The organism is Actinocorallia sp. B10E7 (genome assembly GCF_039871655.1).
GTDB lineage: Bacteria > Actinomycetota > Actinomycetes > Streptosporangiales > Streptosporangiaceae > Actinocorallia.
Window position 1 is genome coordinate 1 of the sequence record NZ_JBDPLZ010000006.1, and the last position, 56,304, is coordinate 56,304.

Annotated in this window: 56 protein-coding genes (1 of these 56 only partly in view); 31 read left to right on the top strand and 25 right to left on the bottom strand. The window is 69.5% G+C overall.

Features of this window, described 5'->3' with window-relative positions; translation table 11 throughout:
• Positions 1-221 precede the first annotated feature (221 nt).
• The gene (locus tag ABGB12_RS21610) at positions 222-668 is read left to right on the top strand and encodes a hypothetical protein (RefSeq protein WP_347680685.1); all 447 of its coding nucleotides are present in this window, start codon (positions 222-224) and stop codon (positions 666-668) included.
• Positions 669-698: 30 nt separating this feature from the next.
• Here ABGB12_RS21610 and ABGB12_RS21615 read toward each other — a convergent pair whose 3' ends face one another.
• Both ABGB12_RS21615 and ABGB12_RS21620 read right to left on the bottom strand, forming a co-directional pair.
• The gene (locus ABGB12_RS21615; RefSeq protein WP_347680687.1) at positions 699-1,373 is read right to left on the bottom strand and encodes a hypothetical protein; all 675 of its coding nucleotides are present in this window, start codon (positions 1,371-1,373) and stop codon (positions 699-701) included.
• A 100-nt stretch (positions 1,374-1,473) separates the two neighbouring features.
• The gene (locus tag ABGB12_RS21620) at positions 1,474-2,094 is read right to left on the bottom strand and encodes an MBL fold metallo-hydrolase (protein ID WP_347680689.1); all 621 of its coding nucleotides are present in this window, start codon (positions 2,092-2,094) and stop codon (positions 1,474-1,476) included.
• 122 nt (positions 2,095-2,216) lie between these two features.
• On the opposite strand from ABGB12_RS21620, the gene ABGB12_RS21625 reads away from it, so the two are divergent.
• The gene (locus ABGB12_RS21625) at positions 2,217-3,182 is read left to right on the top strand and encodes a toprim domain-containing protein (protein ID WP_347680691.1); all 966 of its coding nucleotides are present in this window, start codon (positions 2,217-2,219) and stop codon (positions 3,180-3,182) included.
• A gap of 6 nt (positions 3,183-3,188) precedes the next feature.
• Here ABGB12_RS21625 and tnpB read toward each other — a convergent pair whose 3' ends face one another.
• Positions 3,189-4,823, bottom strand: a complete 1,635-nt coding sequence (gene tnpB / locus ABGB12_RS21630) for an IS607 family element RNA-guided endonuclease TnpB (protein ID WP_347680693.1) — start codon at positions 4,821-4,823, stop codon at positions 3,189-3,191.
• 314 nt (positions 4,824-5,137) lie between these two features.
• On the opposite strand from tnpB, the gene ABGB12_RS21635 reads away from it, so the two are divergent.
• Positions 5,138-5,809, top strand: coding sequence for a hypothetical protein (locus ABGB12_RS21635; RefSeq protein WP_347680695.1), 672 nt, complete (start codon positions 5,138-5,140; stop codon positions 5,807-5,809).
• Here the strand turns inward: ABGB12_RS21635 and ABGB12_RS21640 are convergent, their stop codons facing one another.
• A complete protein-coding gene (locus ABGB12_RS21640; protein ID WP_347680697.1) occupies positions 5,810-6,019 on the bottom strand; it encodes a hypothetical protein in 210 nt (69 codons plus the stop codon).
• Positions 6,020-6,280: 261 nt separating this feature from the next.
• Between ABGB12_RS21640 and ABGB12_RS21645 the strand changes: the two genes are divergently transcribed.
• Entirely contained in the window at positions 6,281-7,291 is a 1,011-nt protein-coding gene (locus ABGB12_RS21645; RefSeq protein ID WP_347681470.1) for a quinone-dependent dihydroorotate dehydrogenase, read from the top strand.
• Here the strand turns inward: ABGB12_RS21645 and ABGB12_RS21650 are convergent.
• Positions 7,288-8,694, bottom strand: coding sequence for a class I SAM-dependent methyltransferase (locus ABGB12_RS21650; RefSeq protein ID WP_347680699.1), 1,407 nt, complete (start codon positions 8,692-8,694; stop codon positions 7,288-7,290). The genes ABGB12_RS21645 and ABGB12_RS21650 overlap by 4 nt on opposite strands.
• 46 nt (positions 8,695-8,740) lie before the next feature.
• On the opposite strand from ABGB12_RS21650, the gene ABGB12_RS21655 reads away from it, so the two are divergent.
• The gene (locus ABGB12_RS21655) at positions 8,741-9,409 is read left to right on the top strand and encodes an ElyC/SanA/YdcF family protein (protein WP_347680700.1); all 669 of its coding nucleotides are present in this window, start codon (positions 8,741-8,743) and stop codon (positions 9,407-9,409) included.
• A gap of 65 nt (positions 9,410-9,474) precedes the next feature.
• Here ABGB12_RS21655 and ABGB12_RS21660 read toward each other — a convergent pair whose 3' ends face one another.
• Entirely contained in the window at positions 9,475-9,687 is a 213-nt protein-coding gene (locus tag ABGB12_RS21660) for a DUF3073 domain-containing protein (protein WP_347680702.1), read from the bottom strand.
• A 275-nt stretch (positions 9,688-9,962) separates the two neighbouring features.
• Positions 9,963-11,018 carry a Glu/Leu/Phe/Val dehydrogenase gene (locus tag ABGB12_RS21665; protein ID WP_347680704.1) on the bottom strand — a complete coding sequence of 352 codons (1,056 nt, stop codon included), beginning with the start codon at positions 11,016-11,018 and terminating at the stop codon, positions 9,963-9,965.
• Between the two features lie 124 nt (positions 11,019-11,142).
• On the opposite strand from ABGB12_RS21665, the gene ABGB12_RS21670 reads away from it, so the two are divergent.
• Both ABGB12_RS21670 and bldC read left to right on the top strand, forming a co-directional pair.
• A complete protein-coding gene (locus tag ABGB12_RS21670) occupies positions 11,143-11,895 on the top strand; it encodes a hypothetical protein (protein WP_347680706.1) in 753 nt (250 codons plus the stop codon).
• Between the two features lie 326 nt (positions 11,896-12,221).
• Positions 12,222-12,425, top strand: coding sequence for a developmental transcriptional regulator BldC (gene bldC / locus ABGB12_RS21675; RefSeq protein WP_012850682.1), 204 nt, complete (start codon positions 12,222-12,224; stop codon positions 12,423-12,425).
• A gap of 125 nt (positions 12,426-12,550) precedes the next feature.
• Here bldC and ABGB12_RS21680 read toward each other — a convergent pair whose 3' ends face one another.
• A complete protein-coding gene (locus ABGB12_RS21680; RefSeq protein ID WP_347680708.1) occupies positions 12,551-13,246 on the bottom strand; it encodes a TetR/AcrR family transcriptional regulator in 696 nt (231 codons plus the stop codon).
• A 254-nt stretch (positions 13,247-13,500) separates the two neighbouring features.
• Between ABGB12_RS21680 and ABGB12_RS21685 the strand changes: the two genes are divergently transcribed.
• The 3 genes from ABGB12_RS21685 (at position 13,501) to ABGB12_RS21695 (ending at position 15,864) form a co-directional block, all read left to right on the top strand.
• Entirely contained in the window at positions 13,501-14,547 is a 1,047-nt protein-coding gene (locus ABGB12_RS21685) for a LacI family DNA-binding transcriptional regulator (RefSeq protein WP_347680710.1), read from the top strand.
• 140 nt (positions 14,548-14,687) lie between these two features.
• Entirely contained in the window at positions 14,688-14,930 is a 243-nt protein-coding gene (locus ABGB12_RS21690) for a hypothetical protein (protein ID WP_347680712.1), read from the top strand.
• A 94-nt stretch (positions 14,931-15,024) separates the two neighbouring features.
• Positions 15,025-15,864 (top strand): N-acetylmuramoyl-L-alanine amidase, encoded by an 840-nt coding sequence (locus ABGB12_RS21695; protein WP_347680714.1) that lies wholly within the window; start codon positions 15,025-15,027, stop codon positions 15,862-15,864.
• A gap of 10 nt (positions 15,865-15,874) precedes the next feature.
• On the opposite strand, the gene purM is transcribed toward ABGB12_RS21695, so the two are convergent.
• Entirely contained in the window at positions 15,875-16,900 is a 1,026-nt protein-coding gene (gene purM / locus ABGB12_RS21700; RefSeq protein WP_347680716.1) for a phosphoribosylformylglycinamidine cyclo-ligase, read from the bottom strand.
• A gap of 23 nt (positions 16,901-16,923) precedes the next feature.
• On the bottom strand, positions 16,924-18,384 hold the full coding sequence (gene purF, locus ABGB12_RS21705) for an amidophosphoribosyltransferase (RefSeq protein ID WP_347681472.1): 1,461 nt from the start codon (positions 18,382-18,384) through the stop codon (positions 16,924-16,926).
• A 196-nt stretch (positions 18,385-18,580) separates the two neighbouring features.
• Here purF and ABGB12_RS21710 point away from each other — a divergent pair, with 196 nt between their 5' ends.
• Positions 18,581-18,832: a hypothetical protein gene (locus tag ABGB12_RS21710; RefSeq protein ID WP_347680718.1), complete on the top strand. Its 252-nt coding sequence runs from the start codon at positions 18,581-18,583 to the stop codon at positions 18,830-18,832.
• Between the two features lie 2 nt (positions 18,833-18,834).
• Here ABGB12_RS21710 and ABGB12_RS21715 read toward each other — a convergent pair whose 3' ends face one another.
• Both ABGB12_RS21715 and ABGB12_RS21720 read right to left on the bottom strand, forming a co-directional pair.
• The gene (locus ABGB12_RS21715) at positions 18,835-19,488 is read right to left on the bottom strand and encodes a LamG domain-containing protein (protein WP_347680720.1); all 654 of its coding nucleotides are present in this window, start codon (positions 19,486-19,488) and stop codon (positions 18,835-18,837) included.
• A 66-nt stretch (positions 19,489-19,554) separates the two neighbouring features.
• Positions 19,555-19,908 carry a sterol carrier family protein gene (locus tag ABGB12_RS21720; protein WP_347680722.1) on the bottom strand — a complete coding sequence of 118 codons (354 nt, stop codon included), beginning with the start codon at positions 19,906-19,908 and terminating at the stop codon, positions 19,555-19,557.
• A gap of 51 nt (positions 19,909-19,959) precedes the next feature.
• Here ABGB12_RS21720 and ABGB12_RS21725 point away from each other — a divergent pair, with 51 nt between their 5' ends.
• From ABGB12_RS21725 to ABGB12_RS21735, 3 genes are all read left to right on the top strand, one after another.
• On the top strand, positions 19,960-21,516 hold the full coding sequence (locus ABGB12_RS21725) for a serine/threonine-protein kinase (protein WP_347680724.1): 1,557 nt from the start codon (positions 19,960-19,962) through the stop codon (positions 21,514-21,516).
• A gap of 159 nt (positions 21,517-21,675) precedes the next feature.
• Entirely contained in the window at positions 21,676-22,587 is a 912-nt protein-coding gene (locus ABGB12_RS21730; protein ID WP_347680726.1) for a hypothetical protein, read from the top strand.
• 105 nt (positions 22,588-22,692) lie between these two features.
• Positions 22,693-23,601: a hypothetical protein gene (locus ABGB12_RS21735; RefSeq protein ID WP_347680728.1), complete on the top strand. Its 909-nt coding sequence runs from the start codon at positions 22,693-22,695 to the stop codon at positions 23,599-23,601.
• Between the two features lie 73 nt (positions 23,602-23,674).
• Here the strand turns inward: ABGB12_RS21735 and purL are convergent, their stop codons facing one another.
• The 4 genes from purL to purS all read right to left on the bottom strand — a co-directional run bounded on the left by purL (position 23,675) and on the right by purS (position 27,461).
• Positions 23,675-25,921: a phosphoribosylformylglycinamidine synthase subunit PurL gene (purL, locus tag ABGB12_RS21740; RefSeq protein WP_347680730.1), complete on the bottom strand. Its 2,247-nt coding sequence runs from the start codon at positions 25,919-25,921 to the stop codon at positions 23,675-23,677.
• Positions 25,918-26,592, bottom strand: coding sequence for a phosphoribosylformylglycinamidine synthase subunit PurQ (purQ, locus tag ABGB12_RS21745; protein WP_347680732.1), 675 nt, complete (start codon positions 26,590-26,592; stop codon positions 25,918-25,920). Before purQ ends, purL begins: the two co-directional genes overlap by 4 nt.
• Before the next feature lie 58 nt (positions 26,593-26,650).
• On the bottom strand, positions 26,651-27,085 hold the full coding sequence (locus ABGB12_RS21750; RefSeq protein ID WP_347681474.1) for an ATP-binding protein: 435 nt from the start codon (positions 27,083-27,085) through the stop codon (positions 26,651-26,653).
• 133 nt (positions 27,086-27,218) lie between these two features.
• On the bottom strand, positions 27,219-27,461 hold the full coding sequence (gene purS / locus ABGB12_RS21755) for a phosphoribosylformylglycinamidine synthase subunit PurS (protein ID WP_347680734.1): 243 nt from the start codon (positions 27,459-27,461) through the stop codon (positions 27,219-27,221).
• Positions 27,462-27,569: 108 nt separating this feature from the next.
• Between purS and ABGB12_RS21760 the strand changes: the two genes are divergently transcribed.
• On the top strand, positions 27,570-29,171 hold the full coding sequence (locus ABGB12_RS21760; RefSeq protein ID WP_347680736.1) for a hypothetical protein: 1,602 nt from the start codon (positions 27,570-27,572) through the stop codon (positions 29,169-29,171).
• Positions 29,172-29,255: 84 nt separating this feature from the next.
• Here the strand turns inward: ABGB12_RS21760 and ABGB12_RS21765 are convergent, their stop codons facing one another.
• The 5 genes from ABGB12_RS21765 to ABGB12_RS21785 form a co-directional block, all read right to left on the bottom strand.
• Positions 29,256-30,536, bottom strand: coding sequence for a dihydrolipoamide acetyltransferase family protein (locus ABGB12_RS21765; RefSeq protein WP_347680738.1), 1,281 nt, complete (start codon positions 30,534-30,536; stop codon positions 29,256-29,258).
• Positions 30,530-31,531 (bottom strand): alpha-ketoacid dehydrogenase subunit beta, encoded by a 1,002-nt coding sequence (locus ABGB12_RS21770; RefSeq protein WP_347680740.1) that lies wholly within the window; start codon positions 31,529-31,531, stop codon positions 30,530-30,532. The genes ABGB12_RS21765 and ABGB12_RS21770 overlap by 7 nt, the downstream gene beginning before the upstream one ends.
• A gap of 5 nt (positions 31,532-31,536) precedes the next feature.
• The gene (gene pdhA / locus ABGB12_RS21775) at positions 31,537-32,634 is read right to left on the bottom strand and encodes a pyruvate dehydrogenase (acetyl-transferring) E1 component subunit alpha (protein ID WP_347680742.1); all 1,098 of its coding nucleotides are present in this window, start codon (positions 32,632-32,634) and stop codon (positions 31,537-31,539) included.
• Between the two features lie 220 nt (positions 32,635-32,854).
• On the bottom strand, positions 32,855-33,103 hold the full coding sequence (locus ABGB12_RS21780; protein WP_347680744.1) for a hypothetical protein: 249 nt from the start codon (positions 33,101-33,103) through the stop codon (positions 32,855-32,857).
• Positions 33,104-33,304: 201 nt separating this feature from the next.
• Positions 33,305-35,137 (bottom strand): acyl-CoA dehydrogenase, encoded by a 1,833-nt coding sequence (locus ABGB12_RS21785; RefSeq protein ID WP_347680746.1) that lies wholly within the window; start codon positions 35,135-35,137, stop codon positions 33,305-33,307.
• 238 nt (positions 35,138-35,375) lie between these two features.
• Between ABGB12_RS21785 and ABGB12_RS21790 the strand changes: the two genes are divergently transcribed.
• The 3 genes from ABGB12_RS21790 (at position 35,376) to ABGB12_RS21800 (ending at position 38,380) form a co-directional block, all read left to right on the top strand.
• The gene (locus ABGB12_RS21790; protein WP_347680748.1) at positions 35,376-36,158 is read left to right on the top strand and encodes a sporulation protein; all 783 of its coding nucleotides are present in this window, start codon (positions 35,376-35,378) and stop codon (positions 36,156-36,158) included.
• Positions 36,159-36,233: 75 nt separating this feature from the next.
• Entirely contained in the window at positions 36,234-37,601 is a 1,368-nt protein-coding gene (locus ABGB12_RS21795) for a hypothetical protein (RefSeq protein WP_347680750.1), read from the top strand.
• A gap of 29 nt (positions 37,602-37,630) precedes the next feature.
• Positions 37,631-38,380 carry an SDR family oxidoreductase gene (locus ABGB12_RS21800; protein WP_347680752.1) on the top strand — a complete coding sequence of 250 codons (750 nt, stop codon included), beginning with the start codon at positions 37,631-37,633 and terminating at the stop codon, positions 38,378-38,380.
• Between the two features lie 3 nt (positions 38,381-38,383).
• Here ABGB12_RS21800 and ABGB12_RS21805 read toward each other — a convergent pair whose 3' ends face one another.
• Together ABGB12_RS21805 and ABGB12_RS21810 are read right to left on the bottom strand one after the other, a co-directional pair.
• Positions 38,384-39,022 (bottom strand): rhomboid family intramembrane serine protease, encoded by a 639-nt coding sequence (locus ABGB12_RS21805; protein ID WP_347680754.1) that lies wholly within the window; start codon positions 39,020-39,022, stop codon positions 38,384-38,386.
• Positions 39,023-39,104: 82 nt separating this feature from the next.
• Positions 39,105-39,386 (bottom strand): WhiB family transcriptional regulator, encoded by a 282-nt coding sequence (locus ABGB12_RS21810; protein ID WP_347680756.1) that lies wholly within the window; start codon positions 39,384-39,386, stop codon positions 39,105-39,107.
• A gap of 123 nt (positions 39,387-39,509) precedes the next feature.
• Between ABGB12_RS21810 and ABGB12_RS21815 the strand changes: the two genes are divergently transcribed.
• A complete protein-coding gene (locus ABGB12_RS21815; protein ID WP_347680758.1) occupies positions 39,510-39,983 on the top strand; it encodes a GNAT family N-acetyltransferase in 474 nt (157 codons plus the stop codon).
• 23 nt (positions 39,984-40,006) lie between these two features.
• Positions 40,007-40,966: an NADPH:quinone oxidoreductase family protein gene (locus ABGB12_RS21820; protein ID WP_347680760.1), complete on the top strand. Its 960-nt coding sequence runs from the start codon at positions 40,007-40,009 to the stop codon at positions 40,964-40,966.
• Here ABGB12_RS21820 and ABGB12_RS21825 read toward each other — a convergent pair.
• Positions 40,963-41,361, bottom strand: a complete 399-nt coding sequence (locus tag ABGB12_RS21825; protein WP_347680762.1) for a gamma-glutamylcyclotransferase family protein — start codon at positions 41,359-41,361, stop codon at positions 40,963-40,965. The two genes, ABGB12_RS21820 and ABGB12_RS21825, sit on opposite strands and share 4 nt — an antisense overlap.
• 36 nt (positions 41,362-41,397) lie before the next feature.
• On the opposite strand from ABGB12_RS21825, the gene ABGB12_RS21830 reads away from it, so the two are divergent.
• From ABGB12_RS21830 to ABGB12_RS21855, 6 genes are all read left to right on the top strand, one after another.
• Complete coding sequence (locus ABGB12_RS21830) at positions 41,398-41,997, top strand: GNAT family N-acetyltransferase (protein ID WP_347680764.1); 600 nt, start codon at positions 41,398-41,400, stop codon at positions 41,995-41,997.
• 61 nt (positions 41,998-42,058) lie between these two features.
• Positions 42,059-42,817, top strand: coding sequence for an HAD-IIA family hydrolase (locus ABGB12_RS21835; RefSeq protein ID WP_347680766.1), 759 nt, complete (start codon positions 42,059-42,061; stop codon positions 42,815-42,817).
• Between the two features lie 76 nt (positions 42,818-42,893).
• Positions 42,894-43,760 carry a hypothetical protein gene (locus ABGB12_RS21840; RefSeq protein ID WP_347680768.1) on the top strand — a complete coding sequence of 289 codons (867 nt, stop codon included), beginning with the start codon at positions 42,894-42,896 and terminating at the stop codon, positions 43,758-43,760.
• A 48-nt stretch (positions 43,761-43,808) separates the two neighbouring features.
• Positions 43,809-46,040 (top strand): heavy metal translocating P-type ATPase, encoded by a 2,232-nt coding sequence (locus tag ABGB12_RS21845; protein ID WP_347680770.1) that lies wholly within the window; start codon positions 43,809-43,811, stop codon positions 46,038-46,040.
• Positions 46,041-46,109: 69 nt separating this feature from the next.
• On the top strand, positions 46,110-46,625 hold the full coding sequence (locus ABGB12_RS21850; protein WP_347680772.1) for a GNAT family N-acetyltransferase: 516 nt from the start codon (positions 46,110-46,112) through the stop codon (positions 46,623-46,625).
• Between the two features lie 88 nt (positions 46,626-46,713).
• The gene (locus ABGB12_RS21855) at positions 46,714-47,946 is read left to right on the top strand and encodes an FxsB family cyclophane-forming radical SAM/SPASM peptide maturase (RefSeq protein ID WP_347680774.1); all 1,233 of its coding nucleotides are present in this window, start codon (positions 46,714-46,716) and stop codon (positions 47,944-47,946) included.
• Positions 47,947-47,959: 13 nt separating this feature from the next.
• Here the strand turns inward: ABGB12_RS21855 and fxsT are convergent, their stop codons facing one another.
• Positions 47,960-50,485, bottom strand: coding sequence for an FxSxx-COOH system tetratricopeptide repeat protein (gene fxsT / locus ABGB12_RS21860; RefSeq protein ID WP_347680776.1), 2,526 nt, complete (start codon positions 50,483-50,485; stop codon positions 47,960-47,962).
• 232 nt (positions 50,486-50,717) lie between these two features.
• On the opposite strand from fxsT, the gene ABGB12_RS21865 reads away from it, so the two are divergent.
• The 5 genes from ABGB12_RS21865 to ABGB12_RS21885 form a co-directional block, all read left to right on the top strand.
• Positions 50,718-50,852 (top strand): hypothetical protein, encoded by a 135-nt coding sequence (locus ABGB12_RS21865; RefSeq protein WP_347680778.1) that lies wholly within the window; start codon positions 50,718-50,720, stop codon positions 50,850-50,852.
• Positions 50,853-51,044: 192 nt separating this feature from the next.
• Positions 51,045-52,706, top strand: coding sequence for a tetratricopeptide repeat protein (locus tag ABGB12_RS21870; protein ID WP_347680780.1), 1,662 nt, complete (start codon positions 51,045-51,047; stop codon positions 52,704-52,706).
• A gap of 352 nt (positions 52,707-53,058) precedes the next feature.
• Positions 53,059-54,465, top strand: coding sequence for an MFS transporter (locus tag ABGB12_RS21875; protein WP_347680782.1), 1,407 nt, complete (start codon positions 53,059-53,061; stop codon positions 54,463-54,465).
• A gap of 172 nt (positions 54,466-54,637) precedes the next feature.
• The gene (locus ABGB12_RS21880) at positions 54,638-56,056 is read left to right on the top strand and encodes a hypothetical protein (RefSeq protein ID WP_347680784.1); all 1,419 of its coding nucleotides are present in this window, start codon (positions 54,638-54,640) and stop codon (positions 56,054-56,056) included.
• A 13-nt stretch (positions 56,057-56,069) separates the two neighbouring features.
• A protein-coding gene (locus tag ABGB12_RS21885) for a MoxR family ATPase (protein ID WP_347680786.1) crosses the window boundary here: on the top strand, positions 56,070-56,304 show its start. 752 nt of this gene lie beyond the right edge of the window; the window shows 235 of its 987 coding nt (coding positions 1-235); the start codon lies at positions 56,070-56,072; its stop codon lies beyond the right edge, outside the window.

The window sequence follows — 56,304 nt, forward strand, 5'->3', positions numbered from 1 at the left end:
GGCAGCAGGGGCTCGATCAACGCCCACTGCTCATCGGTCAGATCCGACGGATAGGTGGGAGTACGCACCAACCACCCATACCCACCCCAACTGCTCCATCACGATCACCTGTCAAACACGCACTCAGAAGGGCCACTCAGGTAGGTAAAGGTCTCTTCTGGGTGGTTTGGGATAATCGAGGGAGGCAATGGGACCGTACAAGACGGACGAAGGGAGTGGTCATGGCCATCGAGCAACGTCCGGGTACGGAGGATTCGGGAGAGGAGCGGAAGTCGCACCTCACGGGGTCTCCCTCGATCGAGGCCGAATGGAGCGGAGGCGCCTCCGAAGAACTGCCGCGCTCGGTGACCCTGGCGGGCAACCCGCACGGGAAGGTGTCCTCGTGGGCCGTGGTGGCCACGGCGGTCGTGGCGTTCACGGTGGGCGGGATCGCGATGATCCTCAACGCGTGGGTGCTGTTCTGGGTCTGCGTGGCGGTCGTCCTGCTGATGTTCCCGGCGGCGATGGCGGTGCGGATCATGGAGGACACCGTGGGATGGGCCAAGCCGACACCCGGTGAGATCACCCGCGGCAACATGACCCGGACCGCCGGGCGGGTGCGCCGGGAGAGGCTTCAGGAGCTCAAGGACGCCCGGGAGGCCGAGAGCGAGCAGCAGGCCCGCAGGTAGGACCCTCCAGGACGGGACCCTTCCGGACCGTCAGAGCGTCAGGCCGAAGAGATGCAGGCGTTCGACGGCCTCCGGGACGGTCAGCGTGGGGGCGGTCTCGCCGTCCAGCGATCCGCCGGGGCCGATCTCGCGGGTATGCCGCCAGTGGCCGAGCAGCAGGACGTGCAGCCGCTCGTGCTCCGGCAGCGGCTCGGGGGCCCGGTCGGGCAGAAGCAGCCAGTAGAGGTGCTCTTCCCCGTCGGCGGAGCCGGTGGAAAGGCACCGCTCCAGATACACCACGGTCTCCTCGAGGACCTCGTGGACCACGAGGCGTGAGGTCGGCAGCACCGGGATCAGGGACTCCGCCCGTCCGCCCAGCAGGCGATGGAGCTCGGGACGGCCCAGCACCACTCGTCCGCCGCCGCGGGTGACGATCTCGACCAGCAGGGCCCGCAGGAACCCCTCGGCCCCGAGGCCCGTCAGCCCGACGGGGCACTCCAGCCCCCTCACCCGGGAAAGCGCGCTGTGAGGCCCCCCTCCGCCGACCGCGGGGGGCCTCGCGTCGCGTCCGTCGCCGAGCAGGCCGGACACACCGCGCGCCAGCAGGCGGTGCAGCCCGAACAGAGCGAACATCAGCAGGAGCGCCAGGCCGAAAGCCGGTTCCCGCCAGGACGGCGAGCCCTGCGGTTCCAGGAAGACGGCGCCGGGCATCGCACGGCTGAACACAGGCGGCCACCTTCCCCCCGAACGATGACCTGTGAGCCGTCATGCAATCAGCGAGGCCGCCTTCCGCTCGCGGCACACACGGAGCGTTAGCGAGCTGTGATCACAGATCGACGCCCTCGCCCGGTCCCAGACGGATGTATTCGGGCGCGGTGAGCGAGCTCAGCATCCGATCGAACACCGCCACGCCCTCGCCGCTGAGGATCGCCTCGTGGATGGGGTGGACCCTGCGGGGGGCCACCCGGTCGATGTAGTCGGTCCCCTCGCTCAGCTTCATCCACGGTGCCGCCGTCGGCGCGAGCAGCGTGTGCACCGGCAGGTCGGGGACGGTGAAGCTGTCGCCCGGGTGGAAGATCCCGTCGAAGTAGTAGCCGACGTTCTCGATGACGGGGATCGACGGGTGGATGACGGCGTGCTTCTCGCCGAACACCTTGACCGTCATCCCCGCGGCCTCGATGACGTCCCCGTGCCGGACCTCGGTGAACGGGGTTCCCTTCAGGAACTCCGACAGGGACGGCGGCCCGTAGATCCGCAGGTCGGGACGGCGCTCCTTGAGGCCGCGCACGGCCTCGGGGTCCAGGTGGTCGAAGTGCACGTGGGTGATGAGGACGACGTCCGGGTCCTCGAGCGGTTCGGGGCCGGAGAAGGCCCCGGGGTCGACGACGAGCCGGCCTTCGGAGGTCTCGAACCGGACACAGGAGTGCGGGAACTTCACCATTCTCATGGCTCTCATCATTCCCCACCCCCGTCCGCGAGCCCCGAAAGGATCGGAGGTATGTCCCGAAAAACTGGGTATGAGCGCTTTGAGGAACTTCCCCGCCTCGCCGGCACGAGGGGAGTCCCGCCATGTCAGAAAACCCGGCATTCCAGACGTCCGAAAACCCGCTGGAACTCGCCCACGGCTTCTTCCGGACACGACGGCCCGCCAGTTGGGTCCCCGCCTACCTGGACGCGCGCGGCTTCCCCGAACCCGTGCAACGCCGCTTCGAGATCGGCTACGCGCCCCCGGGCTGGCGCGCTCTCACCGAACGGCTCCTCGGACACGGCGTCCACGAGAACCACCTGATCGCCCTGGGACTGGCCCGCCGCTCCCGGCACGGACGGCTCTACGACTTCTTCCGCGACCGCGTCATGTTCCCCGTCCGCGACCAGCACGGCGTCCTCGTCGGCTTCATCGGCCGCACAGCCGACGGCGTGGGCGGCCCGCGTTACCTGAACAGCCCCGACAGCGCCGTCTTCCACAAAGGAAACCTCCTCTACCGCCCCGACAGAGGCCCCCGAGGACGCACCGTCGTGGTCGAAGGCCCCCTGGACGCCATCGCCGTGCGCCTGGCCGGATTCCGCGCCCTCGCCCCGTGCGGAACCCGGCTGACCTCGGAACAGGCCGCGCTCCTGGGCGACGACGTCCTCCTCGCCCTGGACGGAGACCTCAGCGGCCGGCGCGGCACCGTCCAGGCCTGGCGGCAGCTCTCCCGCCTGCGCGGGCCGGTCCACGCCGTGCTCCTCCCCGAGGGCGAGGACCCCGCCGACCTCTTCGGGAAAGGCGGCCCCGAAGCGGTCCGGGCCGCCCTGGCGCATGAGCGCCTCCTGGTGGACCTCGTCCTCGACACCGTCCTCGAACACCGCTCCCTGCGGTTCGTGGACGAGCGGGTGGCCGCCGCCCACGCCGCCGCCGGGCTCATCGCCGCCCTCCCCCCGGAGCAGGTGGCCCGCCAGGTCGCCAGGACCGCCGCCCGGCTCGGCTTCGCCCCCTCCGACATCACCTCCTATGTCGTCGCCGCGCTCTCCGACCGGATGACCAGGCGTTTCTGAGTATCCCTACGGATAGGAAAAAGCCGATCTACCTGCAGGATCGCGGCATGACCACCTGCCCCGCCTGCGGTTTCCCCCTCCCGCAGGACCCCCCAGACCGCTGCCCCGCGGCCTTCTGCGGCTTCCGTTGCTGATTTCATAGTCGGAGATCAGCACCCCCGGCCTTTCGACCGGGAAGGTCCGTAACAGTGACACCACGGCCGCAGGGGCCGGGTGTCCGTTGACGGTCCTCGCTTCCTTCCCTCGCTGGTGCGGTGGTTTCGCGCCGCCTGCCCGTCCCGTCCCGGCCGTGCGGCCGGGTCGGGTGGTGCGGGTCTTACAGTCGGCTCCACGAGGCTTCGGCGCCGAGGCGCCCAGGTCTCCGGCCACTCCGGTACCTGTTGACACACTCGCCGCGAGGGCGAGGAGATTGCGGGCCGCGTTCTCATCCCGGTCCAGGACCAGAGGGCAGGCGTCGCAGTCGAACACCCGGACGTGCAGCGGCAGCTTGGCTTTCACCGCACCACACCCCGAGCAGGTCTTCGAAGAGGGAAACCACCTGTCCGCCACGATCGTGGGGCAGGCATAGCGGCGGCCCTTGTAGGTCAGCTGACGCCGGAGCTGTCCGAACCCGGCGTCGGCGACCCGGCGTGACAGTCTCCGGTTCCTGAGCATTCCGGCGACGTTGAGGTCCTCCACCACCACGGTCGCGTACTCGGCCCGAACGCTCGTGGTCAACTTGTGCAGGGTGTCCTGGCGCAGGTTCGCCACCCGGTGCTGCACCCGGTTGCGCTCGGCGTTCGCCTTCACCCACCGCTTCGACGGCTCCTGCCCGGCACGCCGGGCAGGGCCCCGGCGGCGCGAGACACGCCGGGACAGGTGCCGGAGCTTCTTCAACGCCGTCTCGTAATGCCGGGGGTTGGGGATGTAGCGGACCTCTCCGCGGCTGTCGGCCAGGACCGCCAGGTGCTTGACTCCCAGGTCGATACCGACCGCAGTGCCGGGCCGGGCGACGCGCTGGATGTCCCGCTGCACTTCGACCTGAAAGGACACCAGCCACCGACCCCGCTCATACCCCACCGTGGCCGCCAGGATCCTCGCGGTCCCGGCCACGAGGCGGCGGTGGAGCTTGCGAGTGGACTCATGCGTGCGCATCGTGCCCAGCCGCGGCAGGGTGATATGCCTGCGATCAGGCTCCAGACGGATTGTGCCGGTGGTGAACCGGCACGACAGCGGCGTCTTGTGCTTGGCCTTGTAGCGCGGCCTCCCCACCCGCCCGCCCCTGCGCCTGCCCTGCTTGGACTTGGCGTAGTTGTCGAACGCGGCTGCGGCGCCCGCCAGGCCGGTGCTGTAGGCCTCTTTGGAGTTCTCCGCCCACCAGTCGGCGAAGCGCGGGTCGGTGCGCTTGGCCTCGTTGAACGCCTTGCGCAGCTCGGGCAGCGACCACGGCCGCCACTCCGTCAGCTCCTCGCCGCTGAGGCCGTAGGTCTGCTCGGCCCCGCGCTGCCGCCAGGACGCCGTCACCCAGCCCACCGCCCAGTTATAGGCGGTGCGGGCCGCACCGCAGTGCGACCGCAACGCCGCCTCCTGGCCCGCGTTGGGGTCCAGAGCGAACCGGTAGGCCTGCACCACGCAGCCGGGACGCGGCCGGAACTTCCTCACTCCCCGGCCCCCTCTCTGGCGCGTGGTCTGCGGGCAGCGGCATCGAACACTACTACAAGTAATGGTCTGGTCACACAATGGTCGAGAGGGTCCGTTACGCACTGCTGGAGCTACTGCCCAGCGGACTTCACATCGTTATGGATGCCTACATCTGGCCATGAAACCGGGAGCAATTACTTAACCCCCTGCCCCTGCTGGCCTTCGCCCACATCGACACGACCCCGTACGAGTCCACCACCGCCCTGCTGCTCGACGCGGCGCTGACGTCGCTCGTCCTGCGCCGCCGGTCGTCCCGTGTCGCCTTCCTCTGCGCTATGGCCGTCCTGGCCTGGACGCTGGTGATCCTCGTCGTCTACTCCGCCCAGCACCTCCGCCGGCTGGACGAGCAGCTGATCGCCGCCGTGCTCTTGGCGGTCGCCGCGCTCCTGGCCCATCTCTGGTCCCGCGAGCACCGTCTCGGCGCCGTTCTCACCGGGCTGGCCGCCATCGCGGCCGTCGCCCTCCCCCTCCAGAGCGTCCTGCCCAGGACCCACCTGACCACGGCGGTCTCCTTGGCGGCCCTGATCCCCCTCCTGGCGACCGCGCGGCCCGACATGTGGCACCGACCCACCGCGCCGGCCCGCGTTGTCTCCTGGGTCTTCCTGGCCCTGATGGGCTTCTACTCCCTGGAGACTTTCGTGGGCGCGGTCCTGGGCGCCGAGTCGATGATGCCCGACCCCGCCCCGATCATCCTCGGCATGATCGCGCTCGGCATGGCCACCGAACGGCTCCGGCCCACCGTCGTCGCCTTCGCCGCGCTGGCGCTCTACTCCGCCCCGTACGCGCTGTCGTTCGGCGACGAGGCCGTGCGCAACTGGCAGACGGCGGTTCTCTGCCTGCTGATCCCGCTCGCCGCGGGAATCCTCCTGCTCTCCCTCGGCGCGACCTACGAACGGCATCTGCGCCGGGCGCACGACCTGTACACCCGCCTCTCGGCGATGCACTGATCAGCCGCGCGCCGGCAGGGGGTCGTGCTCCTTGCCGGTGCCGCCGCACATCCGGCACGGCTCGTCCACCCGGACCCAGCCGATGACGCCGCCCGCCTCGCGCTGGGGCTTCTCCGGACGCCACCAGCCCGAGCCGGTGCAGAACCGGCAGACCAGATCGTCCCGGTCGCACCACCCGCAGGAGTCGAGGCCGCACCGCTCCGGGATCATCGGCACAGTCCGGTGCCGTCGCACACATGGCAGTTCTCCACGCTGTCCACCCAGGTCACCGAACCGTCCTCCTGCTGCCGGGGGCGCTGGTAGATGATCCGCCCCGACCCGTCACAGTGTCCACAAGGCGGTGGATCGTCCTTCGCCAACCCACACCCACCCCCTCTCGCACGGCGACCGTCCCCAGGATGACCCGCGAACCCCGCGACGTCCACCGCCCCCCGCGACCATGCGTGTCGCGGCCCCCTGAAAGAATGCGACATCGTGTACGCGCTGCTGTTCTCCCAGGTCCTCCGCCGGATCGACGCCGAGAAGGTTCACCATCTGACCATCGGGCTGCTGCGCGTGATCCAGGCGATCCCCGGCCTGCCCTGGCTGCTGCGCAGGCTGCTGGGCCCCAGGGGCCCCGAGGTCGAGGCGCTCGGCCTGCGCTTCCCCGGTCCGCTCGGCCTGGCCGCCGGGTTCGACAAGGACGCCCGGGTCTACGAGGCGCTCGCCGGGTTCGGGTTCGGCCACGTCGAGGTCGGGACGATCACCGGTGAGCCCCAGCCGGGCAACCCGCGCCCCCGGCTGTTCCGGCTGCCGCCCGACCGGGCCGTCGTCAACCGGATGGGCTTCAACAACCGGGGCGCGGCCGACGCGGTGAAGAGGCTGCGCCGCGAACGCGACGTCGTCGTCGGCGTGAACATCGGCAAGACCAAGGCGGTGCCCGAGGAGGAGGCGGCCTCCGACTACGTGAAGTCGACGAGGCTGCTGGCCCCGCTCGCCGACTACCTGGTCGTCAACGTCAGCTCCCCCAACACCCCGGGGCTGCGCGACCTCCAGGCGGTCGCGCATCTGCGCCCGCTGCTCAGGGCGGTGCAGGAGGCCAAGGGGACCACCCCGCTGCTGGTCAAGATCGCCCCCGACCTGGCCGACGAGGACGTGGACGCCGTCGCCGACCTCGCGCTCGAGCTGGGCCTGGACGGCATCATCGCGACCAACACCACGATCTCGCGGGAGGGCCTGCGCGGCGACCCCGCCGTCGCGGCGCAGGCGGGCGGCCTGTCCGGCGCGCCCGTCAAGCGCCGTTCGGTGGAGGTGCTCAGGCGGCTGAAGGCCCGGACCGGCGACCGGCTCACCCTGATCTCGGTCGGCGGCGTCGAGACCGCCGACGACGTGCGGGAACGGCTGGCCGCCGGGGCGACCCTCGTCCAGGGCTACACCGGCATGATCTACGGTGGCCCGCTCTGGGCCTACAGGATCAACCGGGAGCTGCGCCGGGGCCGCTAACCGGTCACCTCGAAGAACCCGTCGGCCACCAGCTCCGGCAGCACCCCCTCTGCGTGCGCCCGGACCGCCTCCTCGTCGTCCCCGGTGAGCTGCGCGATCGCCCCGAGCAGGGGATCGAGCGGGAGTGTGCCGTCGCAGACCCCGGCGAGCGCGGCCTCGGTGGTGCCGACCGCGGTCGCGCGGCGCAGCCCGCCCGTCTGGCGCAGGACGATCCGCTCGGGGTCCTCCGCGCCGGGACGGCCGATCTGCTCCTGCACCACGCCGTCGGCCAGGCGCAGCATGCCGAACGGGCGGTCCGCCGCGGCGATCCCGTCCAGGACCCCTTCCACGTAGGCGCCCACCGGCTGCTCCACCTGGTGCCGCAGCTCCTCGATCCGCACCGAGCCGCCGCCCTCCCGCAGGGTGATCCAGCCGAACCCGACTCCGGTGACCCTGTGGTGGTCGAAGTAGTCGAGCCACTCCTCATACCGGGCGCGGTATTCGGGCGTGCCCGCCTCACAGGAGTCGCGCAGCCAGAGTTCGGCGTATTCCGCCGGGTCCTGGACGTCCCGCTGGACGACCCACGCGTCGCAGCCCGAGATCCAGGAGGCGACCCTCTCCTCCCACGGCTCGCCCTCGACCAGCAGCCAGTTCGCCAGCAGCTGGCACCAGCCGCCCTCGGTGAGCCGGGACGGCGCCTGCTCGACCAGCCGGCGGCAGATCTCGTCGCCGGGCAGGCCCGATTCCCGGTAGGTGAAGCGCCCGTCGGGCGAGATGACGAAGGGCGGGTTGGAGACGATGAGGTCGTACCGCTCGGGCACGGGCTCGAACAGCGACCCGAGCCGAAGCTCGGCGTCGACCTCCGACAACCCGAAGCCGAGCCGTGCCAGTTCCAGCGCACGCGGGTTGGTGTCGGTCGCGACGATGTGCCGGGCCCGGTCGGCGGCGAGCAGCGCCTGGACTCCGGAGCCCGTCCCCAGATCCAGCAAGTTATCCACAGGCTTGTGGACAACCAGCCTCGCCACGTTGTACGAGGCGCCCCCGACACCCACCACGTGATCGGGTCGCACCGGGCCGTCCCCCGGCCTGATCTTCAGATCGGAAACCGCGTACCGGACGGGCCCGGGAGCCTCCAGCGGCTCGACGTGAAGGAGCGCCCGCAGCTCGTCCCCCGACCGTTCGGCGAGCCCCGCGGCCACCAACGCGTCGGCCGGCAGGCCCGCCGCGGGCACCGGCACCTGAAGCCAGAAAAGCCTGGTCAGCAAGGACAGAGGCGACCCGTCACGGGTTGCTCGCAAAGCGGGAACGATCTCATCACGGGCCAGCGCGCCGCCCGCCACGGGGCCTAGCGCCTCACGGACTCCGGGCACCGTGTAACCGGCCGACTCGAAGTGGGAACGAAGGGTCTTCAGCACCCTCCTCATCCTGCCGGAGCGCGGGAGGAGGCCGCACATCACTACAGTGATCGACGTGAGTCTCCGACGGATCCCCGCGCGACTGCGCTCACGCAGGCTGTGGATAACTCTGGCCGCGGGCGCGTTGACAGTACTGCTGGCGCCCACCGGATGGACCTACGGATCCACCTGGACACACCGCACCGACCTCTCCCACGCCCGCACGGCGGAGATCGCCCTCGTGCTCGGCGCCGGACTGAACCCCTCCGGCGGACCGAGCCCGTTCCTCGCCGGACGGCTCGACATCGCGGTCGAGTTGTACCGGCGGAACAGGATCAGAGCCGTCCTGGTCAGCGGGGACAACAGCCGTACCGAATACGACGAGCCCACCACCATGCGCGACTACCTGCGCGACCACGGCGTGCCCGAAGACAAGATCGTTCTTGACTACGCCGGTTTCGACACCTGGGACTCCTGCGTGCGCGCCAAGAAGATCTTCGGCGCGAACAGCGCGATCGTCGTGAGCCAGAACTTCCACCTGGCCCGCGCGGTCGCCCTGTGCCGGCGAGCCGGACTCGACGCCCAGGGCATCGGCGACCGGTCGCCCTACCTGGAGCCCACCGTCTACGGTTACGCCCGGGAGGTGCCCGCCACTCTCAAAGCCATGACGGACGTCCTCCTCGACCGCGACCCGAAGTTCCTCGGGCCCCGCGAAGACGGCCTCGACCGTGCGCTGGGACGGTGACGGTAGAGGCGACGCCGGTGAAGACGACGAAGCCACTGCCCGCCGCCGGGCAGTGGCGTCGACTGTCAGCTCGCGGAGCCGTCCTTCGGCTGATAGTCAGCGAAGTCCGCGTACTTGTCCAGCAGCTCGTCGTCGTAGGAGTCTTCGACTTCCGTCGTCGGCCGCGCGGAAGATACACCCAGCTCGTCCGAAAGGCGGTCGAGGTCGGTGTGGCCGCTGTTGTACTTCAGCTGGCGAGCGACCTTTACCTGCTTGGCCTTGGCTCGGCCTCGCCCCATGTGGCTCGACCCCCTTGATGGTCAGGGCTTCTACTGGCCCTATCGCTACGCTTACGCACACGCGCTGACACGTCTGAGCCATGCGTCAGCTACGGGTACAACCGTACCCGTTTTACACGCAGCTCGGTACGTGTCTCCGCGGTGGCGCCTCGCTTTACCTTCGCGGAAACCAGTCTAACCGGCGAGGACTACCCTCCTGACCTGCAGAAGGAGATGTTCGAGTGATCCTTTGAAGACTCCACGTGATTTCTGTCAGACACCACCAAGGCGCGTGACTACAGCCAGATACCCCTAAGTCGCCCGACTTCGGACATTCGCCGTTCGGCCATCCGGTCCGCCGCGACCACCGGGGGCACCGAGTCCCGCTCGGCCAGCTCGAAGATCCGCCTGGTGGTGTCGAAGATCCCCGCGGCCCGCGCCCGGGCCCGCTCCATGGAGAACCCCTCGAGCTCGTCGGCCACCTGGATGACCCCGCCCGCGTTCACCACATAGTCGGGAGCGTAGAGCACGCCGCGTTCGGCGAGCACCTTCTCGATGCCCGGATGCGCCAGCTGGTTGTTGGCCCCGCCGCAGACGATCCTCGCCCCCAGGGTGGCGGCGACCTCGTCGGTCAGGGCCTGGCCCAGCGCGCACGGCGCGTAGACGTCCAGGTCCGAGGCGAGCAGCGCGGCGCCGTCCTCGACGACCGTCGTCATCGGGTGGGCCGCGACCACCCGCGTGGTGGCGGCCGGATCGACGTCGCAGATCACCAGCCTGGCCCCGTCCTCGGCGAGCAGGTCGGCCAGTCGGCGCCCGACCTTGCCGACCCCCTGGATCCCGACCCGCCGGCCGCGCAGGGTCGGCTCCCCCCAGACGCGTTCGGCCGCGGCGCGCATGCCCTGGAAGACTCCGAACGCCGTCAGGATGGAGGAGTCCCCCGCTCCTCCCGAGGCCTCGGTGCGGCCGGTGACGAAGCGCGACTCGCGGGCCACGCAGTCCATGTCGGGGCTGTAGGTGCCCACGTCGCAGGCGGTGACGTAACGGCCGCCCAGCGACTGCACGAAGCGCCCGTAGGCGCGCAGCAGGGCCTCTGACTTGTCGCGGACAGGGTCGCCGATGATGACGGCCTTGCCGCCTCCGTGGTCGAGCCCGGCCATGGCGTTCTTGTAGGTCATGCCGCGGGACAGTTCGAGCACGTCGGCGAGGGCTTCTTCCTCGGTGGCGTAGGGGTAGAAACGGGTGCCCCCGAGCGCCGGGCCGAGCGCCGTCGAATGGATCGCGATGATCGCGCGCAGGCCGCTCGCCTTGTCAGCGCAGAAGACGACCTGTTCGTGCCCCTGAAAAACGGTCACGAGATCAGCCTAAGACCGTTCGAGGACTCCCTGGACCATGATTACGCCCCGAGTCCCCACCCGGAATTACAACGAGGGGATTTCAGGGCGTGTCCGGGTGGTGCTCGCATGCCACCATGCGGACGTGCTCCCGTACACCGCCTACCTGAGGGTCTATGAACCTCTCGAGGCCTTCCCCGAGCCGGAGCGCTCATGGTGGACGGCCCACGCGGAACGCCGCGAACAGGTCGGGCACGCGGATCCCGGGCTCCCGGCGGCGTCTTGGCCGAGGGGAATGCGAAGGCCTCCCGCCCACGACACCCAGAGCGCCTATGTGCGGCGTTTCTCCGACAGGACATACATTTGCCCTTGGAAGCGGCGCCTGCGCTCCTGGGAGGCTTTCAGCGCCGCGCAGAGGACTCCCGCAGCCGCCGCGGCGCCCGCGGATCCGCACATCCGGGAGAGCAACTGGCATGTGCCGTTCCCGTGGTTCGTACCCTTCGTCCGCGAGGAGCGCACACTCGAACTCGGCGGAAAGCCCGCCACCGCCCCGCCCCGCGCCCTGGTCTACCTGACCACCATGGCCCGGGCCGGGCAGCGTCTCGCCCGCGCGACGATCGCCGGGGAGCGCGCCATGACGGACGTGTCGCCCTTCGGAGACGCCCAGAGCCTCCAGGAGGAGCTCTCGGCCTTCCACCCGCAGTCCCTGGTGGAACTGGACTACGGCGGCCTCGTGCACCTCATGGACGACGACACGCTGACCGCGGACGACTCCGTCGGCGAGTGCGCGGTGGCGCTCGTGGCGCTGGAGCGGGGCGAGCTGGAACTGGCCGTCGCGATGCAGTTGCGGCTTCGGACGCGTTGGCGGGCGATCCGGGCACTACAGAGCGCGAACTGATATTCAGCAAAGAGGCAGCAAAAACCCCTGCTCACAGCCCTGCGTGACGGTTTGCCTACATACGGCTAGGACAAACTCCCGCAGAAAGTTCTCGATTCTCTCCACCATGCCACCATACGTGTCGCTAGAATCACGCAGCGTAACCCAGTCATCACGAACACGCAGATTTGAGCCAGGGGCTTGCTTACTGCGCTGAGTGATGGCAAGGTTACACCTTGTGATGTCATAGCGGCTCGTTCCGGGCCATAAGAGACATCGGTGAACCGCGCGAAAAAGAAGATCGCAGGATCGGCTGTCAGACGGTCCACGGAGGAGAGGCCGCAAAGATGTCAGCACGTACACCCGAAGCAGAGCCCTTGCTGACCCCGGCAGAGGTGGCGACGATGTTCCGCGTCGACCCCAAGACCGTCACGCGATGGGCGAAGGCCGGGAAGCTCACGTCCATCCGGACCCTGGGCGGGCACCGGCGCTACCGCGAGGCCGAGGTCCGCGCGCTGCTGGCGGGCATCCCGCAGCAGCGTTCGGAGTAGCCGGGCGGTACAACCGCGAAGGGCTCCATGAGCCGTCGAGTCGCCTATCGGGGGCCTCGGCGGCTCAGTCCTGTGTCCCGGCCGTCCCTTCACCGGACACCCCGGCCTTCGGCGCCTCCGGGCCCTTAGGAGATCTCCAGGGCCCTGGCCGCCAGCTCCGTCTCCTCGCGGACCAGGCGGTCGAGGACCTCCCGGAGCAGCGGATCATGCCGGGCGGCGTTGCGCACCAGCACGATGTGATGCTCGACCAGCAGGGACTGCAGCTCCTCCCGGGGCAGGTCCCGGTGCTCCAGCCAGTCGAGCGCCGACGTCTCCACCAGGGACATCCAGCCACGCAGAGTGACGCGCAGCACCGGGCCCGGCACCTCGATGCCGAACTCGCGCAGGATCCGGTCGAGCAGCAGCATCCGGGTGCTCTCGACGATCTCGCTCACCTCGCCGAAAGCCGACGCCGGACCGCCGCGCAGCATCGCCAGGTAGCCGGCCGCGTGCTCCTCCACGAAGTCGAAATACCGCTCCAGGGCCTTTTCCAGCCGCACCAGCGGGGTGCCTTCCATGGGCTCCGACAGCAGTTCGCTGAGTCGGCCCGCCGCGCTGCGCAGCGCGGCCAGATAGAGCTCCTGCTTTCCGCCGAAGTAGTGGTAGACCAGAGCGCGTGACGCGCCCGCCGTGGCGGCCACGTCGTCTATGGAGATCTCCTCCGGGGCCTTGCGGCTGAAGAGCTCGAGCGCGGCCTCGATCAGCTCGTCGCGCCGTTCGTCGACGCTGAGTCTTCTTCTACCGCGCCTGCCCGGGGTTCCGGTCGGCGCACGATCGTCCATCCGCGAAGCGTATCCGAGGAAGTAGGCCTGTGGCCGCCCGGTCATCCGCGTTACGCGCGTGCTACACGCACGTTGCGAACGGATGGCCGAGTCGGCTTCCCTGATTTCGGACATTCTATCACGACCAAATAAACATGACCGTTACTCGCCGTTACGAAGCCGTTTGGCGCTACCGGGGGGCATCATGGCATCTTCTTCCTTAGAAGTGACCAAGATATTGCGGCAGGCCTGTTCTTCCCCCCGACAGGAGAGCCATGTCAGCTGACGAAAGCGCCCCGCGGCTCGACGCAGCGGTGCCCAGACAGCCCGCGAGCAAGCCCACGATCCGCAATGTCGCGGAGCGTGCCGGCGTCTCCAAATCCCTGGTCTCCCTGGTCATGCGGGGCTCCCCCCATGTGAGCGAACGCCGCAGGCAGGCGGTGCTGAAAGCGGCGAGAGAACTCGGTTACCGGCCCAACGCCGTGGCCCGCAGCCTCGTGGAAGGCCGCACCCGGCTCATCGGCGCGCTCGTCGCCGACCTGCACAATCCCTTCTTCGCCGAATTCCTCGACGGGCTCCAGGAGAGCCTGCACGGAGAAGGGCTGCGGATGCTGGTCGGCTCCGGCCGATGGGATCCGCTCTTCGAGGCCGAGGCCGTCGAGGCCTTTCTGGAAATGCGGGTCGACGGCCTGGTGCTGCTGAGCGTCGTCCCCGATTCGCTCAGGGAGGCGGCCGCCAGCGTGCCCGTCGTGCTGGTCGGCGAACGGGACGTCGAGGGCGTCGACATCGTGGTCGACGACGACGAGCTGGGCGCCAGCCTCGCCGTGGACCACCTGGTGGCGCACGGGCACCGGCGGATCGCCCACATCGAGGGCGCCCCGTCCGCGACGGCGCGCTACCGCAGGGCCGGCTACGAGGCGGCGATGACCAGGCACGGCCTCGCCGACCAGATCCTCGTGGAGCCCGGCGACTTCACCGAGGACGGCGGCTACCGCGCCGCGCGGGCGCTGCTCACCCGCGCCGACCGGCCGACCTCCATCTTCGCGCCCAATGACCTGGTGGCCACCGGCGCGTTGTCGGCGGCCGACGAGCTCGGCCTCCGGGTGCCGCAGGACGTGTCGATCATCGGCTACGACAACACCCATCTGGCGGCGATCCGGCACATCTCGCTGACCAGCGTCGACCAGCCGCGCCGGGACATGGGGCGGGTCGCCGCCTCGCTGCTGTGCTCCCGGATCGAGGACCCCGCCCGCGAGGTGCGTCAGGAGCTGGTGCTGCCGCACCTGGTGGTGCGTGCCACGACCGGCCCGGTGGGCGGCTGAGCGACACCCCGCCCCGGGGAGATCTTTCACCGGAAAAGGTAAGGCGGAGACCAAGTCTCGATCGAACCGCTGGCCAGGACCGCCCGGCCGCTCTTGGATGGTGCGGTCGGCGCCGCCACTGGCCATCGAGGGGGACGATCGTGCGTGATCCGGAATTGGTGTCGTGCGCCCAGCGCGCGGCCGGCGAACTGGAACGTGCCTGGCAGCGCTGGCGGCAGGCCCGGGGCCTGGTCGAGTCGGTCCCGGCCGCCGAGTCCGTGGCCAGCTATGTGGCGCACTCCCTGGACCACCCCTGGGGCCGGCCCAGGGTGGTGCTCGGGCTCGACGCCGAGGAGGCCCGGGCGCTCGCCGCCCTGCTGTGCCGCGAGGGCACCACGCGCTGAGGGCGGACGAAGGCGATCACGCCCGGCACCCTCTTCCCGGCGCTTTCGCCATAGACTGGGTCGGTTGGTAACAGACCGATCACAGGAGTTGATCTTGGCGAACGGACGCAAGTCCCTGGCTCTGGCGCTCGGCTCGGTCGCCGTGGCCAGTCTCGGCCTGGCCTCCTGCGGCGACTCCGACACCCCCGTCGCGAAACCGCCGACCGCCGGCCCGAGCACCGGTCCGAGCAACGGCCGGTCCAACGGCGCGGGCGGCTCGGAGGCCCGGCAGCAGCGGGCCGGGGCCTCGCTCGCGGGCAAGACGGTCGTGCTGGACCCCGGCCACAACGGCGGCCCGCTCAAGGGCGGCCAGGTCTTCGTCGGCAACGGCTACAAGGCGTGCGACACCTCCGGCACCGCCACCGACGCCGGCTACTCCGAGCACGCCTTCACCTGGGACACCGCCAAGCGGCTGCAGAAGGTGCTCCAGCGCCGGGGCGCCAAGGTCGTGCTCACCCGGCCCAACGACAAGGGGTCGGGGCCGTGCATCGACGAGCGGGCCGCGATCGGCAACCGGCACAAGGCCGACGCGGTGATCTCCATCCACGCCGACGGCGCGGCACCCGGCGGCAGGGGCTTCCACGTGATCAAGCCGAAACCGGTCAAGGGTCTCAACGAGGGCATCATCGCCCCGTCCAGCAAGCTGGGCGACGCCGTGCTCGCCGCCTACAAGACCGGCACCGGCATGCCGTACTCCACCTACCTCGGAGACAACGGCGTCACCGTCCGGGACGACCTGGGCGGGCTGAACCTCTCCAAGGTGCCGAAGATCTTCATCGAGACCGGCAACATGCGCAACAAGACCGACGCCGCCAAGCTGAGCGACCCGGCCTTCCGCCAGCGCATGGCCGTCGCCATGGCCGACGGGCTCACCCGCTACCTGACGGGCAAGTAGGGCCCGGCGGTCAGACCAGGACGGCCCGGCCCGTCCCCTCCACGATCTCGCCCAGCCGCCAGGCGGGCAGGTCGCGGGACGCGCACAGCTCCAGCGCCGCGTCGGCGGCCTCGGGAGCGACGATCGCGGCCATGCCGACGCCCAGGTTGAAGGTCTTGTCCAGGTCGGGCTGGGCGACCTGGCCGTAGCGGGCGAGCAGCTCGAAGATCGGTGGGACCGTCCAGGAGGCCCGCCGCAGCACCGCGTCGACACCCGCCGGCAGGGAGCGGGCCAGGTTCGCGGCCAGACCTCCGCCGGTGATGTGGGCGAACGCCCGGACCCCGCCCGCGTCCTTCAGCGCCAGGCAGTCCAGCGCGTAGATCCGGGTCGGGGTGAGCAGTTCCTCGCCGACGGTCCGGCCCAGCTCCGCGACGGTCTGCTCCAGGGTGAGCGAGGACTCCCGCAGGATGTGGCGGACCAGCGAGTAGCCGTTGGAGTGGATGCCGGAGGAGGCCATCGCGATCACCACGTCGCCGGGCCGCACCCGGTCGGGGCCCAGCAGCTCGTCGGCCTCCACGACGCCCGTCGCCGCGCCCGCGACGTCGAACTCGTCGGGCTCCAGCAGACCCGGGTGCTCGGCCGTCTCCCCGCCGACCAGGGCGGTGCCGGCCAGGACGCAGGCGTCGGCGATGCCGCCGACGATCTCGGCGATGCGCTCGGGGACGACCTTGCCGCAGGCGATGTAGTCGGTCATGAACAGCGGCTCGGCGCCGCAGACCGCGAGGTCGTCGACGACCATGCCGACCAGGTCGTGCCCGATCGTGCCGTAGATCCCCAGCCTGCGGGCCAGATCGACCTTGGTGCCGACGCCGTCGGTGGAGGTCGCCAGCAGCGGGCGCCGGTACTTCAGCAGCGCCGAGACGTCGAAGAGGCCGGCGAAGCCGCTGGCGTCGTCCACGCACTCGGGACGGCGGGAACGGGCGACCCGCGACTTCATCAACTCGACCGCGCGTTCACCCGCGGCGATGTCGACTCCGGCGGCCTCGTACGTGCTCACTGAGGGATTCCTTGGCTCGGTGACTAAGGGATGTTCGTGGGCTCGAGGACGTGCTTGCCGCGGGCCGACTCCTCGACCGGGATCGGGTAGACCCCGTCGAAGCAGGCCCGGCACAGCCTGTCCTTGGGCTGCTCGGTGGCCTCGACCAGCCCGTCGAGCGAGATGTAGCCGAGGGAGTCGGCGCCCAGGGACTGGCGCACCTCCTCCACGTTGAGGTTGCCGGCGATCAGCTCGGCCCGGGTGGCGAAGTCGATGCCGTAGAAGCAGGGCCAGCGCACCGGCGGGCTGGAGATGCGCACGTGCACCTCCTTGGCCCCGGCCTCGCGCAGCATCCCGACGATCGCACGCTGGGTGTTGCCCCGGACGATCGAGTCGTCCACGACGACCAGGCGCTTGCCCGCGATCGCCTCGCGCAGCGGGTTCAGCTTGAGCCGGATGCCCAGCTGCCGGATGGTCTGGGACGGCTGGATGAACGTCCGGCCGACGTAGGAGTTCTTGACGAAGCCCTGCCCGTAGGGGATGCCGGAGGCCTCGGCGTAGCCGATGGCGGCGGGCGTGCCGGACTCGGGGGTGGGGATCACCAGGTCGGCGTCGACCGGGTGCTCCTTGGCCAGCAGGCGGCCCACCTCGACCCGGGTGGCCTGGACGGACCGGCCGGCGATCGTGGTGTCGGGCCGGGCCACGTAGACGTACTCGAAGACGCAGCCCTTGGGGCGGGGCTCGGCGAAGCGCTCGGAGCGCACCCCGTCGGCGTCGATCGCCAGGATCTCGCCGGGTTCGACCTCCCGGACGAACTGGGCGCCGACGATGTCGAGCCCGGCGGTCTCGGACGCCACCGCCCAGCCGCGCTCCAGCCGGCCCAGGACCAGCGGGCGGATGCCCTCGGGGTCGCGGGCCGCGTACAGGGTCTGCTCGTCCATGAAGACCAGCGAGAAGGCGCCGCGGGTCACCGGGAGGATCTCGTGGGCCGCCTTGAGCGCGCCGCCCTCGCGGGTGGCCAGCAGGGCCGTGAGCACCTCGGTGTCGGTGGTCGCGGTGAGCTGCCCCGGCTCCAGCATGGCGGCGAGCTCGGGGGTGTTGATCAGGTTGCCGTTGTGGGTCAGCGCCAGCGACCCGTGGCCGGTGGAGCGGAACGTCGGCTGGGCGTTCTCCCAGGTGGGCGAGCCGGTCGTGGAGTAGCGGCAGTGGCCGATCGCCATGTGGCCGCGCAGGGTGCTCAACACCGACTCGTCGAAGACCTGGGAGACCAGCCCCATGTCCTTGAAGACCACGATGCGGGCGCCGTCGCTCACCGCGATGCCGGCCGACTCCTGGCCGCGGTGCTGGAGGGCGTAGAGGCCGAAGTAGGCGAGCTTGCTCACCTCGGCGTCGGCGGCGGCGTCCGGGGGGACCCAGACGCCGAAGACGCCACAGGCGTCCTGTGGGCCTTTGTCGTAGGGATCGAGCTCGTGGCTCAGGCGTCCATCGGCGTAGCGCGACACGATGTCCAGTCTAGGGTCAGGGACCAGGTGCTTTTTAAGTGACCCTTGCCGGAGAGGGCGGCGTGATCGGCTCCGCAAGGGGAAGTCTGGGTGCATGGCCGTGCCCCGTTACCCCAGCAGAGTCGAGTTTCCCCCCGAACCTCGCGGGCCGGGAGTGTCCGCCCTGACCCTCGGGATCGTTGGATTTCTCACTTTCTGGATGTGCGGCCTGGGCATGCTGCTGGCCGTGGCGGGCATCGCCACCGGCGTGTACGCGGTGCGCCGGGACCGCGGCCGCACCTTCGGCTACGCCGGCATCGCGGTGTCCGTCCTGGCCCTGGTGGTGGCGGTGAGCACACTGGTGTGGTTCGGCCGCCAGGCCGTCCAGTGCGCCGCCCGGTACAGCGACAGCCTGGAGCGGTCGCACTGCCTGGACGCCCGGTTCCCGCTGCTCCGGGCGGACCGGGGCTGACCTCAGCGCGGGTCCGGGCCGGCCAGCGCCGCGACCGCCTCTCCGGTCAGGGCGGTGGAGTAGACGCGCAGGTCGGCGATCTCCCCGACGAAGCCCAGCCCGTTCGCGTCGGAGCCCAGGAAGGTCTCGCCCGACGGGGAGACCACCGGGTGCTCCAGCCGGACGGCGCGGTCGAGCTCACCGTCGAGGTAGACGTAGATCTCCTCGGGGTCGACGACCACCGCGACGTGGACCCAGCGGCCCGAGGGCAGGCACGAGGTGTCGGCGTACTCGGCCCCGCCCTTGACGGTGAAGAGCTGGAAGCGCAGGCGCTGCTCGTCGGGGTAGAGCCAGCAGCCCATGCCCCGGGCGTCCCGGGGGCCCACGGACTTGTAGAAGGCGCCTCGCCAGGTGCCGGTGGGCTCCTCGCCCAGACGGAGGAAGAAGGCGACGCCGAACCCGAAGAGCTGGTCGAGTTCGAGCCGGGGCGCGGCGGGGATGACGGCCCGGTCCCCTCCGTGGAAGCCCAGGGCCCGTCCGGTCGTGGCCGGGACCAGGTCCACCGCGGGGTCGAGCAGGACGGGCAGGCCGCCGCCCGTCACGTCCAGGGCGCGGCGGTCCAGCGGGTCCGCCCTGCGGATGGTGTCTTCTTCGAACGTCCAGTGCGCGGCGAGCATGCCTGCACCGTCCGTCTCCCGCGGGCTTCTGGCAAGACCCAATCGTTCGGGCCCCGTCAGTGCCCCTCAGAGCGCGACGAGAGGCAGCAGCCCGCTGAGATCGGACCTGGTCCCGGTGGCGTGGACCCGGCCGTCCGCGACGGTGTCCGCCCAGGCCAGCCTGCCGGTGGCCAGCTCGACGAAGGTGCGGGCGTCGGTCTCCACCACGTTGGGCGGGGTGCCTCTGGTGTGCCGTGTTCCCTCGACGCACTGAACCGCCGCATACGGAGGAATTCTTACTTCTACCGACTTTCCTGGTGACTGCTGGGCCAGAAGTCCGAGAAGATGCTTCACTGCGGCCTTCTCCACCGCGCGTTCCGGCCGCTCCCCCGCGGCATAGGCCGACACCGCCCGGGACACCGCCTCCATGCTGGGATTCACCCGGACGACGTTACAGGCGGGCCCGCGGACCGGTAGAAATATGCCGGTTGAGTGCGATCTTTCGAGGTGACCATGTCCGACGTCCAGCCGCTGCAGCCCGGTGACCCCGGCCGGCTCGGCGATCATCAACTGGAAGGGCGGCTCGGCGAGGGGCGCCGCGGGGTGGTGTTCCGCGCCCTCCACGACGGCGCCCCGGTGGCGGTGAAGCTCCTGCACACCCGGCTCACCGGCGACGCGGCCGCCCGGGAGGAGTTCCTGCGCGAGGCGATGGCGGCCCAGCGGGTCAGCGGCAGCCGCACCGCCCGCCCGATCGACGCCGGCGTCGCCGGCGACTGGCCGTTCCTGGCGACCGACCTGGTGGCCGGCCCGTCCCTGCAGCAGATGCTCGTCCAGAGCGGCCGGGGCGACCGGACCACGGTGGAGCGCCTGGCCGTCGGCATCGTGCTCGGCCTCGCCCAGCTGCACAAGGCGGGGATCGCCCATCTGGACCTCAAGCCCACCAACGTGCTCATCGCCCACGACGGTCCGGTGCTGACCGACGTGGGCGTGGCCCGCGCGCTGACCGCCGGCGGGCTCCCCCCGGAGCCCGGCGTCCCCTCCTTCCAGGCGCCCGAGCAGCTCAGCGGCGGCAACCAGGGCCCGAGCAGCGACATGTGGGCCTGGGCCGCGATCGTGGCCACCGCCGCGTCCGGCAAGCCCCCCTTCGGCGAGGACAGCGTCGAAGCTGTCACGAACCGGGTGCTGAACTCCGAGCCGGAGCTCCACAGGCTGCCGGACTCCGTCCGCGACATGGTCGTCATGGCGCTGAACAAGGACCCGTTCCGGCGCCCCACCGCCGAGATGGTCCTGCAGACGCTGCTGCGCCGCGGGCTGCCGCTGCCCGCGTCCCAGCTGACCGAGGCCCAGAACCTGCTGCTGGCCCCGGTCCCGGAAGACCCTTGGTCGGCGGAGAGCACCGCCGCGCTCCCCGCCCTGGAGCCCGCGCTGTCGCAGGGCCCCGACTTCCCGGACCGGCCCGCCGACCCGTTCGCGGGCCCGTACCTGCCGCCCGCCCCCGACCGGGCCGAGTGGCCCGAGCCCGAGCCCCTGCCCAACATGACGACGGTGTGGAACGGCTCGCCCCCGGTGGACGTCCGCACGCCCGCCGCCGCCCGCCAGGACCAGCGCATGATCAAGGGCCTGGGCGCCCTGGTCATCGGCGTGGTCGTGGGCATCATCGTGATCACCCTGCTGTGGACCGGGGCCGAGGACGACGACCCGCCGCCCGCCGCCGAGCCCAGCTCGGCCCCCGTCGCGAACGAGGCGGCCTTCAGCGGGACCTGGCGCGGCACGGCCGTCAACCAGTCCGGGGTGAAGTTCAGCATCGAGGTGACCTTCGCCGACGCCCGGCAGGCCACGGCCAAGATCGGCGTGGGCAACTGCAGCGGCAGACTCACCCGGACCGGCGGCTCCGGACAGAAGATCCAGATGTCCTTCACCCGGACCGGCGGGCACTGCACCCCCGGCGACGTCACGGTGGCCGACCCCGGCGACGGGAGCCTGACCTACTCCTGGGTCAAGCCGGGGAGCAAGCGCCACCACTACGAAGCGACCCTCCGGCGTTCCTGAAGCTCCGGCACGGAGCCGCTTCTTCCGGCAAACTGAGCCGCGCCACCGGTCAGCGGCGCCGCGCGGCCCCGCGAAGGCAAAGAGAAGCAGGTAGTTTTTGGGACTACTCTTTGCGAGTTCGTCCCGCAGACCGACAAGTGGGCGAGAGGAGACCCCCCAGTGACATCGGTCCGGCGGCGCGCCGGGGCGGCCTTGGCCGCCGTCGTCGGCGCGCTGATACTGGCAGCCCCCTCCTCCAGCGCCGTGGTGCCCCTCCCCAGCGACAACACCAAACTGCGCCAGCTCACCAAACAGCTGAACGCACTCGACAAGGAACTGGGCGGGGAACTGGAGGAGCTCAAGGACATCCAGCAACAAGCCCAAAAAGCACTCCGCCGCAAAAAAGACCTCGGCGTCGAACTCAACAAATCCCGCAACATCGTCTCCCGCCTGGCCTCCGGCCAGTACATGTCCAGCGGCATCGACCCCACCCTCACCGTCCTCGGCCAAGGCGACCCCCAAGCCATGCTGTCCGGCATGTCCCTGGTCAGCCACCTCTCCAGCAACGAGGCCAACCGCACCAACAAGATCCAGCACACCTTCGACCTCCAAGCCCAAGCAGCCGAAGAGGCCAAGCAGAACCTCAACAAGCTCGACAAGAAGATCAAGCAGCTTGAGGCCAAGAAGGCCGACATCAAAAAGCAGATCGAGAAGTTCGCCCCGACACCTCTCATCGGCAACAGCGGTCTGACCGTCCGGATGGTGACCCTCCGCGACGCGATCCTGGACCGCTTCCGGCCCTTCCCCCACGCCATCGGCTGCCTGCGCTCCGGAGACCCCCTCGACCACGGCTCCGGCCGCGCCTGCGACTTCATGGAGAGCGGCGGCGGCCAGATGCCGACCCCCGACCGCGTCGCCCACGGCGACCAGGTCGCCCAATTCGCCATCAACAACGCCCGGAAGTACGGCGTCAAGTACGTCATCTGGAAACAGCGCATCTACGACATGCGCAGCCCCGGCTGGTCCGCGATGTCAGACCGCGGCAGCATCACCCAGAACCACTTCGACCACGTGCACATCTCGGTCTTCTGACGCCGCCTCCCGTCCCCGGAGCGGTAAAGAACAGCAGGTCGTTTTCAGGGCTAACCTTTGCGAGGTCGTCCCGCAGGCCGATCGAGCGGGCGAGAGGAGACCCCCATGACATCAGTCCGGCGGCGCGCCGGGGCGGCCTTGGCCGCCGTCGTCGGCGCGCTGATACTGGCAGCCCCCTCCTCCAGCGCCGTGGTGCCCCTCCCCAGCGACAACACCAAACTGCGCCAGCTCACCAAACAGCTGAACGCACTCGACAAGGAACTGGGCGGGGAACTGGAGGAGCTCAAGGACATCCAGCAACAAGCCCAAAAAGCACTCCGCCGCAAAAAAGACCTCGGCGTCGAACTCAACAAATCCCGCAACATCGTCTCCCGCCTGGCCTCCGGCCAGTACATGTCCAGCGGCATCGACCCCACCCTCACCGTCCTCGGCCAAGGCGACCCCCAAGCCATGCTGTCCGGCATGTCCCTGGTCAGCCACCTCTCCAGCAACGAGGCCAACCGCACCAACAAGATCCAGCACACCTTGGACCTCCAGGCCGAAGCCGCCAAGGACGCCAAGTCTCAGATCAGCAAGCTCGACAAGAAGATCAAGCAGCTTGAGGCCAAGAAGGCCGACATCAAAAAGCAGATCGAGAGATTCGCCCCGACGCCTCTCATCGGCAACAGCGGCATGACCATCCGGATGAAGACCCTCCGCGACGCGATCCTGGACCGCTTCCGTCCCTTCCCCGCCATCGGCTGCACGCGCTCCGGCGACCCCCAGGACCACGGCTCCGGCCGTGCCTGCGACTTCATGGAGAGCAGCGGCGGCCAGATGCCGAGCGCCGACCGCCTCGCCCACGGCGACCAGGTCGCCCAATTCGCCATCAACAACGCCCAGAAATACGGCGTCAAATACGTCATCTGGAAACAGCGCTACTACGACATACGAAATCCCGGCTGGTCGACGATGTCCGACCGGGGCAGCATCACCCAGAACCACTGGGACCACGTGCACATCTCGGTCTTCTGACCGCGCTCCAGGCCCGGTGAACGCCGGAGGGCCCGACCCCCAGGGGTCGGGCCCTCCGGCGTTCGCGGCCTCGTCAGGCCATGAGGTTCGGCAGGGTACCGGTGTGGGCCTCGCGCAGCTCGTGCAGCGGGATCGAGAAGAGCCCGTCGACGGTGAAGGAGTCGCCGCCGACCACGCCGATGGTGGTGAACGGGACGCCCGCCTGCTGGCAGATGTCCACGAAGCGGGCCTCGGCCTCGGGGCGGACCGCCACGACGGCGCGGGCCACGGACTCGGAGAACAGCTCCGTGAACGGGTCGCCCTGCAATGCCACCCGGACGCCCAGGCCACCGCGCAGGGAGGCCTCCACGAGGGCCTGGGACAGGCCGCCGTCGGAGAGGTCGTGGGCGCCCGACAGGAGGGTCTCCTGGGCCGCGGTGATGAGCACCGAGCCCAGCGCCGCCTCGGCGGGCAGGTCGACCATCGGCGGGAGGCCGCCGAGGTGGCCGTACATGACGTGCGCCCACTCCGAGCCGCCGAACTCCTCGCGCGTGGCGCCCAGCAGGACCAGCTTGTGGCCCTCCGCGGCGAACGCCATCGCGGTGCGGCGGCGGACGTCGGCGTGCACGCCCAGGACGCCGATCACCGGGGTCGGGTTGATCGGGGTGCTCCCGGTCTGGTTGTAGAAGCTGACGTTGCCGCCGGTGACCGGGATGCCCAGGGCCAGGCAGGCGTCCGCCAGACCCGCGGTGGCCTGCGCGAACTGCCACATGACACCCGGGTCCTCCGGGGAGCCGAAGTTCAGGCAGTTGGTGACGGCCAGCGGCTGCGCGCCGGTCGCCGCGACGTTCCGGTACGCCTCCGACAGGGCCAGCTGGGCCCCCGCGTACGGGTCGAGCCGGGTGTAGCGGCCGTTGCCGTCCAGCGCCAGGGCGACGCCCAGGCCCGTCTCGTCGTCCAGGCGGACGACTCCGGCGTTCTCCGGCTGGGCCAGCACGGTGTTGCCCAGCACGTACCGGTCGTACTGGGCGGTGATCCACTCCTTGGACGCCAGGTTCGGCGAGCCGGCCAGCCACAGCACGGTCTTGCGCAGCTCGTCCCGGGTGGACGGGCGGGGCAGCCGGCCGGGCGTGTCCGCCTGGAGCTGGGCCTGGTCGGCGGGCACCGCGACCGGGCGCTCGTAGACCGGCCCGTCGTGCGCGGCGGTGCGCGGCGGGATGTCGACGATCACCTCGTCGTGCCAGGTCATCACCAGGCGGCCGGTGTCGGTGACCTCGCCGATCACCGTGGCGGGCACCTCGTAGCGGGCGCAGACGGCCATGAACTCGTCGACGTTCTCCGGCGTGACGACCGCCATCATCCGTTCCTGCGACTCGCTCATGAGGATTTCCTCGGGCAGCAGGTTCGGGTCGCGCAGCGGGACGAGGTCCAGCCGCACGTCCATGCCGCCGGAGCCGCCCGCGGCCAGCTCGGTGGTGGCGCAGGAGACCCCGGCCGCGCCGAGGTCCTGGATGCCCTCCACCAGGCCGCGCTGGAACAGCTCCAGCGAGCACTCGATGAGCAGCTTCTCCATGAACGGGTCGCCGACCTGGACCGAGGGCCGCTTGGCCTGCGACTCCTCGTCGAAGCTCGCCGAGGCCAGCACGGACGCGCCGCCGATGCCGTCGGGGCCGGTGTAGGAGCCGTAGAGCACGACCTTGTTGCCGACGCCGGACGCCGACGCCTTGTGGATGTCCTCGTGCCGCAGCACGCCGATGCACAGCGCGTTGACCAGCGGGTTGTCCTGGTAGCAGGGGTCGAAGACCGTCTCCCCGCCGATGTTGGGCAGGCCCAGGCAGTTGCCGTAGCCGCCGATGCCGCTCACCACGCCGGGCAGGACCCGCCGGGTGTCGGGGGCGTCGGCCGCGCCGAAGCGCAGCGAGTCCATGACCGCGACCGGCCGGGCGCCCATCGAGATGATGTCGCGGACGATGCCGCCGACGCCGGTGGCCGCGCCCTGGTGGGGCTCGACGAACGACGGGTGGTTGTGCGACTCGACCTTGAAGGTCACCGCCCAGCCCTGGCCGACGTCCACGACTCCGGCGTTCTCCCCCATGCCGACCAGCAGCTTGTCGGTCTTGGGGGCCTTCTCGCCGAACTGGCGCAGGTAGACCTTGGAGCTCTTGTAGGAGCAGTGCTCGGACCACATGACCGAGTAGATCGCCAGCTCCGAGGAGGTGGGGCGGCGGCCGAGGATGTCGCGTACCTTCTGGTACTCCTCCTCGTTCATGCCCAGCTCCTTGTACGGCTGGGGCTGCTCCGGGGTCCGGAGGGCGAGGGCTACGTTGTCGGTACCGCTCATGCGTTGATCAGGCCCTTGACGATCGAGGTGAAGAAACCGAGCCCGTCGGTGGTCGGGCCGGTGAGGGACTCCACGGCGTGTTCCGGGTGGGGCATGAGACCCACGACGTTGCCGGCCTCGTTGGTGACGCCGGCGATGTCGTTGATCGAGCCGTTGGGGTTGACGTCCATGTACCGGGCGACCACCCGGCCGGAGGACTCCAGCTCTTCGATGGTCTCGGCGGACGCGGTGAACCGGCCGTCCATGTTCTTCAGCGGGACCACGATCTCCTGGCCCTGGACGTACTCCGACGTCCAGGCCGTCCGCGCGTTCTCGACGCGCAGCCGCTGGTCGCGGCAGACGAAGTGGCCCTCGGCGTTGGGCATGAGGGCGCCCGGCAGCAGGTGGGCCTCGGCCAGGACCTGGAATCCGTTGCAGATGCCCAGGACCGGAAGACCCGCCTTCGCGGCCGGGATCACTTCCTCCATCAGCGGGGCGAATCTGGCGATGGCACCGGCCCGCAGGTAGTCCCCGTAGGAGAAGCCCCCGGGGAGCACCACGGCGTCGACCCCCTGCAGAGAGGTGTCGGCATGCCACAGCGCCACGGGCTCTCCGCCCGCTATGCGCACCGCTCTGGCGGCGTCACGATCATCGAGGGAACCAGGAAAAGTGATGACGCCCACGCGGGCCATCGGCACTCCATTGCGATCCTCGGCGTCCCAGGTGAGGACGGCCGTCTACCGGCCTAACTTACCCGGAGCTGCGGACCAGTTCGGATTCGAGGCGGCGCATGAGCGCCTCGTCATTCCAGGTCAGTCGTTTGCGCAGCACGACGCGCACCCCGTCGGGGGTCGCGGTGAGGGCGAGGTCGTCCACCAGGGCTCTCATGATGTCCAGGCCGCGGCCGGATTCGGCGAGTTCTCCCGCCTGGCGTGCCGCGGGGCCGAACCCGTCGCCGTGGTCGGTGACGGAGAGCACACAGGTGTCCTCGTCAATGCACCCGGCGACCTCGTATTCGAGGGTCGACGAATGCCGGACGACATTCGTGCAGGCCTCGGAGGCGGCCACCAGAATGTCGTGGATGCACTCTCCGGAGACACCGAGCCCGCGCAGCGCGTCCCCGAGCACCCGGCGGATCACCGGCACGCTCAGCTCCTCACAGGGCAAAGCCAGCGAGAATTTCATATCCACCAGGCCCACCTCGGAAAGTCGGACGGACCTAACAGTTCCCCGCGGTATCCGCGATAATCACCGGGTGGCGGATCGTTTGAATTCATCACCTACTGGAACGCGACAATGCGGGCTTGTCCCCCGCCGTTCATTCCGCGTGCACTTCGAAGTCCTCGATCACCGGATTGGCCAGCAGCGTGCCGGCGAGTTCACGGATCCGCTCCACCGCCTCCTCGTCGGCCGGGCCGTCGAGTTCGATCTCGAACCGCTTGCCCTGGCGGACCGCCGCCACGCCCTCGAAGCCCATCTGGGGAAGCTTCCGGGCGATCGCCTGGCCCTGCGGGTCCAGGATCTCCGGCTTCAGCATGACCTCGACGACCACACGCGCCACTGCTCTTCCCCCCTCATGGGCTTCGCCCATGGCTGATCACTGATTTAGTCTTAACGGCAATCCGAAAGCGTACGCCACGTGCGCGACCCTCCCCCCAGGAGCCAGTCCTTGGACGTCTCTGACCTCACTCCCGCGGAGCGCCGGGTATGGGACGCCTTCCCCTCCGGCGAGCTGGTGGACCTGACCCCCCTCGACGCCGCGCAGGCCGACCAGTGGGGCCCGCACCGCCGGGTCCGCGCCTCGGTGCTGGTGGCTCTGCTCACCGGGGCCAGGGAGCCCGAACCCGGCCAGGTCGCCAAGCTCCAGCTGCGCGGCGCGTACGTGACGGGCCCGCTGGACCTCGGCCACGCCCAGGTGCAGGTCCCGCTGACGCTCACCGAGTGCGTGCTGGCCGAGCCTCCCCGGCTGTACTGGGCGCAGCTGCAGTCGGTGCACCTGATGCAGTGCCGGATGCCCGGCCTGGTCGCCTCCGGCGCCCGCATCGACGGCCACCTGTGGCTGGAGGGCAGCGTCATCACCGGCGGGCTGCTGCTGGACGGAGCGCACGTCGGCGGCATCCTCAGCCTGTCCGGGGCGCAGCTCACCAACCCGACGGAGGAGGCGCTGCTGGCCGACCGGCTCCAGGTCGAGGCCAACATCTACTGCGACCGCGGCTTCCTCGCCGAGGGCGAGGTGCGGCTGCCGGGCGCCCGGATCGGCGGGCAGCTGATCTTCCGCGGCGCCACCCTGCGCAACGCCCGGGGGCCGGCGCTGTACGCCTCCCGGCTGGAGGTGGGAGCGAACGTCTTCTGCGACGAGGGCTTCGACGCCGAGGGCGAGATCCGGCTGCGGGGCGCCCGCGTCGGCGGCTACCTGTCGCTGGTGGGGGCCCGGCTGAACCACCGCGGGCGGGCGCTCAACGCCGACGACCTCGTGGTCGACATCGACGTCTACTGCTCCGACGGCTTCCACTGCACCGGCGAGGCCTCGTTCGCCGGGGCCAAGATCGGCGGGCAGCTCAGCTTCAAGGGCGCCCGGCTGGCCAACCCCGAGGGCACCGCGCTGAGCGTGCAGCGGCTGACCGCCGAGGAGCTGCTGCTGCGCCCCTCCGCCCCGGTGGAGGGGGTCGTGGACCTCTCGTACGCCAAGATCGCCCTGATGCGGGACGACCCGGCCACCTGGGCCTCCTCGCTCCAGCTCGACGGCTTCGCCTACGAGATGATCGAGCCGCCTCTGACCGCCAAGGAGCGGCTGGAGTGGATCCGCCGGGACAAGGACGGCTACCAGCCGCAGCCGTACGAGCGGCTCTCCATCACCTACCGCGAGATCGGACTGGACGCCGACAGCCGGGCGGTCCTGCTGGCCAAGCAGCGCGACCGGCGCGCCACCCAGCCCTGGCACCACCGGATCTTCGGCTACCTGCAGGACGTCCTGGTCGGTTACGGCTACCGCCCGTTCCGCGCACTGGCCTGGCTCGGGGCGCTGCAGGTGGCGGGCACGGTGCTGTTCTCGATCGAGAAGCCCGGCAAGCTGGACCCCGGGCACGAGCCGCACTTCAACGCCTTCTTCTACACGCTGGACCTGCTGCTGCCGATCGGCTCCCTGAACCAGGAGATGGTGTTCGCGCCCGAGGGGATCTACCAGGTGGCGGCCAACATCCTGGTCGCGGCGGGACTCCTGCTGGGCCTGACCGTGGCGGCGGGGGCCACCCGCGCGCTGTCGCGCGAGTGACCCGGCCCAGACGACCGCAGCGAAGCGAGGATCGGCTGGGCCGACCCCGGGGGCCTGGGGGTCGCCCCCCAGAGCCCCGGGTGTTCAGCCGAGGGCCAGCAGGCGGAAGGGGTCTTCCAGGAGGGCGCCCACCTCGCGTAGGACGGCCGAGCCCAGTTCGCCGTCGACGACGCGGTGGTCGAACGACAGGGACAGGGTCGCCACCCGGCGCGGCTTGATCTTCCCCCGGTGGATCCAGGGCAGTTCCCGGATCTGGCCGACCGCCAGGATCGCCACCTCTCCGGGGCTCAGGATCGGGGTGCCGGCGTCGACGCCGAAGACGCCGACGTTGGTGATGGTGATGGTGCCGCCGGTGAGGTCGGCCGGGGAGCACCGGCCGTCGCGGGCCCTGCCGACCAGCTCGGCGAGCCCGGCGGCCAGCTCCTGCAGGGGCATCGCGTGGGCGTCCTTGAGGTTGGGCACCAGCAGCCCGCGCTCGGCCGCCACGGCCACGCCCAGGTTGACCCGCCGCCGCACCACGATCTCCTGCGCCTCCTCGTCCCAGCAGGAGTTGATCATCGGGTGGTGGCGGACCGCCGTCAGCAGCGCGCGGGAGACCAGCAGCATGGGGCTGATCTTGATCTCGGCGTAGTCGGGGAGACCGCGCAGCCGCTCCACCATCTTCACGGTGCGCGTGACGTCGATCTGCAGGAACTCCGTCACGTGCGGCGCTGAGAAGGCCGAGGAGACCATCGCGGCCGCCATCGCCTTCCGCACCCCCTTGACCGGGATCCGTTCCTCGTCGGCGCTCTCCAGCGGCTTCCGGGGCGGTTCCAGCTCCGCCGTACCGGCCGCCTCCACCGAAGCCCGGACGTCCTCGCGGGTGACCGTGCCCTCCGGCCCGGTGCCCACGACCGTCGAAAGGTCGACGCCCAGGTCCTTGGCGAGCTTGCGGACCGGCGGCTTGGCCAGCGCCCGGCCCGCCGGAGGCGTCGCCGCCGGGCGGTTCGCGGGCTTGCGGGGGCGGCGCCTGGTGCTCGCGGGTTTCACGCCGTACCCCACCAGCACCGGGGTGCGGATGGTCCCCTCGCCCTCCTTGGGCCGCCTCGTCTCCTGTTCCGGAGCCGTGTCCGGCGGTGCCTCCTCCCCCGGTTCGCGCACCCCGATGATCGGCGTGCCGACGGCGACGGTCTCGCCCTCGTCCGCCAGCAGTTCGGCCACCACGCCCTCGTACGGGCTGGGCAGCTCGACGATGGCCTTGGCCGTCTCGATCTCCACGACCGTCTGGTTGAGCTCGACGGGGTCGCCCGGCGCCACATGCCACCTGACGATCTCCGCCTCGGTCAGGCCCTCCCCCACGTCGGGGAGCTTGAAGTGCTTCACCATGAGAAAGTCCGATCCACCGCGTCCAGGACCCGATCGAGATCGGGCAGGTAATGGTCCTCCAGCCGCGAGGGGGGATAGGGGGTGGCGAAGCCGCCGACCCGCAGGACCGGGGCCTCCAGGTGGTAGAAGCAGTGCTCGGTGACCCGGGCCGCGAGCTCGCCGCCGAAACCGCCGAACACCGGGGCCTCGTGCACCACCACGCACCGGCCGGTGCGCCGTACGGACTCCAGGATCGTGGGGGTGTCCAGGGGGGAGAGCGAGCGCAGGTCGACGACCTCGACCGAGCGGCCGTCCTCCTGGGCGGCCTGGGCCGCCTCCAGGCAGGTCTTCACCATGGGCCCGTAGGCCAGGAGGGTGACGTCGGTGCCCGGACGGGCCACCACCGCCCGGCCCAGGGGCACGGCCTCGGCCGTCGGGTCGACCTGCGCCTTGTCCCAGTAGCGGCGCTTGGGCTCGAAGAAGACGACCGGGTCCGGGCAGGCGATCGCCTGCTGGATCATCCAATAGGCGTCCGCGGGATTGGCGCAGGCCACGACGCGCAGGCCGGCGGTGTGGGCGAAGTAGGCCTCGGGCGACTCGCTGTGGTGCTCGACCGCGCCGATGCCGCCGCCGCAGGGGATCCGCACGACCACCGGCAGCTCGACCGCGCCGCGCGAGCGCATCCGCATCTTGGCGAGCTGGGTGATGATCTGGTCCGCGGCGGGGAAGACGAACCCGTCGAACTGGATCTCGCACACCGGCCGGTAGCCGCGCAGCGCCAGGCCGATCGCGGTGCCGACGATGCCGGACTCGGCGAGCGGGGTGTCGATCACCCGTTCCTCGCCGAACTCCTTCTGCAGGCCGTCGGTCACCCGGAAGACGCCGCCCAGCCTGCCCACGTCCTCGCCCATGACCAGGACCTTCGGGTCGTCGGCCAACGCCTGGCGCAGTCCCTGGTTGAGCGCCTTGGCCAGGGTCAGCGTCTCGCTGCGCGGCCGCGGCATGGTCTCGATCATGTCGTTCACCGGAACCCCGCCAGGTAGGAGTCGTAAGCCGCCTTCTCCTCTTCGAGGGTCGAGTGGGGGGCCGCGTAGACCCGGTCGAACAGCTCGGCGGGGGGCGGGTCGGGCAGGGCCAGGCAGGCGTCCCGCAGGGCGCGGGCCTCCCGCTTGGCGTGCGCGTCGGTCTCGTCGAAGAAGTCCGGCGAGGCCAGCCCGTCGCGGGACAGGTACGCCCTGAGCCGGGAGATCGGGTCCTTGGGCCGCCAGGTCTCCAGTTCCTCGGAGTGCCCGTAGCGGCTGGGGTCGTCGGTGGTGGTGTGCGCGCCCATCCGGTGGGTGACCGCCTCGACCAGGGTGGGGCCGCGGCCGGTCCGCGCCAGGTCCAGGGCGCGGCGGGTGACGGCCAGGCAGGCCAGCACGTCGTTGCCGTCCACCCGCACGCCGGGGAAACCGAAGCCTTGGGCCCGGCGGTACAGCGGGATCCGGGTCTGGCGTTCCAGCGGCGTGGAGATGGCCCACTGGTTGTTCTGGCAGAAGAAGACGACCGGCGCGTTGTAGGACGCCGCCCACACGAACGACTCGTTCACGTCGCCCTGGGAGGTGGCCCCGTCTCCGAAGTAGACGAGGGCGGCGTCGCCTATGCCGGTGCCGTGGCCACCGTCGCGCTGGATGCCCATGGCGTAGCCGGTGGCGTGCAGCGTCTGGGTGCCGATGACGATCGAGTAGAGGTGGAAGCCGTGCTCCTTGGGGTCCCAGCCGCCGAGGTCGACGCCCCGGAAGAGCTTGAGCACGTTGAGGAGCGGCAGTCCGCGGCAGTAGGCGACGGCGTGTTCGCGGTAGGTCGGGAAGACCATGTCCCCGGCGCCCAGCGCTCTGCCGGAGCCGACCTGGGCGGCCTCCTGCCCCAGCAGCGAGGGCCACAGGCCCAGCTCGCCCTGGCGGGTGAGGGCCACGGCCTCGCCGTCCAGGGCCCGGACGACGACCATGTCGCGGTAGAGGTCGCGGAGCTGCTGGTCGGTCAGCGTGAGCGGATAGTCGGGGTGTTCGAGCCTCTCGCCCTCGGGCGTCAGCAACTGGATGAGTTCGGTGTCCTGCACGGTGTGCGCGTCAAGGGTCACGACCGCCTCCTTCGTCTGCCTGGGGCGCGGGATCACCGCACCTGCCAGGTGGCTGGAGCCTCCTTCGCCCCCACCGGGTCACGGCGGGGCTCGCAAGGGAGATCTGGGCCCATCGTGGCACAGATCACTCGACTCCTACCATGCCCCACAGGAAGATCTACCCCTTGAGCGCCGTGCCAGACACGGATCTCCTGCCGGACCACGACACCGCGGGAAGGTTTCAGTCGATCACGTCCCGGTGCCGCGGGTGGTGGGTGTCACCCTCGACCGGCCGTTCGATGTGCGGCACGATCTCGGGGTCGACCTCGGCCCTGCGCGGTGGCAGGTACTGCAGCGCCAGGGTGACCACACCCATGATCATGAAGATGACGCCGATCGCGTTGATGTCCACGGGGTCGCCGTCCGCCTTGATGGCGAACTTGAGGATGGCTCCTATGGTGAACAGGAAGATCGCCAGACTGAAACGCATCGCAGTTTCCCTTCGCCGAACCCGGAGTGCTGGGTAAAGGTCTCCCCATCTCCGTGGCATCGGACACACGATCGTCACTGTGGGCGTGATCACCGGCCGGGACCGGACCCGGACACGCCGCCCGAAGACGCCGGAAGCCCCGGCACGGGGTCCGTGCCGGGGCTTCGCGATGACGCGGTCGCCTGGAGGGGGCGAAGGGGCCTAGAAGGCCTCCTCCGGCAGCTCCATGACGTCCAGGGTGACGTTCTCGGCCATCACGCGGTCCGAGGACAGGCGGGGCAGGACGTTCGCGGTGAAGAACTGCGCCGCGGCGACCTTGCCGGTGTAGAAGTTGCGGTCGGCCTCGGAGAGCTCGCCGCCCAGCTTGCCCAGGGCCACCTCGGCCTGGCGCAGCAGCAGCCACGCCACGACGGTGTCGCCGAGGGCCATCAGCAGCCGGGTGGTGTTCAGCCCGATCTTGTAGAGCTCCTTGGGGTTCTCCATCGAGCCGAGCGCGCAGTTGACCATCGTGCCGATGATGCCCTCGGTGTCGGCCACGGCCTGGGTCAGCAGGGCGCGGTCGTTCTTCAGGCGGCCGTTGCCGGCCTCGGAGGCGGCGAAGGCCTTGATCTCGTCCAGCAGCACGTTCAGGGTCGCGCCCTGGTCGCGGAGGATCTTACGGAAGAACAGGTCCTGACCCTGGATCGCGGTGGTGCCCTCGTAGAGGGTGTCGATCTTGGAGTCGCGGATGTACTGCTCGATCGGGTAGTCCTGCAGGAAGCCCGAGCCGCCCAGGGTCTGCAGGGACTCGGCGCCCAGCAGCGCGTAGGAGCGCTCGGAGCCGAAGCCCTTGACGATCGGGAGGAGAAGGTCGTTCATCTTCTCCGCCTGGACGTCGTGGCGGCCCTCGTGCTGGGCGATCGCGACGGCGTCCTGGTAGGTCGCGGTCAGCAGGACCAGCGCGCGCATGCCCTCGGCGTAGGCCTTCTGGGTGATGAGCGAGCGGCGGACGTCCGGGTGGTGGGTGATGGTGACGCGCGGGGCGGTCTTGTCGGCCATCTGGGTCATGTCGGCGCCCTGGACGCGCTCCTTGGCGTACTCCAGCGCGTTCAGGTAGCCCGTCGACAGCGTCGCGATGGCCTTGGTGCCGACCATCATGCGGGCGTACTCGATGACCAGGAACATCTGGCGGATGCCGTCGTGCTTGTCGCCGACCAGCCAGCCGACCGCCGGGTGCTTCTCGCCGAAGGTGAGCTCGCAGGTCGTGGAGACCTTGAGGCCCATCTTCTTCTCGACGTTGGTCACGTAGGCGCCGTTGCGCTCGCCGAGCTCGCCGGTCTCCAGGTCCACGTGGTACTTGGGCACCAGGAACAGGGAAAGGCCCTTGGTGCCGGGGCCGGCGCCCTCGGGGCGGGCCAGCACCAGGTGGTAGATGTTCTCGGACATGTCGTGCTCGGCCGAGGTGATGAAGCGCTTCACGCCCTCGATGTGCCAGGAGCCGTCGGGCTGCTGGACCGCCTTGGTGCGGCCGGCGCCGACGTCGGAGCCCGCGTCGGGCTCGGTCAGCACCATGGTGGCGCCCCACTGCCGGTCGACGGCGTGCTGGGCGAACTTCCTCTGGTCCTCGTTGCCCTCGTTGAAGAGGATCTGGGCGAAGCCCGGGCCGGAGGAGAACATGTAGATGGCCGGGTTGGCGCCCAGGACCTGCTCGGCCACCGCCCACACCAGGGAGCGCGGGGCCTGGGAGCCGCCGAGTTCGGGGCCGAGGTCCAGGCGGAACCACTCGGCGTCCATCCACGCCTTGAAGGACTTCTTGAACGACTCCGGCATCTTCACCTCGCCGGTGGCCGGGTCGAACTTCGGCGGGTTGCGGTCCGCGTCCTCGAAGGACTCCGCCACCGGGCCGGTCGTCAGCCGCGTGACCTCGTCGAGGATGCTCCGTACGGTGTCCTCGTCCATGTCCTCATAAGGACCCTTGCCGAGGACCTCCTGGCGGTTGAACACCTCGAAGAGGTTGAACTCGATGTCCCGAAGGTTGGCCTTGTAGTGCCCCATGGGTGAGACCCCGTCTTACTCGGCGGGTTGCCGCGCACCCCGCGTCTACCGGTTAGTAACTAACGATGATGCTACCCGCCGGTAACTGTGACAAGCCTTCAGGGTGCCCGACCAGAGTGTGACTCATACCACATATTTGTAAAAGATCATAACGGAACGTCCGGCTCCTCTCACACGACTAAGAGGAGTATCGACTGGTCACCCCAGTCGCGTTCAGCCTCAAAGGAGAGACGGAAAAGTGGTCTTCAAGAAGCTCCTCAGCGCCTTCGGAGTCGGCGGCCCTTCAATCGAGACGATCCTGAGGGACTCGAACGTCAGGCCCGGTGGGATCGTCGTCGGCGACATCCATCTGACGGGCGGTGAGGGCACCGCCGAGATCCTCGGCATCAACGTGGCCCTCGTCACCCGGGTCGAGGTGGAGAGCGGCGACAACGAGTACGCCCAGAACGAGAAGTACGCCAAGGCCCACCTCTCCGGGGCGTTCCAGCTCCAGCCGGGCGTGCGCCACAGCTTCCCGTTCCAGCTGGAGGTGCCGTGGGAGACCCCGATCACCCACATGTACGGCCAGCCCCTGCGCGGCACCACCGTCGGCGTCGCCACCGAGCTCGAGGTCGCGCGCGCCATCGACGCCACCGACCTCGACCCCATCGCGGTGCACCCGCTGCCCGCCCAGGAGCGCATCCTCGCCGCCTTCTCCAACCTCGGCTTCCACTTCCGGAACGCCGACTGCGAGAAGGGCCGCATCTACGGGGTCACCCAGCTGCTGCCCTTCTACCAGGAGATCGAGTTCTACCCGGGCGGCCGCTACTCCCAGCACTTCAAGCAGCTGGAAGTGACCTTCGTCAGCAACCCCCATACCACCGAGGTCATCCTCGAACTGGACAAGCGGACGATGTTCGGGAACAGTCACGACACGTTCAGCCGCTTCACCGTGCCGAACACCGGATTCGAGAACACCAACTGGGAGCAGGAGATCGACTCCTTCCTCCAGCAGGCCGGCCGCAAGCGGGGTTTCTACTAAGCCGAACGCGACCTGGAGCACGAACTGAACACCGCCGAGCAGCGACTGTGGGACGCCTATTCCCGAGGCGTCCCGGTGGATCTGACCGACGAGCCCGACGACCGCGTGTCCGCCTCCGTGATCGCCCGGCTCCTGCTCGGCGGGAACGAGGCCGAGAAGGGGTTCGTCCCGGCGGTCCGGTTGCGGGGGGCGCACGTGACCGGCTGCCTGGACGTCTCCGGCGGTGACGTCGAGTGCGAGCTGCGGCTGGAGAAGTGCGTCTTGGACGAGGCGCCGCGCTTCGGCAACGCCCGCACCCGCCAATTGCGCTTCGCCGACTGCGTCATGCCCGGATTCGACGGGGGCGGGCTGCGCGCCGACGGGTACGTCAGCCTCTCCGGCTCGGTCATCGAGGGACAGGTCAAGCTGGTGCGGGCCCAGCTGCTCGGCGGGTTCCGGATGAACGGCACGAAGATCACCGCGCGGGACGACAGGTACGCGTTCTTCTCCGGGGCGCTGCTCGTGGAGGCGGGCATGTTCGCCCGGAACGCCGAGGTCACCGGCGGGATGCGGATGACCGGCGCCCGGCTGGCAGGCGGGCTCTTCATGGAGGGTGCCCGGCTGTCCAACCCCGGGCGCCTCGCCCTGGACGGACAGAACATCACGGTGTCCGACGCGATGGAGTGCGGCCAGGGGTTCCAGGCGGAGGGCACCGTCAAGCTCCGGGGGGCGCGGATCGACGGAACGCTCTCGTTCGACCGGGCGGGGGCGCTGCGGGCTCCGGGCAGGGTCGCGCTCCAGCTCAGCCACGCCGACGTCGGCGAGCTGATCCTCACCCCGTCCGAGCCGATCGAGGGCATCGTCTCGATGACCTACGCCAGGTTCGGGGTCCTGCTCGACAATCCGGACTTCTGGCCGGAGCAGCTCAGGCTGACCGGGGCGACCTACGAGTCGCTGCGCGGCGGGGGCGTCACCCGGCGCGTCGACTGGGTGAGCCGGGACCCCGAGGGATTCAGACCTCAGCCGTACGAGCAGCTCGCCGCCTGGTACCTCAAGGACGGCAATGAGCACCTGGCGCGGCGCACCCAGCTGCTGAAGATGCGCCGACGCCGCCTGACGCTGCCCTGGCCGTCCAGGGCCTGGAGCGCGCTGCTCGACTACACCGTCGGCTACGGCTACCGGCCCTGGCTGGTCTTCGGCTGGCTCACCACGATCGTCGTCCTCGGCACGGTCGTGTTCAGCCGGGTGCATCCCCGGCCGATCAAGGAGCCGGCGGAGCGCCCGGACTTCAACGCGCTGGCCTACGTGATCGACCTGCTGATCCCGATCGGCGCGTTCGGGCAGCGGGAGGCCTGGGACGCGGTGGGGTGGACCCAGTGGCTGGCGTACGGAATCATCGCGACCGGGTGGATTCTCGCCACCGCGCTGATCGCCGGGGTGACACGCGTGCTGCGGCCCAACTGAGCAGGATCGGACCGACAGGGGGCTTGAGGATGGGAACGTATCTGATCACCGGGGCCACCGGGGGCATCGGGCTGGCCACCGCGGAGCTGCTGCGCGAGCACGGGCACGATCTGATCCTCTCGGGCCGGTCGCCGGAGCGGCTGGACGCGATCGCCTCCCGGTTCGCCGCCTCCCCCTACGGGCAGACCCAGGGCTGGGCGCTGCCGCGGCCCGGCGAGGCCCCCTCGGCGGACGGGCACGTCCGGACGGTCCCCCTCGACCTGTCCGAGCCGCGGCGGATCGAGGCCGCGCTGGCCGTGGCCGACCTGCCTCCGGCGCTGGACGGGGTCGTGCACAGCGCCGGGGTGAGCGAGCTGGGCCGGGTGGCCGAGCAGGAGGCCGACCAGTGGATCGACCAGCTCATGGTCAACCTGGTGGCCGCCGCCGAGCTGACCAGGCTGCTGCTGCCGTCTCTGCGGGCCGCCTCGGGGCACGTGGTGTTCGTCAACTCCGGGGCGGGGCTGCGCGCCAACCCCGGCTGGGCCTCGTACGCGGCCAGCAAGCACGGGTTGAAGGCCCTCGCCGACGCGCTGCGGCAGGAGGAGCCGGAGATCCGGGTGACGAGCGTCTACCCGGGCCGCACGGCCACCGAGATGCAGCGCAAGGTCCGCGCGCAGGAGGGCCTGCCGTACGACCCGGCCGACTACATCGCCCCCTCGACGGTCGCCAGGGCCGTTCTCGGCGCGTTGGAGACCCCGGCCGACGCCGTCGTCACGGACATCTCCGTGCGGCCCAGGTAGCGGTCACGCCCGGTAGGGCACCGGGGCCGCCTCCGGGTGCCTGCGGCGGCGCAGGACGAAGGACGCCATCAGGCCTCCGACGAGCCCGAACAGGTGCCCCTGCCAGGAGATCATGCTGTCGGTGGGCAGCACTCCGTACAGGATGCTCCCGTAGAGGACGAAGGCGGCCACGGCGATCAGGGTGTCGCCGAGGTGCCTTTCGAAGAACCCCCGGCCGAGGATGTAGCCGAAGTAGCCGAAGACCAGCAGGCTGGCGCCCAGCGTCTCGGAGTCCGGCGGGCCGGTCAGCCAGACGCCCAGACCGCCGACCACGATGACGATCAGGTTCATCAGCACGAACTTGCCCGGTCCGCGGAGCGCGGCGACGAAACCCAGCACCGCGAAGGGCACCGTGTTGGCGATGAGGTGCTCGAAGTTCCCGTGCAGGAAGGGTGCGCTGAAGATCTGTGGCAGATCGGGAAGGTAGAGGGCGCGGATACCGAAGAGGTCCAGCCAGCCGCCGAGGATGTAGTCGATGGCCTCCAGCAGCCACATCAACGCCAGCATTCCGCCCACCAGGGCCGCTCCCGACAGGGCGCGGGTGGCCTGGACGGTCAGTTCTCCGGCGGCTTTGCGGCCGAATTCCCGGCCTCGGTCACTCATCGGGGGAACCTGTCCTATCTGTCGTTTTTCAGGTTAACGACCGATATACCCGATAAGTTCTTAGGTTATCTCCGCGCCCGCCTCACCTGCGGAGATAGCGCCTTTCCTCAGGAGTCGTACCGCCCCACACCCCGGCGGGCTCGCCGGCGCGCAGTGCCCAGTCCAGGCAGTCGGAGGCCACGGGGCAGCGGTGGCAGATCCGCTTGGCCTCCGCCACCACGTCGCGCCCGGGACCGGCGGTGGAGATGGGATAGAAGATCTCGGGGTCCACACCGTGGCACTCGGCCAGATCGGTCCAGTGCTCGTCGGTGTCCCTGCGTACTGCGAGTGGGTTCGCCACGTCGCGATACATGGTGGCCTTCACCGGCACGCCTCCTTGCGCGTTCCAATGCCACCCAATGTAGTACTACAACTCGTAGTACTACAACCCGACGTTACAGGTGAGCCCGCGAACAGAGCGTTCCGGACGCCGGATAACCTGCGGGCCATGACCAGCCGCAAGCAGCCCGTTTTCCGCGAGGCCACCCGTGCCGATCTCGAGAAGATCGTCCGGCTGCTCGCCGATGACGTGCTGGGCAGCACCCGCGAGTCCCCCGAGGTCAACGAGCACTACGAGAAGGCCTTCGCCGCGATCGAGGCCGACCCCAACAACCGGCTGATCGTCGCCGACGCCGACGGCGACGTCATCGGCACCCTCCAGCTCACCTACATCCCGGGTCTCACCTACATGGGCAGCTCCCGCGCCCAGATCGAGGGCGTCCGGGTCGCCGGCGACCTGCGCGGACGGGGTGTCGGCCACGCCATGCTGCGCTGGGCCATCGAGGAGGCCCGGGCCATGGGCTGCCGGGTCGTGCAGCTCACCAGCGACCGGCAGCGCCCCGAGGCCATCCGCTTCTACCAGAAGGTCGGCTTCCGACCCTCGCACATGGGACTGCGCTACCACCTGCAGGATATGGACTGATCGTCCTGTTCTAGTCTGCCGGAATGCGTGCATTCACGGTAAGAGAACTGGGTTCGATGGAGCCGGTCGAGGTCCCTGACCCGGAGCCGGGGCCGGGGCAGGTCCTGATCGAGGTGGCCGCGACCGGAGCCAACTACGTGGACGGCCTGTTCCTGCACGGGCGCTACCAGATCAAGCCCCCGCTGCCGTTCGTGCCCGGCGGCGAGATCGCGGGCACGGTGAAGGCCCTCGGCCCGGGCGTCGAAGGACCCGTGATCGGCAGCCGCGTGGTCGCGCTGTGCGGCTTCGGCGGCTTCGCCGAGCAGGTCGTGGTGCCCGCCGCCGCGGCGGTGCCGATCCCCGACGTGCTCGACTTCCCCCGCGCGGCCACCTTCACCCAGTCCTACTGCACCGGGCTGTACGCGCTGCGGACCAGGGCGGGGCTGCAGGAGGGCGAGACGGTCCTCGTCCTGGGCGCCGGCGGCGGCGTGGGGCTCGCGGCCGTCCAGATCGCCAAGGCGCTGGGCGCCAGGGTGCTGGCCGGGGCGTCCACCGCCGAGAAGCGCGACACCGCCCTCGCCGCGGGAGCCGACGCCGTCGTGGACACCTCCTCCGAGGACGTCAAGACGGCGGCGCGGGCCTTCTCCGAAGGCGGGGTGGACGTCGTCTACGACCCGGTCGGCGGGAAGCTCGCCGACCCCGCACTGCGCTCCCTGCGGGACTACGGCCGGTACGCGGTCATCGGCTTCACCGCAGGAATCCCCTCGATCCCCCTCAACCAGGTGCTGCTGCGCAACCGCTCAGTGGTCGGGGTGGACTGGGCGATCTGGTCCATGACCCGGCCGGAACGGCAGGCCGCCCTGCACCGGGAGGCCCTGGACCTGGTGGCCGACGGCAGGCTCGACCCCGTCGCCCCGGCCGTCCGTCCACTGGAGGAGGCCGGGCAGGTCCTGGACGCCCTGCTGAACCGCCAGGTCACCGGCAAGGTGGCGCTGGTGCCCTAACCCGCCCGGTACCCGGCCCGCCATTCCACGCAGCCGGGCACGTACCCGGCCAGGACCTCGCGGGTGAACCACCCCAGGTCCCAGTCCTCGTCCAGGACCTCCCGCAGCCACCGGTAGGCCAGGGCGGGACCGCCGCCGGTGAGCCGGAGCTCCACGACGTCGTAGTCGACGTCCTCGTAGGCGTGGAGGAGCTCCAGCTCGTCCGGGGCCAGGCCGCGGATCAGCAGCCCGTCGGCGACGCCGCCGGCGGCGACCAGCCCGGGGTAGACCCGCCCGGGCAGCGCCGCCACCCGCCAGCCCTCGGCCCGGGCCGGGCTCAACTCCGGCACCCGGCCGAGCAGGGCGTCGAGGACCTCGGGAAAACGGAGCGTGCCATAGACGAACAGATCGGACATGGCGCTTAAGGTACCGACACGGAGACAGGGGAAACGGTGGCGATTCGCGAGTTCAGGCCAGGCGACGAAGCGGCCGTCTACGACATCTGTCTGCGCACCGGCGCGTCCGGCGAGGACGCCACCCACCTGTACGCCGACCCGGAGCTGCTCGGCCATGTCTTCGCCGGCCCGTACCTGAGGCTGTGCCCCGAGTTCGCCTCGGTGGTCGACGAGGGGGGCGAGGTCCTCGGCTACATCCTGGGCGCCCCCGACACCCGCGGGTTCGAGACCCGCTGCGAGGCCGAGTGGTGGCCTCCGCTGCGGGAGCGATACCCCGACCCCGTATCACCGGCGACACCGGACGAGCGGATGATGCGCGCGATCCACCACTTCCATCCCGCTCCGGACGCCATCGTCGAGGAGTACCCCTCCCACCTGCACATCGACCTGCTCCCTCAGACTCAGGGCAAAGGCTACGGACGCAGGCTGATGGAGCGGCTCAGGGACCAGCTCCGCCGGTCGGGTTCGCCCGGCCTCCACCTGGGCGTCTCCCCCGCCAACACCCGGGCCGTCGGCTTCTACGAGGCGCTGGGCCTCACCCGGGTGATCGAGGACGAGCACGTCGTCTGGATGGCCGAACGGCTCGCCGGCGGCTGAACGCGCGCTGACGATCCACAGGCTGTTCACAGCGGGTGACGATCAGTGCGACCCTCGGAGCATGGCGACAGTACTGATCGACATCGACGGAGTGCTGACCGTTTCGTGGAAGGCGCTGCCGGGGGCGGCCGCGGCCCTGGAACGGCTCGGGCGGGACGGGCACCGGTTCGCCCTGCTGACCAACACGACCTCGCGGACCAGGGCGTCCATCACCGAGGCGCTCGTCTCGGAAGGATTCCCGATCACCGAACGGGACGTCCTCACCGCGACGTCCGCCACCGCCGCCTACCTGCGGCGGGAGTATCCGGGGGCGCGGTGCTTCCTGCTGAGCGGCGGTGATGTCACCGAAGACCTGCCGGACGTCCGGCTCGTGGACGACGATCCGGACGTCGTGGTGATCGGCGGGGCCGGCCCAGAGTTCGACTATCCGACCGTGAACCGGGTGTTCGGCTTCCTGCAGGGCGGGGCGAAGCTCGTCGCGATGGCCCGCAACCTCGCCTGGCGCACCGACCAGGGGCTCCAGCTGGACTCCGGGGCCTACCTGCTGGGATTGGAGGCCGCCGCCGGGATCCGCGCCGAGGTGGTGGGCAAGCCCTCGGCCGTGTTCTTCCGCTCGGCGCTGGCCTCGCTGGGCGCGGAGACCGGCTTCATGATCGGCGATGACCTGGAGGCGGACGTGCTCGCCGCCCAGCGGGCCGGACTCACCGGGATCCAGGTGCGCACCGGCAAGTTCCGCCCCTCCGACCTGGGCCTGGGCACACCCGACCATCTGGTGGACTCCATCGTGGAGCTTCCGGACCTGCTCGCGTCCCCGACGTGACCCAGGTCACAACACCTGTGTGAAATACCCCCATGGGGTATATGGTTCGGAGGGGGGAGACCTAAGGAGAAAGAACATGAACACCGCGGTGAAGCTCAGTGCCTTCACGCTGGGGATGGCGGCCGTGTTCGGCGTGTCCCTCGGAGCGGGGCGGGCGTTGGGCCCCGACCTCTCCGAGCAGCCGGACCGGCACGTCCAGAGCAGTCCGGCCGCCCACGGGGACCACGGGCCCCCGGAAACGGCGGGGCCCTCCGAGAACCGGTCCGAGAAGCCGGAGAAGGTCGCGGTCAGCCGCGCCCAGGCGCCGGACGGACACTTCGCCTTCCTCGTCACCGGGGAGGACGGGAAGCCCGTCACCGAATACGACGTTCAACATGACAAGAAGATGCATCTGATCGTCGTTCGCAAGGACCTCTCAGGGTTCCGCCACGTCCACCCGGAACTCCGCGAAGACGGCGCCTGGGAAGTCGGCTCCCCCATGGAAGAGCCGGGCGACTACCGCGCGTTCGCCGACTTCAAGCCCGCGGGCGGCGACGCCCGGGTACTGACGCTCGACGTGAACGTGCCGGGAAGCGCGACCACGCGCCCCCTGCCCGCCCCGTCCGACGTCGCCGAGGTGGACGGGTACACCGTCACCCTCGACGGGACGGTCGCCTCGGGCGGGACCAGCGAACTGACCATGAAGATCAGCAAGGACGGCCGCCCCGTCACCGACCTCCAGCCCTACCTCGGGGCCTACGGACATCTGGTGGCGCTGCGCAAGGACGACCTCGGCTACCTTCACGTCCATCCCGAAGGCGCTCCCGGTGACGGCGAGACGGCCCCGGGACCGGAGATCACGTTCTTCGTCGAGGCGCCGTCCGGCGGAGAACACCGGCTCTACCTGGACTTCCAGCACGACGGCCAGGTCCACACCGCGGAGTTCACCGTCCATGTCCACTGATGATCTCGCCGCCCCGCACCCCGACCGACCGCTCATGAGGAGGCTCGGATGAACCCCGTCCAGGACCGGATCGAACTGTCGATAGGCGGGATGACCTGCGCCTCCTGCGCGAACCGCGTCGAAAGGCGGCTCAACAAGCTCGAAGGCGTCACCGCGACCGTCAACTACGCCACCGAGAAGGCGAGTGTCTCCTACGGGCCCGGCATCACCCCCGAAGACCTGGTCGCGCAGGTGGAGAAGGCCGGCTACACCGCCGAACTCCCCGCGCCTCCGCCCGAGGAGGGCGCGGAGGCCGCTCCGGAGGACACCGCCCTCCGGACGTTGCGGCAGCGGCTCCTCGTCAGCCTGGTGCTGGCCGTCCCCGTGATCGCGATGGCGATGGTCCCGGCACTGCAGTTCCGCAACTGGCAGTGGGCGTCGCTCACCCTCGCCGCGCCCGTCGTGGTGTGGGGGGCGTGGCCGTTCCACCTCGCCGCCTGGAAGAACCTCAAGCTCGGCGCCTCGACGATGGACACCCTCGTCTCGCTCGGCACCGCCTCGGCGTTCCTGTGGTCGCTTTACGCCCTGTTCTTCGGGAACGCCGGCGAGCCGGGGATGAAGCACCCGTTCCAGCTCACCGTGGAACGGATGGACGGAAGCGGCAACATCTACCTGGAGGTCGCCGCTGGAGTCACCGTCTTCCTGCTGGCCGGACGGTACTTCGAGGCCCGCTCCAAGCGCCGCGCCGGCGCGGCACTGCGCGCCCTGCTGGAGATGGGCGCGAAGGACGTGACGGTGCTGCGCGACGGCGCCCAGACCACGATCCCCATCGACAGGCTCGCCGTGGGCGACCTGTTCGTCGTCCGCCCCGGCGAGAAGATCGCCACGGACGGGGTGGTCGTCGAGGGCGTGTCCGCCGTCGACACCAGCATGATCACCGGAGAGCCCGTCCCGGTGGAGGTCGCCGCGGACGACACCGTCACCGGCGCGACCGTCAACGTGGGCGGCAGGCTGGTCGTCCGGGCGGCCCGCGTCGGCTCCGACACCCGCCTCGCCCAGATGGCGCGGCTGGTGGAGGAGGCGCAGAGCGGCAAGGCCCAGGCCCAGCGCCTCGCCGACCGCGTCTCCGGGGTCTTCGTGCCCGTGGTGATCGCCCTCGCCGTCGCCACCCTCGGCTTCTGGCTGGGCTCCGGAGCCGACCCCGCCACCGCCTTCACCGCCGCGGTCGCCGTCCTGATCATCGCCTGCCCGTGCGCCCTGGGCCTGGCCACCCCCACCGCCCTGCTGGTCGGCACCGGCCGCGGCGCCCAGCTCGGCATCCTCATCAAGGGCCCCGAGGTCCTGGAGTCCACCCGCAGGATCGACACCATCGTCCTGGACAAGACCGGCACCGTCACCCACGGCAAGATGAGCCTCACCGAGGTCATCACCGCCCCCGGCGAGGACGAGAACGAGGTCCTGCGCCTCGCCGGAGCCCTGGAGGACGCCTCGGAGCACCCGATCGCCAAGGCCATCGCCAAGGCGGCGGCCGAACGCACCGGCCCCCTGCCCGCCGTGACGGAGTTCCAGAACCTGCCGGGCCTGGGCGTCCAGGGCATGGCGGACGGGCACGCGCTGCTCGTCGGCCGGCCCCGGCTCCTCGCCGACTGGTCGCAGGCCCTGCCGGAGTCGCTGGCCTCGGCCAAGGCGGAGGCCGAGTCGTCCGGCAGGACCGTCGTGGCGGTGAGCTGGGACGGCGAGGCCCGCGGCCTGCTCGTCGTCTCCGACACCCTCAAGGAGACCAGCCCCGAGGCGATCGCGCAGTTCCGCGCCCTGGGCCTCACCCCGATCCTGCTGACCGGCGACAACGAGGCGGCCGCCCGCTCCGTCGCCGCGTCCGTCGGCATCACCGAGGTCTACGCCGAGGTGCTCCCCGAGGACAAGGCCTCCATGGTCAAACGCCTGCAGTCCGAAGGCCGCACCGTGGCCATGGTCGGCGACGGCGTCAACGACGCGGCGGCTCTGGCCCAGGCCGACCTGGGGCTGGCCATGGGCACCGGCACCGACGTGGCCATCGAGGCGGCCGACCTGACCCTGGTCCGCGGCGACCTCCGCGCGGCCGCGGACGCCATCCGCCTGGCCCGACGGACCCTCGGCACCATCAAGGGCAACCTGTTCTGGGCCTTCGCCTACAACGTGGCGGCTCTTCCCCTGGCCGCGGCCGGTCTGCTCAACCCGATGCTGGCGGGGGCGGCCATGGCGTTCTCCAGCGTCTTCGTGGTCAGCAACAGCCTCCGGCTGCGCCGTTTCTCGCCTTCCTGACGCGCCTTTCGGAAACCCATCGCGCTCGGCCACGATGGACCGTCCCGAAACGGTCTATCGTGGCCGGTGATGCAACTGATCGGTTCCCGGCTGACCGTCCGTCCGGTCTCGCCGGACGACGAGCGGGAATTCCTCTCCGCGGCCCGAGCCGGCGAGGAATTCCACCGCCCTTACGCGTTCCTCCCGCTCACCGAGGAGGAGTTCGCCGCCTATCTCGACCGGTTCGACCGGATCCAGGCGCACGGCTTCGTCCTCCGCCTGACCGGGAGCGGCGAACTCGTGGGATACATCAACGTCAGCCAGATCGTCCGCGGCTCCTACCAGCGGGGGACGCTCGGTTACGGCGTCTTCCCGCCGCACCACCGCCGGGGCTACATGACCGAGGGCCTGCGCCTGGTGATCCGCCACGCTTTCGAGACCCTTTCCCTCCACCGGCTGGAAGCGGAGATCCAGCCGGAGAACAAGCCCTCGCTGAGGCTGGTGGAACTGCTCGGATTCGAACGGGAGGGCCTCGCCCGCGGGCTCATAAGGATCGAGGGCGAATGGCGGGACCACGAACGCTGGACTCTTAGACACGACGTTTAAGGATCTTCGTATCCCTTCATAACCCGACATGGGGGAACAGCGCAGCGCCGCGCCTATAACTCGACTCTGGGGGTCGGTAGGCGTGAGCATGGGCGGCGGACCCGGCGAGTGGCCGCAGGACCTCGACCTCAGGGCCCTGCTGGAGAAGGGATGGCGGCCCACTCCGTTCCAGGAGTTCGTCATCAAGATCCACAGTCGCTGCAACCTGGCCTGCGACTACTGCTACATGTACGAGATGGCCGACCAGAGCTGGCGCAGCCAGCCGGTCCGGATGTCCCGATCCACCATCGACCAGGTGGCGCGGCGCATCGCCGAACACGCCCGCACGAACCTGCTCCGCGAGGTCGAGATCGTCCTCCACGGCGGCGAGCCCCTCCTGGTCGGCCACGACCACCTCAGGTACGCCCTGCGGGCCTTCCACACGGCCCTCGCCCCCGAGGTCGAGGTGAACTTCGCCCTCCAGACGAACGGCGTGTTGCTCGACCCCGGATTCCTGGAACTGTGCGCCGAGTACGGCGTCTCCATCGGGGTCAGCGTCGACGGGGACGAGGAAGGCCACGACCTCCACCGCAGACGCAAGGACGGACGAGGCAGCTACCAGTCCGTCATCGAAGGCGTGAAGCTGCTCACCTCCACCCCCTACCGGCACCTCTTCGGCGGTTTCCTCACCACCATCGACCTGCGCAACGAGCCGACCCTCACCTACGAATCGCTGCTCTCCTTCGCCCCGCCCCTCATGGACTTCCTGCTGCCGCACGGCAACTGGGACACCCCTCCGCCCGGCCGTCCCGACGACGAGACGACCCCCTACGCGGACTGGCTCATCTCCATCTTCGACCGCTGGTACAAGGCTCCCGTCCAGGAGACCCGCATCCGGCTCTTCACCGAGATCATGCGGCTGCTCATCGGCCGCCAGTCCGGAAGCGAGTCGGTCGGCCTCTCCCCCGTCTCGATGGTCGTCGTGGAGACCAACGGCCAGATCGAGCAGGTGGACACCCTGAAATCGGCCTTCGAAGGCGCGGCCGGCACAGCACTGCACGTCTCACGCGACCCGTTCAACGCCGCGCTCATGCTTCCGTCCATCGCGGCCAGGCAGATCGGGCTCCAGGCCCTCGCCGAGCCCTGCCTCGCCTGCCGGATCCGGCGTGTCTGCGGCGGAGGCCTCTACACCCACCGCTACCGGTCGGGCAGCGGTTTCCGCAACCGGTCCGTCTACTGCGCCGACCTGATGCGCCTGATCGAGCACATCCACACGACGGTCTCGCTGGACGTCGCCGAACGCCGACGGCGTTCCGCCACCGGTGCCACCGACCCGAACTGATCCTCTCCCGGCCTTAAATGGGCGGCGGGTCGAAGTCCGCGTCCAGGTGCCTTCCCTCCAGGAAGACCTTGGCGTCCGGGTGCTCCAAGCCGAGGGTCTGGGCGTACGCCTCTTTCGTCTCCTGGAAGAGCTTGTCCGCCTCCCCGCGCCTCCCCACGGCCCGGAGGTCAGCGGTGAGGTTGGCGGCGCAGGCCAGCACCAGAGGGTGCCGTCCGCCGAGTACCTCCCTCAGCCTTCCCAGGGTGTCCTCCCCGCGCCGGACCGCTTCCCCGGTCTCCCCGAGCTCGGCCAGGTCGCTGGCGAGGTTGGACGCGACGGTCAACGTGTAGTGGTGGTCCTTGCCGAGCTTCCGTTCCAGCCCGGCCAGCGCCCCCTCGTTCAGCCTGCGCGCCTCCTCCGGGTCACCCATGACCCGGCGCATGATCGCCAGATTTCCCACACAACCGTGGTTGTACGGGTGTTCCTCGCCGTACACCCTCGGATACCTGCGCACCGTGTCGGCAGCCAGTTCCAGCGCCGACTCCTTCTCCCCCACCGTCCGGCGGATGTTGGCCAGGCACATCGCGGCCGCCAAGGTGTCGGGGTGATCGATGCCGAAGGACCTCATGAATTTCGAGTGCGCGAGGTCGGCCAGTTCATAGGCGCGCTCGAAGTCCCCGACCCTTCGCCACGCGATCGACAGGTCCTTGGCCGTCCGCAGCGTCCAGGAATGGTCCGGGCCGAGGGTCTCCAGCGCGTAGGCGTAGGCGTCCTCCCCCAGATCGGTGGCCTCCGAGTAGTCCCCGCACAACCGGACGGCCCGGGCCAGCCCCGTCCAGGCGTTGACGGTGGTGTCCACCACATCGTGCACCACCAGCCCCTGGAAGGCCCTCATGTGCAGATTCTTGGCTTCTTGGTAGTCGCTGCTGAGACCGTAGTCCAGTCCGAGATTGTTGAGCGCGCGCAGCGTGAAGGGGTCATCCGGGCCGAAATTGAGCTCGGCTCTGCGTACGGACTCCTCTCCCCTTCGCCGTGCTTCCTGGAAGTCTCCGGCTCCTCTCAAGTCGGCGGAAACCCCCCTCAAAAAGCGCAGCGTGATCGCGTTATTCGCGCCGAGGGCCGCCTCCGCCTTCTGGAGCATCTCGGCGTTGTACTCCGCGACCTCCTTGTATTCGCCCAGCTCACGCCGGACGTTGGCATACTCCAAAGCCATGCTGAAGACATCGGGGTGCAGTTCGCCTGACTGCCTCGCCCACTCTTCCAGAAACCGCCGCACGAAGATCCGAGCGTATCCGTAGTCACCTGAGGAGAAGAGGAAGCGCACGACGCGCAATGCCATCTCGCGCACCGCGGGTTCCGCGCACTCGGCGACCCTGGCGGGTTCCATGTGCCCCAACAGATGACCGAACTTCTCCCAGTTGGTGGCGTCCGAAGGTAGTTCGGGAGCGTAACTGGCCAGCAGGACATGGACCTCGTGTCGCAGGGTGGCCTGCTGGCCGGCATCGCGGTCCTCGCGCAGCAGCGCCTGGATCAGCCGGTGAATCTGAATGGTGCGCGCGGGAGTGTCGAGTTTCGCCAGCGCGTACCGGCCCAGTTCGCCGATCACCTTGCTCAGCATGATCGGGTTGGCGAGCAGCTTCCCCAGCTCCGGGCTCAGTTGGGCCATGGCCTCCGGGCCCACCCTGGTGAAGGCGTCTCGGGGGATGGGCTCCGGCCCGAAGAAGGCACAGCAGCGCAGCAGGGAGATCGCCTCGGGCAGCCTCTCCTTCAGCCTCGCCACCGAGATCGCCCAGGCCGCCGTCATCGAGAGCGGATACTCGGTGGGCTTCCCCTGCGACAACAACTGCTGGGTCTCGGCCTCCAGCAGGCCCAGGTACTCCTCCACCCCCATGCCCGTCTCCGCCTGCAACGCGCCGGCCTGCTCCAGCGCCAGCGGCAGGTCCCCCAGCTCGTGGGCGAGCCGGTCGGCCTCGCTCTCACTGATTCCCCTGGGCACCCGTCTGGTCAGGAACTCCACGCTCTCCCTGCGGTCGAAGACGTCGATGGGGAACGTGGCCACGACGCTCTCCCACCGGTGGTTCCGCGAGGTGATCAGCACGTGGCCGCTGCCCTGGGGCAGAAGGGTGTTGATGTCCTCCGGCTGATCCGCGTTGTCGAAGATCAAAAGCCATCGGGCGTAGGGCTCGCCCTTGCGCAGCGCGTCGAGCACCGCATTAGCCGCCTCCTCGACACCGCTCGTGCTCGCCGAGGGCACGTTGAGGTGGGGGGCGAGACCGGCCAGGGAGGAACGCACCAGCACGGGCTGGTCCGCCGGGATCCACCACACCAGGTCGTACTCGTGTCCGTAGCGGTAGGCGTACTCGACGGCCATCTGGGTCTTGCCCACACCGCCGAAACCGTGCAAAGCATGGGGGACGACCGCCGTGGGCCTTCCCGAAATCCCCTTGTGCAATGCCGCCAACAGGTCTTCACGGCCCGTGAAATTCTTGTTACGCGGAGGAACCTTCCCCCAGACCTCGGGAACTTTCCTTGCCGTCCCCATGGGGTCTGCGTTCTCCATACCCGCCTCCGAGGCATTGCGACCAGGCGATGAGAAGTTCAAGCTACCTCTGTTCTCGCCTTTTCATCCAGTACGAGAACGGTGCAATGACATTCATCCAGCACATCGCGTCACACGACACAGAGCAAGGAAGAAAGTAGATTCTAGAAGATTTTTCTCCGAGTGACCAGCTGGTTACGGCGATCTTTTTCTGACAGAATCAAGGCCTTGACCACTCCGTCTTGGAGGAGACGTGAAGCCCCAAGAACGCTTTCAGGACGAGTTCCCCATCAACATCGACGGCATCGAGCCCAACGGAGACTCCGCCCTCGACCGACTGCTCCGCAGTCCTCTCGTCAGCATCCGCAGCTTCGACAACAAGTGCTGACCCCATTCGCCCCTGCAATCACATCCGAAGATCGGAGTGTCATACGGCACTGAGCACTCCGACTCTGGCCGACAGCCTGCAATCGTGTATTACGCTGCCAGGATCGGAACCTTTCCGGGTTCCATGAGCCAACCGAACACCGAGTTCCACGGATGGCCACCGCGATATCGCGTCCAAACCTGGATGGCCCGAGTGTCGAATCCCTTTCCTCCCTCCCGCAGCGATCACGAACCGGCGCGACCGGCGACGGTCCGTCACACCAGACGACAGGAGATCGAGGAGGTCGGCCATCTCTGGACGAACAACCGGCTGACCATCCTGAGCGGGCATCCCGGCGTGGGCAAGAGCACGCTGCTCCACTCCGGGGTGGTCCCCGCGATCGAAGGGGCCGGCGAATTGGTGCTGCCGGTGGGCCGGTTGACCCACCACGTCGCCTTCCCACTGGCCGCGCTCCCTCCGCAGAACCACTTCGCCTTCCCCCTGCTGTCCTCCTGGTCGCCGGACGAGTCACCGGCACGGCTGTCGGAGTCGTCGATCCGGCGTTTCCTGGAACGGCGGCTGCGGCATGACAGGTTCGGCCACCCCTCCCGCACCCATCTCTGCATCGACCAGGCGGAGACCCTCTTCCGGAAATTCCCGACGGACAGGTATCCGGAACTGGAAGAGCAGCGCCTCCGATTCCTGGACGACCTCTTCGACACCCTGCGCAGCCAACCCCATCTGAGACTGCTGCTGGTCCTGCGGACGGCCCAGCGACACGAGGCCCGAGCCTTCTCCGAGAGGCTCCGGGCGCTGGACGTCCCCACCGGGGACTTCCAGCTGACCGCCCTGCGCCCGGACCTCTTCGACGCGCACGACTGGCACCGCCTCCTCGCCGAAGAGCTGCGGACCATCCGTGCTTCCGGAGAGAAGGAGATCCGCGCACCCGACGTCGAGCCGAGCCTGTTCGGGCTCGCCTGCGCCCGCCTCGCCCCCGAACCGCCGCGGATCCCCGAGATCCTCGCCGACGAGGTCAACCGGGTGCTCGGTGAACACGTCCAGCGGACGCTCGCCGTGGTCGCCGCCGATCACCAGTTGCCGCGCCGCAGACTGGAGGCGTGGTTCCGCGACGCCTTCATCGGATCCGAGCGGCCGGACCATCCCGAAGAGGCTCCGCCCGCCGCGGAGGTACTCCGCGCGCTCGAGGACAGGTGGCTGATCAGAACCAGGAGCGATCCCTGCGGCCCCGACCACGAAATCCAGCATCCGAGGCTCAGGGAGGCGGTCCGGGCCTTCCCCGTGAGTCAGGTCCCGATGCGCGGACCCGACGCCGCCGGGCTGCTGCGCGAAGCGGCGGCGGCCTTCTGGTCAGGGGATTTCCGGCTCTCCCGCAATCACGTGGAAGGCGTCACCCGGATATGCCGCCCCCAGGATCTGGAGATCAAAGCGCAGGCCGAATGCCTTCTGGGCGATCTGGCCTACGCGACCGGAGATCTCAAGAAGGCGAGAGAGCGGTACGAGGCCGCCGCCGGCATGTTCGAAGCCCTGCAGAACACGGACCTGGTGGGTCATCTCCTTTCCGCTGACGGACGCCTGTCGTTGAAGGCCGATCCGCCGGCGGCGCTTCCGAAGCTCCACGCCGCGGTCTCCCGCCTTCCCCATGACTCTCACGTGCTGACGGCTCTGGGGCAGGCCCTCTGGCAGACCGGGCAGCCCCGGGCCGCGCTGGCCGTGTTGAACGAGGCGCTGATCGAGGACCGGAGCAATCTGGAGGCGCTGCGCGTCCGCGGCGAGATCCGCGCCCGCCTGGGTGAGGACGATTCCCTCCAGGGTCGGGACCGGATCGATGCGGGTGCGGGAGGAACCCAGCCCTGACTTCCCCGGGAACCGAACGCTGCGCAGTTCGCCGATCGCGCTCCGCAGGACCGGTGATTCCCGATTCCCCCATGACCGCCCCGCAGGACAGAAATGACCGAGAAGGGGATATAGGTGCCATTGCTTACCACTCCGCCCAGGGATGCAATTCGCAGCACGAAAGATAACAAGATCAATACCTCGCCCGGAAAGAATTTCCGCTAACATTTGGACGGCTCGCGCCGCCACGCAACCCCGCGATCCCGCCTCGAGGCATACGGGTTCCGTGCTGTCCAGGAGCATTGAGCCAAGCCGGTCGAACTTCGCGTGAGCACACTACCGGCGCTTTTTAGTTATGTCGCCGGGGGGAAGCTTGCTGTCTGAAATCCTCAGCCGGTTGAACCCCGCCGACAAGGAAATCGAATGGCAGCAGAGCTTCGCCTACCTCTGGTCGGGGTCGGTCATATCGCAACTGGGGACGACGACCGCGGCCGTCGCCAGCCCACTGCTGGCCCTGACGTTGAGCGGATCCGCCGTCTTCGCGGGCTGGGTGGCCGTCGCCGGAACACTGCCCGGCGTACTCCTCCAACTACCGGCGGGTTTCCTGGTCGACCGGATACGTCGCAGACGGAGACTGATGGCGCTGAGCCAGGCGATCCGCCTACTCTCGGCCCTGATCTTCTCCATCAGCCTCTTCTGCTCCGACGTCCCCCATATCTTTCTGCTCGTCGCGGTGACCATCAACGGTGCGTGCACCACCGTCTACTCTCTCGCCGAAGTGACCTCCGTCCGCAGAATGGTCCCCGAAAAGGAAAGGAACTCGGCGGCCGCGCAGGATGAGGCCCGAGGGCATATATCCCAGGTGGCGGGACGATCTCTCGGCGGATATATCTTCGGCATCCACCACGCTCTTCCCTATGTCTTCGAAGCGGTCACCTCGTTCATGACGCTGATCACCCTCGTCTCCATGGGGCCGATCAGGCGCGCGGAGCCCCTACCCGACCATCACCACCGACCACAGAAATTTTCGTACCACCAGATATCGGAGGTCTGGCAGGAGATCCGAGGGGATGTCTACCTCCGTCAGGTCCTCGCGGTCTGCGCCACGGCCAATCTCCTCCTCCAGGCGGTCAACCTGCTGCTCCTGGTGGAGGCCAGGAAGGCGGGATACTCCAGTACGGAGATCGGCCTCCTGCTGGCGAGTTCCGGCTCCTTCGGCATCCTCGGGTCCTTCGTCACCGCGAAGTGGCTCACTCCCGAAGGAGAAAATGCCAGGAGGACGACGACCATCGGCTTCGTGGTCTGGGCGGCGCTCATGCTCTTCGTCTACGTGTCCCCTTCTCCCGCTCTGGGACTGGTGTTCTGGGGCATGTTCAGTGCGGTGGGCGCCTACATCAACATCGCGCTCAGATGCCATCAGACGGCCGAGATAGCCGAAGAGCGCCTCGGCAGGGTCATCAGCATCGGCAAGTTCGTCACCGGCAGCGCCACCGCCCTCGGCGCCCTGATCGCCGGATACGCCGTCGACTGCATGGAACCCCGGCGGATCCTGACGATCACCGCCACCGTCATGGCCCTGACGGTCGTCCTGGTGAAACGGAAATCCATCCACGATAAATGTCGGGCAGCGACCTCCGCCATACGGGACGGGATACGGAACACCGGGAAGAAGAACCCGAGGCTCCCCCAGACGTCGCCGCACCGCGAGTTGGAACCCGCGCCGAAGCCGATGGCCACGGGAGCCGGAGAACTCCCGGCAAGGCTTCGCAGAGAGCCATGACCGACGGCCGGAACCGGTCAGCGCCCCTTTCGTCTCTCCAGCAACGGCTGCGCCCTCCCAAGTAATCTGACAACGGGGTCATGGGGCTCTGACGTCAAAGCCGTCAACGGATGAGTTCGGAGGCTGTCCGGTGTCGCTGCCGTTGAGTCCCGCCGAGGTACATCAATTGACGATGGCCTTTCTGCGGGTCGACGCGATGCGAAGGCGCCGTACGCGGGACGCCTGCCTCTTCGATCTCCACCAGGAATTCGGCCGCGTCCTCCCCATTCTCCGCCAGGACATGGACCTGTACGACATACGGGAGATCGTCATCGCGTGCCTCTCCCACCCGGGGGCCCTCCAGATCCTGGTCGGAGTGGTCGAGCGTTTCCATCCCGGCAGCAACTCGGTCCGAGCCGTCCGCGACCTGGTCATGGAGCTGCTGCCGGAGCCGCTGCTCCTCCCCGGGGAGAGACGAGACCTCTACCAGCTCACCGACGCGCTGGAGAACGGCGCCGCCGATCCCGACGTGCTCTCCATGACGCCCCTGCTCTACCGGGAGGCGGTGGGACCCACCGGCCCCCTGCTGGAGAGACCGGTGGAGGGGCTCAAGGACGTTCTGGCCGAACTGGAGGACCTGCCGTTCTCCGGCGACGAGGCCCCGCCGCTGCTGAAGTTCGTCGAACCGCTGGCGAGCCGGGCACGCGAACCCGTCGCCGGGGAACTGCGCGTCTGGATCGAGCGGTTCGCCGGCCGGCTCGGCCTCCCCTCCTCGGGCCGCGCCCTTCCCGTCCTGCCGCGGCCAGGTCACGCGGAGGCCGCGGACCGGGCCTACCTCGTCATCGAATGCCGTCCGGACAGTGCCGATCCGGATGGTTTCCTCGCCTCTGCCTGGTTGCAGTACCGGGACGAGCCGGGAATCCCGCTGCTCCGGGAGGAACTACCGCGTTCCCTCGACGAGCTCCCCGAACTCGTCGAGACCCTGCTCGTCCGCAAGACTCAGGTGGTCAACCGCTACGTGCCCGAGTTGACCGTCGAATTCGTGCTTCCGCGGCAGTTGATCAGCATCCCCGTCGACCAGTACCGCTACACGTCCGGCAAGTTGCGCCGCCGTCTCGGGATCGACTACCCGATCGTGGTCCGCAGCCTCGAACGCATGCGGGACCACCAGCTGCGGCACAGCTGGCAGGGGAAGTGGAGCTGGCTCACCGGGAACTCCGGCAGCGGGGACACCACCTGGGTCAGGGTTCCCGGCGAGTGCGACGACGAATGGCTCTACGCCGTGCTCTGCGAGAGGTCGAACGTATGCCTCGCCCTGGCCTTCCCGCCGCGTGAGGACGCGGAGGCCGCCGACGAACTGGAGATCGGGTTCCAGGCGGGGATCCCGATCGCCCTCTGGAGCCGGCGGGAGACCGACCCCGACCGGTTCGTCGCCGACCTCGGCGGCTTCCTGTCCTCCGACCTGATGTCGCTTCCGCAGCAGATCCGCGAACTGCGCCTCAAGGCCGTGCAGGCGGGCTCCCCCCAGCATCCGGGCAACCATCTGACGCTCCTCTTCGAGGACGCCGACCGGCTGCCCGAGCCGTATCTGCGGCTCCAGCCTCCGAACTGAGCCAGGAGAGCACGTGACCATCGAAGAGACACAGAACCGGCTGGTATACCGCGGCGACGGCGCACCGCATCCTGGAATCGACGACCTGCCGCCTCCCCCGCCCTGGCGCCGTTTCGAACCCACTCCGGAAGGCCGCCGGCACAACGACCTCGAAAGAGCCGTCTCGTACCAGGCGGAAGACCATGTCATCGCCAAGGTGAACGCCGCGATACTGCTGCGGCGACCTCTGCTCGTGACGGGGAAGGCCG

Bases quoted from the DNA above. Each gene is read 5' to 3' on its own strand.
- ABGB12_RS21825 (WP_347680762.1), bottom strand. From the start codon at position 41,361: ATGTCCGATCTGTTCGTCTATGGCACGCTCCGTTTTCCCGAGGTCCTC.
- ABGB12_RS21770 (WP_347680740.1), bottom strand. From the start codon at position 31,531: ATGATCGAGACCATGCCGCGGCCGCGCAGCGAGACGCTGACCCTGGCC.
- ABGB12_RS21640 (WP_347680697.1), bottom strand. From the start codon at position 6,019: ATGATCCCGGAGCGGTGCGGCCTCGACTCCTGCGGGTGGTGCGACCGG.
- ABGB12_RS21735 (WP_347680728.1), top strand. From the start codon at position 22,693: ATGACATCAGTCCGGCGGCGCGCCGGGGCGGCCTTGGCCGCCGTCGTC.
- ABGB12_RS21715 (WP_347680720.1), bottom strand. From the start codon at position 19,488: ATGCTCGCCGCGCACTGGACGTTCGAAGAAGACACCATCCGCAGGGCG.
- ABGB12_RS21710 (WP_347680718.1), top strand. From the start codon at position 18,581: ATGTGCGGCCTGGGCATGCTGCTGGCCGTGGCGGGCATCGCCACCGGC.
- ABGB12_RS21660 (WP_347680702.1), bottom strand. From the start codon at position 9,687: ATGGGGCGAGGCCGAGCCAAGGCCAAGCAGGTAAAGGTCGCTCGCCAG.
- ABGB12_RS21765 (WP_347680738.1), bottom strand. From the start codon at position 30,536: ATGGTGAAGCACTTCAAGCTCCCCGACGTGGGGGAGGGCCTGACCGAG.
- ABGB12_RS21635 (WP_347680695.1), top strand. From the start codon at position 5,138: ATGGCCGTCCTGGCCTGGACGCTGGTGATCCTCGTCGTCTACTCCGCC.
- ABGB12_RS21750 (WP_347681474.1), bottom strand. From the start codon at position 27,085: ATGAAATTCTCGCTGGCTTTGCCCTGTGAGGAGCTGAGCGTGCCGGTG.
- ABGB12_RS21835 (WP_347680766.1), top strand. From the start codon at position 42,059: ATGGCGACAGTACTGATCGACATCGACGGAGTGCTGACCGTTTCGTGG.
- purL (WP_347680730.1), bottom strand. From the start codon at position 25,921: ATGAGCGGTACCGACAACGTAGCCCTCGCCCTCCGGACCCCGGAGCAG.
- ABGB12_RS21685 (WP_347680710.1), top strand. From the start codon at position 13,501: ATGTCAGCTGACGAAAGCGCCCCGCGGCTCGACGCAGCGGTGCCCAGA.
- ABGB12_RS21840 (WP_347680768.1), top strand. From the start codon at position 42,894: ATGAACACCGCGGTGAAGCTCAGTGCCTTCACGCTGGGGATGGCGGCC.
- ABGB12_RS21850 (WP_347680772.1), top strand. From the start codon at position 46,110: ATGCAACTGATCGGTTCCCGGCTGACCGTCCGTCCGGTCTCGCCGGAC.
- ABGB12_RS21820 (WP_347680760.1), top strand. From the start codon at position 40,007: ATGCGTGCATTCACGGTAAGAGAACTGGGTTCGATGGAGCCGGTCGAG.
- bldC (WP_012850682.1), top strand. From the start codon at position 12,222: ATGTCAGCACGTACACCCGAAGCAGAGCCCTTGCTGACCCCGGCAGAG.
- ABGB12_RS21650 (WP_347680699.1), bottom strand. From the start codon at position 8,694: ATGAGGAGGGTGCTGAAGACCCTTCGTTCCCACTTCGAGTCGGCCGGT.
- ABGB12_RS21855 (WP_347680774.1), top strand. From the start codon at position 46,714: ATGGGCGGCGGACCCGGCGAGTGGCCGCAGGACCTCGACCTCAGGGCC.
- ABGB12_RS21880 (WP_347680784.1), top strand. From the start codon at position 54,638: ATGGCCTTTCTGCGGGTCGACGCGATGCGAAGGCGCCGTACGCGGGAC.
- ABGB12_RS21780 (WP_347680744.1), bottom strand. From the start codon at position 33,103: ATGCGTTTCAGTCTGGCGATCTTCCTGTTCACCATAGGAGCCATCCTC.
- ABGB12_RS21800 (WP_347680752.1), top strand. From the start codon at position 37,631: ATGGGAACGTATCTGATCACCGGGGCCACCGGGGGCATCGGGCTGGCC.
- ABGB12_RS21805 (WP_347680754.1), bottom strand. From the start codon at position 39,022: ATGAGTGACCGAGGCCGGGAATTCGGCCGCAAAGCCGCCGGAGAACTG.
- ABGB12_RS21815 (WP_347680758.1), top strand. From the start codon at position 39,510: ATGACCAGCCGCAAGCAGCCCGTTTTCCGCGAGGCCACCCGTGCCGAT.
- ABGB12_RS21610 (WP_347680685.1), top strand. From the start codon at position 222: ATGGCCATCGAGCAACGTCCGGGTACGGAGGATTCGGGAGAGGAGCGG.
- fxsT (WP_347680776.1), bottom strand. From the start codon at position 50,485: ATGGAGAACGCAGACCCCATGGGGACGGCAAGGAAAGTTCCCGAGGTC.
- ABGB12_RS21625 (WP_347680691.1), top strand. From the start codon at position 2,217: ATGTCAGAAAACCCGGCATTCCAGACGTCCGAAAACCCGCTGGAACTC.
- ABGB12_RS21680 (WP_347680708.1), bottom strand. From the start codon at position 13,246: ATGGACGATCGTGCGCCGACCGGAACCCCGGGCAGGCGCGGTAGAAGA.
- ABGB12_RS21785 (WP_347680746.1), bottom strand. From the start codon at position 35,137: ATGGGGCACTACAAGGCCAACCTTCGGGACATCGAGTTCAACCTCTTC.
- purQ (WP_347680732.1), bottom strand. From the start codon at position 26,592: ATGGCCCGCGTGGGCGTCATCACTTTTCCTGGTTCCCTCGATGATCGT.
- ABGB12_RS21845 (WP_347680770.1), top strand. From the start codon at position 43,809: ATGAACCCCGTCCAGGACCGGATCGAACTGTCGATAGGCGGGATGACC.
- ABGB12_RS21620 (WP_347680689.1), bottom strand. From the start codon at position 2,094: ATGAGAATGGTGAAGTTCCCGCACTCCTGTGTCCGGTTCGAGACCTCC.